General features: G+C 67.1%; 41 protein-coding genes and 1 pseudogene. 4 read left to right on the plus strand and 38 right to left on the minus strand.

The features are described from left to right. Positions 1 to 142: 142 nt before the first annotated feature. The 7 genes from ACTXPP_RS11080 to dxr form a co-directional block, all read right to left on the minus strand. Positions 143 to 997: a hypothetical protein gene (locus ACTXPP_RS11080; protein ID WP_443342143.1), complete on the minus strand. Its 855-nt coding sequence runs from the start codon at positions 995 to 997 to the stop codon at positions 143 to 145. 232 nt (positions 998 to 1229) lie between these two features. Beyond that, a complete protein-coding gene (locus ACTXPP_RS11085) occupies positions 1230 to 2030 on the minus strand; it encodes an alpha/beta fold hydrolase (RefSeq protein ID WP_301525309.1) in 801 nt (266 codons plus the stop codon). A 4-nt stretch (positions 2031 to 2034) separates the two neighbouring features. Further along, positions 2035 to 2613 carry a carboxymuconolactone decarboxylase family protein gene (locus ACTXPP_RS11090; protein WP_301520924.1) on the minus strand — a complete coding sequence of 193 codons (579 nt, stop codon included), beginning with the start codon at positions 2611 to 2613 and terminating at the stop codon, positions 2035 to 2037. A gap of 131 nt (positions 2614 to 2744) precedes the next feature. Next, positions 2745 to 3638, minus strand: a complete 894-nt coding sequence (map, locus tag ACTXPP_RS11095) for a type I methionyl aminopeptidase (protein ID WP_443342145.1) — start codon at positions 3636 to 3638, stop codon at positions 2745 to 2747. An 11-nt stretch (positions 3639 to 3649) separates the two neighbouring features. After that, a complete protein-coding gene (locus ACTXPP_RS11100) occupies positions 3650 to 5509 on the minus strand; it encodes a penicillin-binding transpeptidase domain-containing protein (RefSeq protein WP_301520923.1) in 1860 nt (619 codons plus the stop codon). A gap of 87 nt (positions 5510 to 5596) precedes the next feature. After that, on the minus strand, positions 5597 to 6841 hold the full coding sequence (locus tag ACTXPP_RS11105; protein ID WP_301497385.1) for a M50 family metallopeptidase: 1245 nt from the start codon (positions 6839 to 6841) through the stop codon (positions 5597 to 5599). Further along, a complete protein-coding gene (gene dxr, locus ACTXPP_RS11110; RefSeq protein WP_443342147.1) occupies positions 6826 to 8010 on the minus strand; it encodes a 1-deoxy-D-xylulose-5-phosphate reductoisomerase in 1185 nt (394 codons plus the stop codon). The genes ACTXPP_RS11105 and dxr overlap by 16 nt, the downstream gene beginning before the upstream one ends. 224 nt (positions 8011 to 8234) lie before the next feature. Here dxr and ACTXPP_RS11115 point away from each other — a divergent pair, with 224 nt between their 5' ends. Beyond that, positions 8235 to 8669, plus strand: coding sequence for a DUF2631 domain-containing protein (locus ACTXPP_RS11115; RefSeq protein WP_443342148.1), 435 nt, complete (start codon positions 8235 to 8237; stop codon positions 8667 to 8669). Between the two features lie 305 nt (positions 8670 to 8974). Continuing rightward, a complete protein-coding gene (locus tag ACTXPP_RS11120) occupies positions 8975 to 9109 on the plus strand; it encodes a hypothetical protein (RefSeq protein WP_443342149.1) in 135 nt (44 codons plus the stop codon). Here ACTXPP_RS11120 and rlmN read toward each other — a convergent pair. After that, complete coding sequence (gene rlmN / locus ACTXPP_RS11125) at positions 9106 to 10227, minus strand: dual-specificity RNA methyltransferase RlmN (protein WP_443342150.1); 1122 nt, start codon at positions 10225 to 10227, stop codon at positions 9106 to 9108. The genes ACTXPP_RS11120 and rlmN overlap by 4 nt on opposite strands. 465 nt (positions 10228 to 10692) lie before the next feature. Here rlmN and ACTXPP_RS11130 point away from each other — a divergent pair. Continuing rightward, a pseudogene (locus ACTXPP_RS11130) lies at positions 10693 to 10962 on the plus strand (lipopolysaccharide assembly protein LapA domain-containing protein); the annotation flags it as partial. A gap of 77 nt (positions 10963 to 11039) precedes the next feature. Here ACTXPP_RS11130 and ACTXPP_RS11135 read toward each other — a convergent pair. From ACTXPP_RS11135 to rpsB, 5 genes are all read right to left on the minus strand, one after another. Continuing rightward, positions 11040 to 11945, minus strand: coding sequence for a phosphatidate cytidylyltransferase (locus ACTXPP_RS11135; RefSeq protein ID WP_443342152.1), 906 nt, complete (start codon positions 11943 to 11945; stop codon positions 11040 to 11042). Positions 11946 to 11983: 38 nt separating this feature from the next. Next, positions 11984 to 12541 (minus strand): ribosome recycling factor, encoded by a 558-nt coding sequence (gene frr / locus ACTXPP_RS11140; RefSeq protein ID WP_301498064.1) that lies wholly within the window; start codon positions 12539 to 12541, stop codon positions 11984 to 11986. Between the two features lie 217 nt (positions 12542 to 12758). Beyond that, positions 12759 to 13445: a UMP kinase gene (gene pyrH, locus ACTXPP_RS11145; RefSeq protein WP_301498068.1), complete on the minus strand. Its 687-nt coding sequence runs from the start codon at positions 13443 to 13445 to the stop codon at positions 12759 to 12761. Between the two features lie 201 nt (positions 13446 to 13646). Beyond that, entirely contained in the window at positions 13647 to 14465 is an 819-nt protein-coding gene (tsf, locus tag ACTXPP_RS11150) for a translation elongation factor Ts (RefSeq protein ID WP_301520695.1), read from the minus strand. A gap of 120 nt (positions 14466 to 14585) precedes the next feature. Next, positions 14586 to 15434 carry a 30S ribosomal protein S2 gene (rpsB, locus tag ACTXPP_RS11155; RefSeq protein ID WP_301498770.1) on the minus strand — a complete coding sequence of 283 codons (849 nt, stop codon included), beginning with the start codon at positions 15432 to 15434 and terminating at the stop codon, positions 14586 to 14588. A gap of 635 nt (positions 15435 to 16069) precedes the next feature. On the opposite strand from rpsB, the gene ACTXPP_RS11160 reads away from it, so the two are divergent. After that, positions 16070 to 16696 (plus strand): murein hydrolase activator EnvC family protein, encoded by a 627-nt coding sequence (locus ACTXPP_RS11160; protein ID WP_443342153.1) that lies wholly within the window; start codon positions 16070 to 16072, stop codon positions 16694 to 16696. 121 nt (positions 16697 to 16817) lie between these two features. On the opposite strand, the gene ACTXPP_RS11165 is transcribed toward ACTXPP_RS11160, so the two are convergent. The 25 genes from ACTXPP_RS11165 to ACTXPP_RS11285 all read right to left on the minus strand — a co-directional run bounded on the left by ACTXPP_RS11165 (position 16818) and on the right by ACTXPP_RS11285 (position 47702). Beyond that, a complete protein-coding gene (locus tag ACTXPP_RS11165; protein ID WP_301520693.1) occupies positions 16818 to 17894 on the minus strand; it encodes a tyrosine recombinase XerC in 1077 nt (358 codons plus the stop codon). Between the two features lie 22 nt (positions 17895 to 17916). Then, on the minus strand, positions 17917 to 19179 hold the full coding sequence (locus ACTXPP_RS11170) for a DNA-processing protein DprA (RefSeq protein WP_443342154.1): 1263 nt from the start codon (positions 19177 to 19179) through the stop codon (positions 17917 to 17919). Next, positions 19176 to 20891 (minus strand): YifB family Mg chelatase-like AAA ATPase, encoded by a 1716-nt coding sequence (locus ACTXPP_RS11175; protein ID WP_443342155.1) that lies wholly within the window; start codon positions 20889 to 20891, stop codon positions 19176 to 19178. Before ACTXPP_RS11175 ends, ACTXPP_RS11170 begins: the two co-directional genes overlap by 4 nt. Continuing rightward, on the minus strand, positions 20885 to 21283 hold the full coding sequence (locus ACTXPP_RS11180; RefSeq protein ID WP_443342157.1) for a YraN family protein: 399 nt from the start codon (positions 21281 to 21283) through the stop codon (positions 20885 to 20887). Before ACTXPP_RS11180 ends, ACTXPP_RS11175 begins: the two co-directional genes overlap by 7 nt. Before the next feature lie 99 nt (positions 21284 to 21382). After that, the gene (locus ACTXPP_RS11185; RefSeq protein WP_301496472.1) at positions 21383 to 21688 is read right to left on the minus strand and encodes a DUF2469 domain-containing protein; all 306 of its coding nucleotides are present in this window, start codon (positions 21686 to 21688) and stop codon (positions 21383 to 21385) included. Positions 21689 to 21739: 51 nt separating this feature from the next. After that, positions 21740 to 22357 (minus strand): ribonuclease HII, encoded by a 618-nt coding sequence (locus ACTXPP_RS11190; protein ID WP_443342163.1) that lies wholly within the window; start codon positions 22355 to 22357, stop codon positions 21740 to 21742. A 100-nt stretch (positions 22358 to 22457) separates the two neighbouring features. Then, complete coding sequence (lepB, locus tag ACTXPP_RS11195; protein WP_443342158.1) at positions 22458 to 23276, minus strand: signal peptidase I; 819 nt, start codon at positions 23274 to 23276, stop codon at positions 22458 to 22460. A 97-nt stretch (positions 23277 to 23373) separates the two neighbouring features. Next, positions 23374 to 24192: an alpha/beta hydrolase gene (locus ACTXPP_RS11200; RefSeq protein WP_443342159.1), complete on the minus strand. Its 819-nt coding sequence runs from the start codon at positions 24190 to 24192 to the stop codon at positions 23374 to 23376. After that, a complete protein-coding gene (locus tag ACTXPP_RS11205; RefSeq protein WP_301520889.1) occupies positions 24189 to 24314 on the minus strand; it encodes a hypothetical protein in 126 nt (41 codons plus the stop codon). The genes ACTXPP_RS11200 and ACTXPP_RS11205 overlap by 4 nt, the downstream gene beginning before the upstream one ends. A gap of 239 nt (positions 24315 to 24553) precedes the next feature. Further along, positions 24554 to 24895 (minus strand): 50S ribosomal protein L19, encoded by a 342-nt coding sequence (rplS, locus tag ACTXPP_RS11210; RefSeq protein ID WP_301496477.1) that lies wholly within the window; start codon positions 24893 to 24895, stop codon positions 24554 to 24556. Between the two features lie 190 nt (positions 24896 to 25085). Next, positions 25086 to 27512 (minus strand): Tex family protein, encoded by a 2427-nt coding sequence (locus tag ACTXPP_RS11215; RefSeq protein WP_301496479.1) that lies wholly within the window; start codon positions 27510 to 27512, stop codon positions 25086 to 25088. Positions 27513 to 27537: 25 nt separating this feature from the next. Next, complete coding sequence (locus tag ACTXPP_RS11220) at positions 27538 to 28317, minus strand: hypothetical protein (RefSeq protein WP_301496481.1); 780 nt, start codon at positions 28315 to 28317, stop codon at positions 27538 to 27540. Between the two features lie 262 nt (positions 28318 to 28579). After that, positions 28580 to 29431 (minus strand): tRNA (guanosine(37)-N1)-methyltransferase TrmD, encoded by an 852-nt coding sequence (gene trmD, locus ACTXPP_RS11225; RefSeq protein ID WP_301521086.1) that lies wholly within the window; start codon positions 29429 to 29431, stop codon positions 28580 to 28582. A 22-nt stretch (positions 29432 to 29453) separates the two neighbouring features. Then, positions 29454 to 30092, minus strand: coding sequence for a ribosome maturation factor RimM (gene rimM, locus ACTXPP_RS11230; protein WP_301496485.1), 639 nt, complete (start codon positions 30090 to 30092; stop codon positions 29454 to 29456). 131 nt (positions 30093 to 30223) lie between these two features. Beyond that, positions 30224 to 31567 carry an NADP-specific glutamate dehydrogenase gene (gdhA, locus tag ACTXPP_RS11235; protein WP_301496487.1) on the minus strand — a complete coding sequence of 448 codons (1344 nt, stop codon included), beginning with the start codon at positions 31565 to 31567 and terminating at the stop codon, positions 30224 to 30226. A gap of 592 nt (positions 31568 to 32159) precedes the next feature. Next, a complete protein-coding gene (gene rpsP, locus ACTXPP_RS11240) occupies positions 32160 to 32654 on the minus strand; it encodes a 30S ribosomal protein S16 (RefSeq protein ID WP_301498588.1) in 495 nt (164 codons plus the stop codon). 215 nt (positions 32655 to 32869) lie between these two features. Next, a complete protein-coding gene (gene ffh, locus ACTXPP_RS11245) occupies positions 32870 to 34498 on the minus strand; it encodes a signal recognition particle protein (protein WP_301498587.1) in 1629 nt (542 codons plus the stop codon). 107 nt (positions 34499 to 34605) lie between these two features. After that, positions 34606 to 35985, minus strand: coding sequence for an ammonium transporter (locus tag ACTXPP_RS11250; RefSeq protein WP_301520315.1), 1380 nt, complete (start codon positions 35983 to 35985; stop codon positions 34606 to 34608). 204 nt (positions 35986 to 36189) lie between these two features. After that, a complete protein-coding gene (ftsY, locus tag ACTXPP_RS11255; RefSeq protein WP_301496117.1) occupies positions 36190 to 37905 on the minus strand; it encodes a signal recognition particle-docking protein FtsY in 1716 nt (571 codons plus the stop codon). 94 nt (positions 37906 to 37999) lie between these two features. Further along, complete coding sequence (locus ACTXPP_RS11260) at positions 38000 to 41650, minus strand: hypothetical protein (RefSeq protein WP_443342160.1); 3651 nt, start codon at positions 41648 to 41650, stop codon at positions 38000 to 38002. Between the two features lie 11 nt (positions 41651 to 41661). Continuing rightward, complete coding sequence (gene smc, locus ACTXPP_RS11265; RefSeq protein WP_443342161.1) at positions 41662 to 45300, minus strand: chromosome segregation protein SMC; 3639 nt, start codon at positions 45298 to 45300, stop codon at positions 41662 to 41664. A gap of 19 nt (positions 45301 to 45319) precedes the next feature. Continuing rightward, entirely contained in the window at positions 45320 to 45661 is a 342-nt protein-coding gene (locus ACTXPP_RS11270; RefSeq protein WP_443341051.1) for an acylphosphatase, read from the minus strand. 9 nt (positions 45662 to 45670) lie between these two features. Then, complete coding sequence (locus tag ACTXPP_RS11275; protein ID WP_443341069.1) at positions 45671 to 45859, minus strand: GyrI-like domain-containing protein; 189 nt, start codon at positions 45857 to 45859, stop codon at positions 45671 to 45673. Further along, positions 45840 to 46130, minus strand: coding sequence for a hypothetical protein (locus ACTXPP_RS11280; protein ID WP_443341054.1), 291 nt, complete (start codon positions 46128 to 46130; stop codon positions 45840 to 45842). Before ACTXPP_RS11280 ends, ACTXPP_RS11275 begins: the two co-directional genes overlap by 20 nt. Positions 46131 to 46163: 33 nt before the next feature. After that, positions 46164 to 47702: an alanine/glycine:cation symporter family protein gene (locus ACTXPP_RS11285; RefSeq protein WP_443342162.1), complete on the minus strand. Its 1539-nt coding sequence runs from the start codon at positions 47700 to 47702 to the stop codon at positions 46164 to 46166. Positions 47703 to 48019: the final 317 nt, after the last annotated feature.

Below are 48019 nucleotides of genomic sequence, written 5' to 3' on the forward strand. Positions count from 1 at the left end.
AGTGTACTGCGCAGCCACCTGACCTAATGAGGGAGACGTAGTAAAACCCTCAACAAGGGTCCCGATATTAAGACCAGATTTAAGCAAACCAACAACAGACACAAGTTCACCTTCAACTGAACGCAAGTGCTCCACATCGAACTTAAACATAATCCAACCCCACTACATTCATAACTACCTGCAACGAATACTCGGACCCCCGGCAATTATCTCCCACATCAATCGCCAGATGAGAAGCGCTTAATTCATACCCACCAGGTAAACCCCGATTAATGGATACGCAACCCATATTTTCCGCAAGATTCCCCCCGACTAGAATTTCGTAAAATGTTCCCTTTTCGCTCGCGCCGAAAATATCAGTCTTCTCTCGATACTTTCCATCATAAATTGTCCAAATAAATGACTCATCTAGAATACCTCCCCCTCCAGACCTTCCCTCGCCAACCACCCCGCAAGAAACGACACCCAAATCAACTGGAGTTGCATCGTGATCAACGTTCCTCAGCTCAAGTTCATTCATTCTCACCAGCACCTCCCCCGTGCACAGGTCCGGCATCTCCGCCCATTCCGGCATCAGCGCTCGGTCCCCGAGGGGCTCCAGCTCCACCGGGTCACCGACGAAGCGCTGCGATTCATAGACCAGTTTTCCCAGAGGATCACCAGGAGCGGTCTCAAACCAGATCCCCTTGTGTCCCTCAGGTTGGATCATCCTGCCATCGTCTGTGATCTCTGCCGGGAGGACCGGCCGCGCATCACCATCCCCATCCCCATCGCCGACGCCGCCTTCATCGTCGTCAACTCCGCCGGTGTCATCGGAAGCGACGGCGGTAGATTCACCGCTTCCATCCCCCGATACCCCGGATTCCTCCCCACCGGCACCGGAACATGCCGTCACCAGAAAGAACAGAACGACAACGACCAGCACCGCCGGCACCGCCAACAGTCGCAGCGAGCCGTCGTCCCCACGCCTCGACAATTCATCTCTCGGTAGCCCCACAGGCCCCACCCTTCATCGCCGTCCCACCCAGGGGGCAGCATGATCACGTCACCACCAGGCGACCTCGTCCCGACCACGAGACCGCGTCCCCACGACCCCGCCCCCGACCCCGATATGGTTCAGGTCACAAAAGAGTAACCCACCTTCAGCTCCCTTGTCCACGACTTTCCCGAATCCAGACACCCGAACCCCCGGCGTCCACTGCCCTCTCGCCAGCGTCGACACTCCCGGCTTAACACATGCCAAACTCAGCGATAGCGTCCGCAAAAACATCGTCCGGAATGCCGTGCCAGTCTCCGTCCAGCAACCGGACCTCGCTGCGTGGGACGTGGCGTCCTATGAACTCCGCGAACTCCTGGAGCTGGGGCGGGCTGGCCGCACTCCCCACCGCCAGTACAGGGACGTCCACCCGCAGCAGCGCATCCGGGGTCAGCAACTCGGTCACCCGCAGGTCGACAGGAATCGTCCACGCGTACGGCGCACAGGCATCGACAAAGTCCGCCATCTCGCCCACAACCTCCTCCGGCATCCCCTGGAACGCCAGGAACGAGCGGACAGCCTCGCTATCCCTCCCCTCCACGACCAGGGAATTGCACCGTGCGATGAACTCACCGACATCGTCGAGGTTCGACGGTGGCTCCATCACCTCCAGAGCGCTCATCGACACACCCTCACTGGCAGCCAGCACACCAATCGAACCGCCGGAGGACAACCCGAACACCACCGGTGCAACCCCAGGTGAGGCTGCATCAATGACCGCGGCGAGATCCTCCACCTCAGTCTGCGGGTCGATCATGGCCTCACTCCCCAGACCACCCCTCAGTTCACGCCCGAGATCGCCCCCGGAATCCCCCTTCCCCCGACGGTCGTAACGGATCACCGTGAAGCTCGACGCCAGCTCCTCGGCCAGAGAACTGTTCGGGCTGAGCGTGCGGTCCACCATGACCGGGTCGATGACCACCAGACAGGGCCCATCCCCGGCTGCCGACCAGGCTATCTGCGTGCCGTCCCGGGACACCGCGGTGCCGGACATGACCTCACCGCCGCTCGTCCACCGGAGTGCCCAACACCGACAGCGCCGTCGCCAGGCCGGAGTAGTTGGTCACCAACATCACCAGAGCCACACACTCCTTGTCGGACAGCAGCCCCGACAGCTTTGCCCAGGTCTCGTCGTCCACCGCTCCGGTCAACACGATCTGGTCGGCGACGTCCAGCATCGCCCCGCGGCGTCCCAGCTGACCGTGGTCCTCCTCAAACATGGCGTCGATCTGCTCGGCAGACAACCCCTCCGACGCCCCGATCGCCCGGTGGTGCGCCTCCTCGTACGCCGACTCCTTACGGAAAGCCACCCGCAGGATCACCAGCTCGGTCTCCTGACGTGACAGGTAACCGAAGGGCATCATCGTCGCCGAGTAGACCAGCCACGCCTTGAACAGGCGTTTCGCCCGACCGATGGTGGCGAACACCCCCAGCGTGTGCGTCCCCTGCACCTTCGCCCCCACCTTGACGATCAGATTGTTGATCACCCCCAGCTCGCGGATACCGGGGCGTTTCTGCCCGGGGCGCTGCACCCGGGTCGTCGGACCGTCACTGGACTGCGAGCGAGATGTATTCATACCCGAACACTACATAAAGCCCGCGACGGACACGTGCGAAACCGCACACCGTGGAAGTCGCGGCGTCCTGCTTCCGTGGCGCCCGCCCAGCGACCTGGCCCCCACTTCCAGGTCCAGCCCCCTACCTACCCCTACTTCTTGGTCTGGTCGACCTCGTCCTCACGCAGGGTCAGCACCTCGACACCGTCCTCGGTGACGACCATGGTGTGCTCGAACTGGGCGGACCACTTGCCGTCACGGTTCTGCACGGTCCAGTCGTCGTCCCAGATATCGTAGGCCAGCTCACCCAGGTTCAGCATCGGCTCGATGGTCAGGGTCAGGCCCGGCTCCATCACCGTGTTGTAGGACGGCTCATCGTGGTGCACGATGATCATCCCGTTGTGGAACGTCGGCCCCACCCCGTGGCCGGTGAAGTCACGCACCACGTTGTAGCCGAAACGCTTGGCGTAGCTCTCGATGACCCGGCCGATCACGTTGATCTCACGGCCCGGCTTCACCGCCTTGATTCCCCGCCACATCGCGGCGTACGTCCGCTCCACCAGCAGCTTGTGCTCCTCGGCGACGTTGCCGGCCAACCAGGTGGCGTTGGTGTCGCCGTGCACGCCGTTCTTGTAGGCGGTGACGTCGATGTTCACGATGTCACCGTCCTGCACCACCGTGGTGTCCGGGATGCCGTGGCATACGATCTCGTTGAGGCTGATGCACGACGCCTTCGGGAAGTGCCGGTAGCCCAGGCAGGACGGGTACGCCCCTTGGTCGCACATGTACTCGTGCGCGATCCGGTCCAGCTCATCGGTGGTCACACCGGGTGCCACCGCGGCACCGGCAGCCGACAGCGCACCGGCGGCGATGGCCGAGGCCTCACGCATCGCCTCGACGACCTCCGGGGTCTGCACCCACGGCTCACCGACGTTCTCCTGGACGGAGTCCTTCCACACGTACTCCGGACGCTCGATCTGCTTCGGGACGGTACGGACGGGGGTCGGCTTGCCGGGGGTCAACAGTGCTCTGCTCGTGGTGCTCATGAGGACCCAGCCTACTCCCCGTCGATGTTGGCGAAGAACCGGTCCGTCACCGCCACCGCATGCTCCGATCCACCGCCGCGCACGATCATCGTCGCGAACGCCAGATCGTCCCGGTAGCCCATGAACCAGGAGTGCGAACCGTCGTTGATCTCGGCCTCACCGGTCTTGCCGTAGACCTCGCCGCGTCCGGCGATCGCGGAACCGGACCCGTTGGCGACCACCGCGCGCATCATGTCGCGCAGGTTGCGCAGCATCGTCGGGTCCAGCTCCTCACCGGCCTCGGCACGGTTGCCGTCGGAGTCGAGGGTGTGGACGTCGTCGGTGTCGATCAACGACGGCACCGGGGTGCGCCCGTTGGCCACGGACGCGGCGACCAGGGCCATGCCGAAAGGGCTGGCCAGGTCGAGGCCCTGGCCGTAGCCGGCCTCGGTGCGGTCCAGCATGATCTCGCCCTCCGGCACCTGGCCGGTGATGGTGGTCAGCCCTGGGATGTCGTAGTCCCGGCCCAGTCCGAACTGCTTGGCCTCGTCCTGCAGCTGCCCGGGCTCCAGGTCGGTCGAGATCCTGGCGAAGGTCGTGTTGCAGGACCTCGCGAACGCCTCACGCATGGACGTGTCGCCCAGCGAGAAGGTGTTGTAGTTGGTCACGATGCGTCCGCCGATGTCCTGGGTCGCCGGGCAACCGACGATCGAATCGGCGGTGAGGTCCTCGTTGTCGATCCCGGCGGCCGCGGTGATCACCTTGAATGTCGAGCCGGGCGGGTACTGGCCGGTCAAGGCTACATCGCCCTGCTTGTCCGCCTCGGGGGTCTGCGCGACCCCCAGGATCTCCCCGGTGGACGGGCGCATGACCACCATCATGGTCTCCTGCTCACTGCGGGTATCCACCGCCTTCTGGGCGGCCTCCTGCACCCGACGCGACAGGCTGACCTGCACCGCTGCCGCCGGATCCGGGTCAGTACGGTCCAGGGTGGAGACCACACCGCCATTCGGGTTCACCGCGGAGACCTCCCAGCCAGGCTCGCCCTCCAGCTCCGGGCCGACCAGCCCGGTGACCCGCGACATGATGTCGGGGGCGAAGCCGGGGTCCGGACGCACCAGCGTGGGCTCCTCGTTGAGCCGCACGCCCTCGATCGCTTCCAGCTGGTCCTTCACACGCTCGCCGAGCTGTCCGGGGATCATGGTCACCGAGAAATCCCCGTCGATGTCCTTGGCCTCGGTGGCCTTGTCGTTCACGTCGATGGTGGGCATCGCCTTCTCCGCCTGGTGGGCGCTGTCGAGGATCCGGCCGATGCGTCCCAACGCCCCCTGCACCCCACCCTCGGCACGCACGGCCTCGGTGTCCATCAGCACCCGCCAGGTGGTGCCGGGTGTGGCCAGCACCGCACCGTCGGAACCGACGATGTCGGCGATCTGCGGTTCGATCCGGCGCAGCTCCAGGTGCTGGTCGCTTCCCAGGTCAGGGTGCAGGACGGCCGGACGCCACCGCACCGTCCACTCCCCGCCCGTCTTCGTCGCCGTCAGGCTGGAGGAGTAGTTCATCTCCCGCTCGCCGGGGAGCGTCCAGGTCATGTCGTAGTCGGCGGTGGCGACGTTGTCGTCGGTGCGCACGCCGGTGACCTCGGCGTCCAGCCCCTCGGCCTGCAGGCCGTCCCAGGACTCCTGGATCGCGCTCTCGGCGGTGCCGGCGTCGTCGGTGTAGGACGCCGCGCTGTCGAAACTTCCCTCTGCCAGGGCGGACAGGAAATCGCCGACGACATCGTCGGCGGTGTCCGGACGCGGCGTGCAGGCCACCGCGAGGACCGTCGCGAAACTCATGACGGTCGCGACGATGGTGCGCACGGGGTTGCGCAGGGGGAATGTCTGGGCCATGGACTGACGGTAGCAGCGTCAGCAGCATGGATCCGGAACAGACACGGCCCCAGTCCCCTGCTCAGAACAGGTGCTGAGTCAGACCGGTCAGAACAGTCTCAGTGGATTCACCACGTCGGCGACGATCACCGTGACACCGAAGACCAGAAGGATCGCGGTCGCCACGTAGGTCAATGGCATGAGCTTGACGTAGTCCACCGGGCCGCCGGGCTCCAGGCCACGCTTGCGGCGGATCCAGTCGCGGATCTTCTCCCACACCACGACGATGGCGTGGCCACCGTCCAGCGGCGGCAGCGGCACCATGTTGAACACCGCCAGGAAGAAGTTCAGGTTCGCCAGCAGCAGCAGGAAGCTCATCCACTGCTCCTGCTCCACCAGCTGACCACCGGCGTGGGACGCTCCGACGACACTCACCGGGCTGTCCATCTGCCGCTCACCACCGAAGATGGACTGCACCACCGGCCAGTAGCGCTCCGGCAGATCCAGCAGCGCGTTGACGGTCTCCTTGCCGATGAACCAGGTGAAGTCGGCCGTGCCGCCGATGGCGGTGACCGGGTTGTAGTCCACCATCTCCTGCTCCGGGACCCGGACACTCACACCGATCGCACCGGTGGGGCCGTCCTCCCGCTCCACCACGGCGACCTGCAGGTCCAGGTCGACGCTGCGTCCGTCGCGCTCCACCGTCGCCGGGACGGTGGTGGTGCCGCCGACCTCGGTGCCGGCGTCCGCGGCGTCCGCACCGGCGGACTGCACCGCGGCGATGACATCGGGGAACTCCACGATGTCCTGGCCGTCCACCATGGTGAAACGGTCACCGACCTGCACGCCGGACGCCGCGGCGGCGCCCTCACCGGAGCAGTTCGGGTTCTCCTCGGTCGCGTTCTCGGCGTCCTCCAGGCTCACCGGGGAACACACCAGCTCCGCGGCGACCGGCTCGAGCTTCTGCTCGGCGGTCGACGGCAGCCCGAAGCTGATCGCGACGGAGAAGATGATCAGCACACCCAGGATCAGGTTGACCAGGATGCCGGCGAACATGACGAACAACCGCTGCCACGCCGGGCGGTCGATCATCAGGTACGGCTCTTCCTCCTCCGTCCACGGGTCGTTGACCGTCATACCCGCGATGTCGCAGAAGCCGCCGAGCGGGATGGCCTTCAACCCGTATTCGGTGTGACCACGGGTGGTGGACCATACCGTGGGCCCGAAGCCGATGAAGTAACGGCGCACCCGCATGCCGCAGGCACGCGCCGCCATCATGTGACCAGCCTCGTGCAGGGCGATGGTCACGCCGATGCCGAGGGCGAAGAGAAGTACGCCTATCCAGAAATCCACCCGGACATCCTCTCATGCGCCGCGGTCCGGGCTGCACGCTCGGCGGCAAGAACGTCCTCGATGGAATCCGGTGCCGCGGTGAACTGGGCGCAGTCCTGCAGCACAGCGTCAATGGTGTCGACGATCCGGGGGAAGCTCAGGGTGCCGTTGAGGAACTCCACGGCGGCCTCCTCATTCGCCGCATTGTAGACCGCGGGCATGCAGCCACCAGCGGTGACGGCCTGACGGGCCAGACGCACCGCCGGGAACACCTCCTCGTCCAGGGGCTCGAAGTCCCAGGTGTGGGACTGTCCGAAATCCACCGGGTGATGCACACCGGCGACCCGCCGCGGCCAGCCCAACGCATGACTGATCGGCAGCTTCCACGATGGCGGGGACGCCTGGGCGATCGTCGACCCGTCGGTGAAGGTCACCATCGAATGCACCACCAGCTGCGGGTGCACGGTCACCGTGATCCGCTCGGCCGGGACGTCGAACAACAATGACGCCTCGATGAGCTCCAGCCCCTTGTTCACCATCGACGAGTTGTTCAGTGCCTTCATCTGCCCCATCGACCACGTCGGGTGGTTCGCCGCCGCCAGCGGGGTGACCTCGGCGAGCTGGTCACGCGTATAACCGCGGAACGGGCCGCCGGACGCCGTGAGCACCAGCTCCGCGACCTCCTCGTGGGTGCCGGACCGCAGACACTGCGCCATCGCCGAATGCTCCGAATCCACCGGCACCAGCTGGCCCGGATCCGCGGTGTCCAGCACCAGCTGGCCGCCGGCGACCAGCGACTCCTTGTTCGCCAGAGCCAACCGCGCCGGACCCTGCAGGGTCGCCAGCGTGGCGTCCAACCCCAACGAACCCACCAGGGCGTTGAGGACGACGTCGTGCGTGCCCAACTCCGTCCGCTCCACCAGACGGCGAGCCGAGTCGGTGCCGCGGATGACATGGCCGTCCACCTCGGCGTCGACGATGTCCGCGGTGCGCGGGCTGGAGACGGCGACCTGGTCGCCGGACAGGCCGAACCGGCGAATCTGCTCCAGCAGCACATCCGGCTTCGACCCGTGGGCCGAGACGCCGACCAGCTCGAAGATGTCCGGATTGTCCTCGATGATCTCCAGGGCCTGGGCCCCGATCGACCCCGTACTCCCAAGAACTACTACGCGTTTCTTCACCCCACCCATTGTTCCACAACGGGTCGGTGACCCCTCGTCGGTCCGCCCGGTGATCTGCCCTGTGAGCCCTCCCTTGATCCAGGGGTGCACATCCGGGGGAACCGTAGAGTGTGCCGAAGTTCACCCGCGGGGACGGATATGCAAGAATAGATGCCAGCAACCGGCAGATGACCACTGCCGACCGAGAGCAGGAGGATCACGAAGTGTCCGGACATGGTAACCACGGTACGAAGGTGGAAGTTCACAACGGCGTCTCCACCGAGGACGAGCCGTCCGCCGCATGGGGCTGGCACCAGTTCCCGCGGAAGACCACCATCGTCATCGGTGTGCTGGGCGGCCTGTCCCTCTTCGGCATGTTCTTCGGTAACCACCACGGCCGTGTCGAGGACATCTGGCTGGGTGTCCTCGGTGCACTGACCCTGATCGGCGTCTTCTTCTACGCCCGGATCTCCCGCCCGGGCCGCGTGCTGCCGGAGCCGCGCAAGACCGTCACCGCGCACAACAAGCCGCTGGGTCACCAGGAGCCGAACTGGGTCGACGACCAGAACAACCTCACCGGCGTCTACGCCGAGCTGACCACCGAGGACCTGCGCGCCTGGAACCTGCCGGGCGAGGGTGTCGACGGCCCGAAGGAGATCGCCACCCCGAAGCACGGTCTGGCCCACTAGTCGGACAGCGCGCGTCGGCCGCGGTTCCCGCTGCCCCGCCCCGTACTACTCGGTCTCGACCCCGACTCCCCTTTCCGGGAGGCGGGGTCGTTTTCTTTTCTCGCCCGGACTGTCCTGGCGGTGGTGACTGTCCTGTCTGTGGTGACGGCCAGGATTCACCTGCCGCTGCCGCGGCCTGGTCCCCCACGAACCACGGCCTGATCCCCCACGAGAAAATCGATCACACCTCCCCCGTTTTCCGCAGAGCATCTGCACGTCGCTGACCTGCAGGTCTCATTATGTGGAAATCGCGCGAGGTACTAAAAGTGACGCACACAGCCGAGCGGGCCGGTGGCACCGCCGAGCAGGCCGGTGGCACCGCCGAGCAGGCCGGTGGCACAGCCGGACAGGTCGGTGGCACGGCCGGGCGGAATGCCAGCCGGACGACCGGAGGAGCCTAGTTCTCCTCGGCGGCGAGCTGGCCACAGGCCGCGGCGATCTCCTCGCCGCGGGTGTCACGCACCGTGCACGCCACGCCCTGGGCGATGACCCGGCGGACGAACTCGTCCTGTACCGGCTTCGGCGAGGCGTCCCACTTCGAACCCGGCGTGGGGTTCAGCGGGATGAGGTTCACGTGCACCTGGTTGCCCAGGGCCCCGCGCAACTTCTTACCGAGCAGGTCGGCGCGCCACGGGTGATCGTTGATATCGCGGATCAGGGCGTACTCGATGGAGACGCGGCGTCCGGACGCATCGGCGTAGTACCGGGCGGCGTCGAGGACCTCGTCGATCGACCAGCGGTTGTTCACCGGGACCAGGGTGTCGCGGAGCTCATCGTCCGGGCAGTGCAGGCTGACGGCCAGGCGCATGTGCATGCCTTCGTCGGCGAGCCGGCGGATCGCCGGGGCCAGGCCCACGGTCGAGACGGTGATGTTGCGCGCCGAGATGCCGAAGCCACCCGGGGCCGGGGAGGTGATCCGCTTGATGGCGGACACCACGCGCTTGTAGTTCGCCAGCGGCTCACCCATGCCCATGAAGACGATATTGGACAGGCGTCCTTCGCCACCCTCGACCTCGCCGTCGCGCATGGCCTTCGCCGCGGCGCGGACCTGCTCGACGATCTCGCCGGTGGACAGGTTGCGGTCCAGTCCGCCCTGGCCGGTGGCGCAGAACGGGCAGGCCATGCCGCAGCCGGCCTGGGAGGAGATGCAGAGCGTCGACCGGTCCGGGTAGCGCATCAGCACCGACTCCAGCAGGGTGCCGTCGTGCAGCTTCCAGAGGGTCTTGCGGGTCTGCCCCTCGTCACAGGAGACGTGGCGGATCGGGTCCATCAACGTGGGGAACAGGGCGTCCTTCACGGTGGGACGCAATGCTTCCGGCAGGTCGGTCATCGCCGAGGGATCACCCTCGAGACGGCCGTAGTACTGGTTGTTGATCTGCTTGGCACGGAAGGCCGGCAGCCCGGCCTCCTTGACGGCATCGGTGACCGCCTCGTCGGTGAGGTCGGCGAGGTGGGTCGGCGGCATGCCACGGGTGGGGGCCTTGAACTGCAGTTGGACCGGCTGGGACGTACTAGTCATAAGACCGCCATTATGGCACGTCGGGGCTGGTTCTGGCACATCGTGACGCTGGTCAGGTGCCACATGAGACGAAGGTTACGCCTAAACTTGGGAGGCATGACGAGAAACTCACAGGATGGCACCCGACCCGAGGGTGCCAGGCAGGCTGGCGATGAGACCGCTGCCGAGGCTGGCACCGAGACTGGCACCGAGGCAGGCGCAGCGGGCAGCGGCGCACGTGGCGCCGAGAACAGCATGTCCACCAGCTCCGCCGATGACACCGACTGGGTCGCCGAGACCAGCCAGTTCCCACCGGTCAGCACGTCGAATGCCGACGCCACCGACATCGCCGACGCTGCCGCCACCGGTGATGCCGCAGGCAGCACGGAGCTCGAGACCCTCCCCGAGTCGGTGGAGATACCCGCTGCTGAGGATGCGTCGGCTCAGTCGACCTCGTCCCAGAACCACTCGGTGAACGGCTCCAGGGCAGGCACCACCTGGGTGGCCCTCATTATCGGCGCGATGGTTCTGGTGCTGCTGCTGCTGTTCATCCTGCAGAACCTGGACTCCGTGCGGCTCCAGATGTTCGTCTGGGAGTGGAACTTCCCCATCGGTGTCGGCATGCTCATCGCCGCCATCGGTGGTGCCCTGGTGATGGCCTGCGTCGGCGGGGTGCGCATGATCCAGCTGCGCCACCAGATCAGCCACCCCGACCGCAAGAAGAAGTCAAAGAAGAAGTCCCGGCGCAAGCGGTAGACACACCGCCGGGCCGGGACCGGTATGGACGTACTGGGGTTCAGGACGCTCCGGGCTCCAGGACCGAGCGGGACCGGTCAGGACGCCCCGACGGCGGTCAGCACGATCCAGGTGAGCATCGCCGCGGGCAGCATGCCGTCCAGCCGGTCCATCAGCCCACCGTGGGCCGGGATCATCTGGGACATGTCCTTGATGCCCAGGTCACGCTTGAACTGCGACTCGACCAGGTCCCCCAGGGTCGCGCACAGTGCGAGCCCGATACCCAGGCCGATACCCAGCAGGTAGTGCACCGGGTCGGTGAGCTTGAGCAGGAAAAGCACGCAGAGCACGCCGACGATCGCCGCGCCGGTGACCGAACCGACGAAACCCTCCCAGGACTTCTTCGGGCTGATCGCCGGGACCATCGGGTGGCTGCCGAAGAACACCCCGGCGGCGAAACCGCCGACGTCCGAAGCCACCACGCACAGCATGAAGGTGATGATGAACGCCCAACCGTTGACATCATCCAGGCTCAGCATCGCCAGATTGGCACCGAAGGCACCGCACAGCGGGATCCACACCAGGATGAACACGGAGATCCCGGCGTCACGCAACCAGTACTCCGGGGCTTTCTCCCGCCCGTTGTGGAACAGCCGGACAACCACCGAGACCACGGCGGACAGCGCGAAGGCGGAGAGGATGCCCACCGCCCCGAATGGCCAACCCAGCCAAATCATCGCCTGGCCACCGACCAGCAGGAGCGGCAGGTTGAGCTCGTAGCCCTTCTCCTGCAGTCGCTTCCAGACCTCACCGGTGGCCAGTGCCATCGCCACGGCGATGACGGCGTACCAGACGTAGAACGGGAGGATCAGCGCGACGACGACGATCGCACCGAGGCCGACGCCGGAGGCGATGGCGACGGGGAGGTTGCGTCCCGCGGAGTTCTTGGGCTGCGGGAGCCGGAGATGCTCACCGTGGTCGCTCGACCTTTTCTCTGCGTTCACGTCGCCTGTTCTTCTACTGTCCTGTCGAGGGAGGTCCACTAGACCTCCATCAGTTCCTTTTCCTTGGCGTCGACGACGGCATCGACCTGGCCGACATACTCGGAGGTGACCTTGTCGAGCTCCTTCTCCGCGGCCTTGACCTCGTCTTCGCCGGCGTCGCCGTCCTTCTGGATCTTCGACAGGGCGTCCATGCCCTTGCGGCGGATGTTGCGGATGGCGATCTTGGCGTCCTCGCCCTTGGACTTGGCGACCTTCACCAGCTCCTTACGACGCTCCTCGGTGAGCTGCGGGACGGTGACGCGCAGCACCTGACCGTCGTTGGTCGGGTTCACGCCGAGGTCGGAGTTGCGGATCGCGTTCTCGATCTCGTTCATCACCGACATCTCGTAGGGCTTGATGATCAACATGCGCGGCTCCGGCACGCTGATGGTGGCCATCTGGGTGATCGGTGTACGGACCCCGTAGTACTCGCCGAAGACCCCGTTGAACATGGCGGGGTTTGCGCGGCCGGTGCGGATGGTGGTCAGGTCGTCGCGGACATGGTCCACGGACCGGGTCATGTGCTCCTCGGCATCGAGCAGGGTGTCGTCAATCATCTCAGCGCAGTCCTTTGGTGTGGTCCGTCGGCGTGGTTCGCCGCGGAAACGGTGTTGTCGAGCATTCCTCGCAGACTCAAGGGGTCTCTGCCCGGCACGTCTGTATCCAGAGACAAATCTACCAGCCGTGGCGTCCCACCTCCCCACCACGGCGCACACGGGCGCGCCCCGGCAGCAACCGGGGCGGGGTCAGGACGCGTCGGTCCGGACGAACCGGTCAGGACGCGACGAGCGTCCCGATCTTCTCGCCGCCCACCGCGCGGGCGATGTTGCCCTCGGTCAGCAGGTTGAAGACCAGCATGGGCATGTTGTTGTCCATGCACAGGCTGAAGGCGGTGGCGTCGGCGACCTTCAGGCCACGCTCGATGACCTCCCGGTGGGTGATCTCGGTGAACAGCTCCGCATCCGGGTTGGTGCGCGGGTCGTCACTGTAGACACCGTCGACGCCCTTGGCCATCAGCAGCACCTCGCACCCGATCTCCAGCGCACGCTGGGCGGCGGTGGTGTCGGTGGAGAAGTACGGCATGCCCATGCCGGCACCGAAGATGACCACGCGGCCCTTCTCCAGGTGACGGTCGGCGCGCAGCGGCAGGTAGGGCTCGGCGACCTGCGCCATGTTGATCGAGGTCTGCACGCGGGTGTCGATGCCGTGCTTCTCCAGGAAGTCCTGCAGTGCCAGGCAGTTCATCACCGTGCCGAGCATGCCCATGTAGTCCGAGCGGGCACGGTCCAGGCCACGCTGCTGCAGTTCGGCGCCGCGGAAGAAGTTGCCGCCGCCGATGACCACGGCGATCTCCGCACCCCCGCTGGCGACCTCGGCGATCTGGCGGGCGACGTTCTCGACCACGTCAGGGTCGATACCGACCTTGCCGCCACCGAACATCTCACCACCCAGCTTCAGCATCACGCGCTTGTAACCGGTCGTCTCGCTGGCAGTCACCGTTGTTTCTCCTTGTGGGATCGATAAAGGATAGAGATTTTTGGAAGTGAGGGGCAGGGGGTGGGCTACTCTGACCCGTTCCATCCTGCCAGAAGAACGGGGCAGACAGCAGTGAACCCGCCGTCGGCACGCTGCTGCATGCCGCCGACGGGTTAGCTGGGACAGTTAGCCCTGTCCAACCTCGAAGCGGGCGAACCCGGTCAGGGTGACTCCGGCCTCGTCCATGACGGCCTTGACGGTCTTCTTGGACTCGGTGACGGACGGCTGCTCCAGGAGGCAGGCGTCCTTGAAGTAGCCCTTGAGGCGACCCTCGATGATGTTCGGCAGAGCCTTCTCCGGCTTGCCTTCCTCACGAGCGGTGGCCTCGGCGATCTCGCGCTCCTTGGCGACGATCTCGGCGGGGACGTCCTCGGAGGAGAGGTAGGTGGCCTTCAGCGCGGCAACCTGCATGGCTGCGGCCTTGGCTGCGCCCTCGTCCTCACCGGTGTAGGACACCAGCACACCCACCGACGGGGGCAGGTCGGCGGAACGGTGGTGCAGGTAGACGGCAACCTTGTCGCCGTCGACGGTGATCGCGCGGCGCAGCTGCAGCTTCTCACCGATCTTGGCGGAGAGCTCCTGCAGGGCGGCGTCGGCGGTCTGGCCGTCGAGGTCGGCGTTGGCGAGCTCCTCCTGGCTGTTGGCCTTGGCGGCGGCAGCAGCGGCGGCGACGCGGTTGGCGAACTCGATGAAATCGGAGTTCTTGGCCACGAAGTCGGTCTCGGAGTTGATCTCGATCATGGTGTGGCCGGAGACAGCGATCAGGCCCTCGGCAGCGGTGCGCTCGGCGCGCTTGCCCACGTCCTTGGCACCCTTGATGCGCAGGATCTCGACAGCCTTGTCGAAGTCGCCGGCAGCTTCCTCGAGAGCCTTCTTGCAGTCGAGCATGCCGGAGCCGGTGAGCTCGCGCAGCTTCTTGACTTCAGCGGCGGTGTAGTTCGCCATGTGAGGCGATCCTCCTTCTTTTGGTGGAAGTGAGGTGCCGGGACCTGTTGGGAGGGCCCGGCACCGGGAAGTACAGCCTGTGGGATCAGCCAGTGTCGTGCCTGGCCTACCCGGCAGGTACTACTCGGCGGAGGTCTCCTTGGCGGCGGTCTCCTCGGCGGCGACCTCGCTGGTGGCGATCTCGGCGGCGTTGTCGCCCTGGGCCTCTTCGGCCTTCTCGACAACAGCAGCGACCTCGGCGTCTCCGGCGGTCTCGGCGGCGGCGGCAGCCTGGCGCTCAGCGCGAGCGGCACGGCCAGCCTCGACGGCGGAGGAGATGACGGAGGTCAGGACGGTGGTGGCGCGGATGGCGTCGTCGTTACCCGGGATCGGGAAGTTGACGTCGTCCGGGTCGCAGTTGGTGTCCAGGATGGCGACGACCGGGATGTTGAGCTTCTTGGCCTCGGAGACCGCGATGTGCTCCTTGTTGGTGTCGACGATCCACAGTGCGGACGGAACCTTGTTCATGTCCGCGATGCCGCCCAGGACGCGCTCGAGCTTGTTGCGCTCGCGGGTCAGCATCAGGGTTTCCTTCTTGGTGCGACCGGCGTAGCCGTCCTCGGCAGCCTCCATTGCCTGGAGCTCCTTGAGACGGCGCAGACGCTTCGCAACGGTCTGGAAGTTGGTGAGCATGCCGCCGAGCCAACGGTGGTTGACGTAGGGCATACCGACGCGCTCGGCCTCGGTGGCGATGGCCTCCTGGGCCTGCTTCTTGGTGCCGACGTACAGGACGTTTCCGCCGTGGGCGACGGTCTCCTTGACGAACTCGTAGGCCTCGTCGATGAAGGTCAGAGTCTGCTGCAGGTCGATGATGTAGATGCCGTTACGGTCGGTGAAGATGAAACGCTTCATCTTCGGGTTCCAACGACGGGTCTGGTGACCGAAGTGGACGCCGGCGTCCAGCAGTTCGCGCATGGTGACAACAGCCATGATATTTCAGGGGAGTTCGCGGGATTCACCTTCTCGACACCGGGGCGGTACCGGTCGGTACCTGGTCGGTCTCGAGTCGATTCCGATCTGCGGAATCTGGTGCGCCTCTCCCCTTCCTCGCTTTCAAAAGTTCAGGTTGACGGTTCTTCTTACGGCCGACTTGCCGAGATGTCCTCGATTGATCGGTCGTCCTGGCAGGCATCCTGGGTTGTCCCCGCCCAGTAACCCCGTATCTCTCGTCGAGTTCGGGGACCGTTGACGGACGGGCCACATGTTCGGATCACGCTTTACCTACGCGATGTCAGTGCTGACCACCCGGCACGTGTGATCGACGACTCCTCACCGACGGCGACGCACGAGGCGTGTACCTGCGCTTTCATCGGCGTGGCGGGGCAGTCTCCGGAGAACTGGCTTCGGTGACGGTGACCCCGACCTGAGTGTCGGCACCTGACGGGCAGACATACTGCAGTACGGAACCCTACCGTGCGCAGCGAAGATGCACAACTGGAGCACCCCTGGAGTGTGGACAACTTCGGCACGGGTTTCCCTGCCTCGGAACGGCGTCCTCGGCGTGTCATCCACATTCTGGAGAAGCCCCTGGTGAGGTCGCCCGTCAGTGCCGGAAAATCAGGGTCATGGACCAGAAGAGTTCGAGGGGACGGACGCCGGGAATGCGAGGGGTGCGGGCGGCACGGGCGGCACGGGCAGCACGGGCAGCACGGGCAGCACTGGCGGCGGCGATGACGGCAGCGGTGCTGCTCGACCCGGGCACAGTCTCACCGGGAACCGTCGCGGGCGCCCGCGCCGCTGATGCAGGTCTCATCGCCACAGCGTCCAGCCCGACGGCTGTGCCCCGGACCCATCTGCGCCCGGTCGACGGCGACGTGGTGCGCGCCGCCGACATCCCGGAGGACAACTGGTTGCCCGGTCACCGCGGCGTGGACCTGGATGCCCGGCCCGGCTCACCTGTCCGGGCCAGTGGTGCCGGGACGATCCGGTTCGCCGGAGTGGTCGCCGGCACCCCGGTGGTCTCGATCGACCACGGTGACGCTCTGATCACCACCTATGAGCCGGTACTGGCGGGGGTGTCCCAGGGTGACAGCGTGTCCCGCGGCCAGGTGCTCGGCAGGCTCGCCGATGCCGCGACGCTTCCGGAAACCGCCCGGCGCGAACCCGGACTGTCCTGGGGTGCCCGGCTGGACGACAACTACATCGACCCGATGACGCTGCTCGGTAGCCTGCGCGTCCGGTTGTGGGACTGAGCCGACGCGACGCTCCCCCGCTCCCCGATGGCCTCGGCCCCTAATTTCACTTCCCTGGGAGGCTGGGCGTTTCGGCCAGTCGTTGACCACACCTTCGACGCAGGTCGCCGGACCTTCTCCGCTACTCCTGGGAGCCTGACCTGGGGTGGGCCATCCGGTAGACCGCCCGGAGACGCTCGGCGCCGACATGGGTGTAGATCTGCGTGGTCTGCATCGACGAGTGCCCCAGAAGTTCCTGCACCACCCGCAGGTCCGCCCCGCCTTCCAGTACCGCCGTGGCCGCGGAGTGACGCAGGCCGTGCGGGGAGATCCCGGGCACGCCGGCGTCCCGGGAGGCGGCGTGGACGAGTTCACGCACCCGTCGTTGGTCGATGCGTCCTCCCCGGCGCCCCACGAAGAGAGCGGTGCGTCCGGAGTCGGACCTGTTCGCGGGGGCGCGGAGGAGGTGCCGGACGTCGATCCAGGCGTCGAGGGCGCGCTGGGCGGTCGGCCCGAAGGGCACGACGCGGGTCTTGTCTCCCTTACCGGTCACCCGGAGTTCCCGGTCACCCAGGTCCTGCAGGTCAGCGCCGCACAACTCGGAGACGCGGATCCCGGTGGCGTAGAGCAGTTCGAGCATCGCCCAGTCCCGGACCGCCAGGGCATGGGTCGCAGGGTCAGCCGCCGGGTCGGTTGCAGGGTCAGCCGCAGGGGCTGCTCCAGACTCGGCGTCGGTGTCCGTGCCGGTTTGCGTGCCGTCCCGATCAGCAGTGCCATCCCGGCCACCAGCGGCCGCGGCCCGACGGCGGGCCAACTCCAGCACAGCCTCGGCCTGTTCGCTGTGCAGCACCCGGGGCAGGTTCTTCGACGCTTTCGGTGCCTGCAGCCCGGACACCGGGTTCACCGGCACCTGGCCGGTGTGGCTCAGCCACCCGCCGAACCCCCGCATGCTCGACACCAGCCGGGCGACCGACGACCGGGACGCCCCGGACTCGATCGCCCAGTCCAGCACGTCACGACCCCGCTCCAGGGTGAATTCGTTGACCTTCGTCAACCCCTCGCACGCCGAACGCAGGTCACGACCGTAGGCGCGCACGGTGTTCGCCGAGCGGCCCTTCACCAGTTCCAGGTAGGACAGGTAGCCGTCGATCGCCGACTCCACCGCCGAGTGTGCCTCAGCGTCCGGCGTGGGGGCGCCCGGTGCGGGATCACGTTCCATGGCCTCGAGTCTAGCCCGACGATCACGTCCGGACCTTCACCCACCGCGCCCCGTCGCGGACGGCGAGACCGACGTTTTCGAGCTCGCCGATGATCCGCACCACCTCGGTGACCGGCATCGCCGTCTCCCTGGCGATCTGCTCAGGCTCCCCCTGTGCCGGGCCTGCCCCGGCAGCTGATCCCACTCCGACAGCACCGTCATCGGGCAGACCGCAGCAGTCGTAGACCTTCAGCTGCTGCTGGGTGAGCAGCTGCACCGGGCTCGGCGCGCAGTCCAGGCTGAGCTGACGGTCGGTGTCGACCACGCCCAGGGGTTCGAGGACTTCCCGGACGTCCAACGCCCGGGTGACGAGGATCCCCGCCCCGTCACGGATCCGCTTGTGGCAGCCGATGTACTCCGCCAAGGTCACCGGGCCGGGCAGGACCATCACCGGTTTGACCATCTGGTCGGCCCAGTTGGCGGTGTTCACCGCCCCGGAGCGGTAACCGGCGGCCAGCAGCACCGTGCCTTGGGTCATTGCGGCGACCAGCCGGTTGCGGGTCAGGAACCGGTGCCGGGCCGGACGCTGCAACGGCGGGTACTCCGTCACCACCAGACCCGTGGTCGCCGCCGCGGCGAACAGTCGGGCATTCGCCGTCGGATAGGCCACCCCGGGCCCGTTGGCCATCACCACCGCCGTCGACCCGCCGGTGTCGAGGGCCCCACGGTGGGCTGCGGTGTCGATCCCCAGCGCCCCGCCGGAGACCACCGTGTACCCGGCGGTGGCCAACTCACCGGCCATCTCGTGGGTCACCTCCCGCCCGTACGACGTCGCCGAGCGGGTGCCGACCATCGCGACACTGCGCTGCACCAGGGCGTCCAACGTCCCCTCCCCGGTGGCCCAGAGCGCGAACGGCTGGGCGGCCTGGCCCCGCACCCCGTCGACGGCAACATCACCATCGATCATCATGAAGGCCTCCTCCAGGATCTCGCGCGGCCACTCGGGGTCATCCGGGGTGATCAGTCGCCAGCCGTGGCGTCGGGCCCAGTCATCGTCGACGACCGGGTCCGCCTGGCTGCGTCCCGTCGTCGACTGCAGCACCTGCTGCGGCAGTGCCGGATCCGAGCGACTGATCATCCCCGCGAGACGCTCCACATCCGCCGGCTGTGAGGAATCCCCGTCGGGCCAGAGACAGTCCAGGACCCCCACCGACGAGGCCTCGACCACCCGGCGCAGGTAGATCCACGCCCTGATCCGGCTGCGGTCGCTGTCCCCGTTCATCCCCACGCTGTCTCCCCCGGTCATGCCACGTCCCTTCCAGTCTCCACGGTCCCGGTGAAGAACTCCAGTGAGTCCATCACTTCCGCCACCCCGGGCTGTGCCACCTGGCCCAGATCGGCCAAGGTCCACGCCACCCGCAGCGTACGGTCCACACCCCGCTGCGACACTGCCCCGGCCCGCAGTTTCTCCTGCAGCACCGCCATCGCGGCGTCCTGCGCGGGAAAATCGCGGCGCAGGACGGTGCCCGGCACCGTCGCATTGATGCCGGCGCCGACCACCTGGTCCGACGAGCGCCACCGGTACCGGGAACGGTCCCGGGCGGCATGCACCCGCTCGGCCACCGTCGCACTCGACTCCCCACCATCAGCCCCAGCGCCCCCACTGAGATCGGCGAGCTGGTTGCCGGTGGTGCGCACGCACACGTCCACCCGGTCCAGCAAGGGTCCGGACAGCCGCTGCAGATAACGGTCGCGCACCCCACCCCGGCACCGGCAGTCGCGCACGTCCCCGGCCCCGCACGGACACGGGTTCGAGGCGAACACCAGCTGGAAACGGGCCGGGAACACCACGGTGCCCCGGTGCCGCATCACCTCGATCCGGCCGGTCTCCATCGGCGTGCGCAACAGTTCCAGGGTCCCTGTGGCAACCTCCGGGGCCTCGTCGATGAAGAGCACCCCGTTGTGTGCCAGGCTCACCGCCCCTGGACGTATCCTGCCCGAACCCCCGCCAGTCAAGGCCGCCGGACTGACCGAATGGTGCGGGGCGACGAATGGACGCACCCCTTGCCACACCGCGTCCAGCTGCCCGCGGTTGCCGGCCACCGAATGCACCGCCGCGGTCTCCAACTGCTCATCGTCGTCGAGGCCCGGCATGATCCCGGGCAACCGCTCGGCCAACATGGACTTGCCGGAGCCGGGTGGGCCGGTGAGCCACAGGTGGTGTCCGCCGGCGGCGGCGACCTCGAGACCGCGTCGGGCCTCCTGCTGGCCCAGCACATCGGCGAGGTCACCGGCGACCGGCCGGTTCCCGCCGAGAGGTGCAGTGGAGGTCGTAGTGGAAGCCGTAGTCGAGGTATTAGCGGCCGGTGACCCGACAGCTGCCGAGGGACCAGCGAAGGCGGCCAACTGCGTGGGACGCGCAGCCGTACCGTCCTGCCCGTCGTCCCGGTCCTCCGACAATGCCTGCGGTACCCACCCCTCCCGGATCCACGGCAGCAGCTCCCGCAGGTGTGACAACCCCACCACCTCCACCCCGGCGACACGCTGTGCCTCGGTGACCATCCCCACCGGTACCGCCGCCCGACGACACCCCTGCTGACGCGCCGCCAACACCATCGGCAACACGCCATCGACCGGCCGGACCGTCCCGTCCAACCCCAATTCCCCGATGACCACCAACTCCGCCACCTCGCTGGTGCGTACCCTGCCCTGGGCCACCAGGATCGCCAGCACCATCGGCAGATCGAACCCCGACCCGCTCTTCGGCACCGACGCCGGCGACAGGCTCATCACCACCCGGGACTTCGGCCACTCCAGGCCACTGTTGATCATCGCCGAACGCACCCGGTCACGGGCCTGGACCACCGCGGTGTCCCCCAACCCCACGATGCTCATCCCCGGCAACCCCCGACTGATGTCACACTCCACCAGCACCGGGATCCCACTGATCCCCGACAGTGCGACACCGGTGGCCTGCCCCACCCGCACCGGCGACCGCTCCCCCACGGTGTTCACCACTCGACCCCCTCGTAGTGGGTGATCTCCCCGGCGGTGATGTCCAGGACGTCGAAGCGGACCTGCGGGGCACGATGCTCCGGGTTCTTCTCCAGCCAGCGGGTCGCGGCATGGCGCATCGCATTGAGCTTCGCCACGGTGACCGCCTCCGCCCCAGTGCCGTGGCGATCATCGACCCGCCACTTGACCTCGACGAATACCACGGTGGAGGGAGTCTGGTCGGCCGGGGCGTGCAGGACGATATCGACCTCACCCCGGGCGGTGTAGAAGTTCCGGGCGAGCAGCCGGTAGCCGAGGTCCTCGAAGTAGGCCGCGGCCTCGTCCTCCCCACGGGCCCCGACATCCCGGAGATTGCGTTTACCCTGCGTGTTGTTCTGCGTACTTTTCTGGGTCATACCCCAGAACACTGGCATGGCCAACGCGCGCGCCAGCCGACGACAACGGCATTCGCCCAGGACGGTGTGGATAACCCGACCTGTGTGGATAACCCGGAACTAGTCGGGAATCCGCAGGTCAGGCTTGTCGAGTTCCTCGATGTTGACGTCCTTGTAGGTAATCACCCGGACATAGCGCACGAACCGGGCCGGACGGTACATGTCCCACACCCAGGCGTCCGACATCCGCACCTCGTAGTAGACCTCGCCGTCGGCATTCTTCGGAATCAACTCCACGGCGTTGGCCAGGTAGAAGCGTCGTTCGGTCTCCACGACATAGCTGAACTGGCTGACCACGTCCCGGTACTCGCGGTACATGGAGAGCTCCACGTTCGCCTCGAAGTCCTCAAGCTCCTCCGCGCTCACGGTTGCTGGTCATCTCCCTCAACATCGACTCTGACTCTGACTCTGGCTCTTCTACTTCTGCTGTTCGCACCACCGCGCATGGGCGGCGGCCACGTTGGAGTAAGTGTAACGGTGCTCGGGCGTGCCACCCTGCAGACTCACCGACTCCATGTGAGACGCGGTGCCATAACCCTTGTGTCCGGCCAGCCCGTAGCCGGGGTAGGTGGCATCCAACTCCACCATCGCACGGTCACGGGTCACCTTCGCCAGCACGCTCGCCGCCGAGATACACCGGCTGACCAGGTCACCCTTGAGCACCGGGAGGTGCGGGACGGGCAAGCCCTCGACCCGCATCGCATCGGTGAGCACGTATCCGGGGCGCACATCCAGTTTGGCGACCGCCCGACGCATTCCCCCCAGGTTGGCGTGCTGGATCCCCCACATGTCCACGTAGGACGGCGGGACATTCACCACCGCCCAGTCCACCGCCACCGACAACACCTGATCGTAGAAGTACTCCCGGCGTGACGGGCTGAGTTTCTTGGAGTCGGTCAAGCCCTCCAGCTCAGGCAGCGGTCCCGGCGGCAGGATGCAGGCGGCGATGGTCACCGGGCCACAGCACGCGCCGCGTCCTGCCTCGTCGACACCGGCGACCGGGCCGAGGCCGGCGCGGTGCGCCGCCCATTCCAGGGTCCGCCCGTGCGGCATCGTCCGCACCGGACGCCTGCCGTGCCCGGCGTGCTCGCCGTCCGCGGCGTCCTCAACTCCCGCAGCCACCATCACCCACCTGCTACTGGATGTCCGGGGAATCCACCCCGCCGATCCTGCTCAACGGCCAGATCTTCGCGGTGACCTTGCCGACCACGTTCTCCTCCGGGATCGTGCCCTGGAGCTCGTCACCCAGGTGGAACCGGGAATCACCGGAGTTCGTGCGGTTGTCGCCCATGACCCACAGGTGGCCCTCCGGCACGGTCACCGGGCCGAAGTAGGCGCCCTGGCAGGCATCCGACCCGGTCATCGGATCGACCTTGTAGGTCAGCGGCTGCTGGGTGTAGGAATCATCGACCTTCTCGCCGTCGACCATCACCCCAGGGTCACCGGCCTGGCACTGCACCGTCTGACCGCCGGTGGCGATGACCCGCTTCACCAGTGCGTTCTCGTCCGGTGCGAGGATGCCGATATAGGACAGGCCGGTCTGCAGCCCACGTAGCACGCTGTTGTCGGAGCGCTGCGAGACATACTGGTCGTTCCAGGACTCCGGGCCGGTGAAAACGACCACGTCCCCCGGTTCCGGCTCGCCGCCGAAACTGTACGACAACTTGTTGACGAAGATCCGGTCACCCTCGCAGTCCTCACAGCCGTGCAGCGTCGGCTCCATCGACTCCGAAGGGATCAGGTAGGGCCGGCCGACGAAAGAATTGAACAGGGCCAGCAGCAGCAGCGCGATGACCAGGATGATCGGGAACTCAACCCACCACGGGTACGTCCGACGCGACGCCTGGGCCTGCTCGGCCTCCTCCCGGCGCGCAGCCACCTTCTCCCTCTCGGTGAGAGGGCGGTCCGCAGGGGCTGCGGACCGGTCGTCGGCGGGATAGTTCGGTTCACTCACGTGGTCAGAGGTTACCAGCACCCCGCGGGGCTCCCCGAACCCCGACGGGTCCCCCAGGACCTCTGCAGGATCTCTGCAGGTCAACCTCAGAGAATCATCAGAATCGGTTGAACTTCCAGTAGAGCTTCTGGTCACGGAAGGCGGCGTTGATCCAGGTGTCGTAGGCGTGGATACCCACCGGCACATAGGTCACGTGCACATTGTTCTTGCCGTGCAGCATGCTCCACAGGTCCCAGGCGACCGTCGCCCCCAGACTGCCGGTCTCGATCAGCGCACCGTTGACGGTGGTGCCCAGCGGATAGTTGCTGCGCGGGTCCGGGATGCCCGTCGACACCGTCATGTGCACCGGCATGTCGAGCTTGTCCACGTTGGCCCAGGGGTTGTTGGCGCGGCGGGAGGCCTCGCTCTGCCACGGCTGTCCATCGTTGACCTCGCCATGGGTCAGGGCGGTACCGTCGATGGAGATCCGCCCGGAAAGTGACTCACTGTTGTAGAAGCCACTGAGTGCCAGGACGGACCGGTACATCCCCGGGTTCCTCGACGCTAGGTTCACCGCGGAGTAGGCGCCCATGCTCAATCCCACGATGCCGGTGCGGTCCCGGCCGCCGTTCTCCACCCCGAACTCCTTCTCGAGGTAGGCGGGCAGCTCCTGGGTCATGAAGGTCTCGTACTTCATCTCCTTGCCGCCGGGCGCCGGATTGTCCCAGTCGACCCAGAAAGAGCGGGGGTCGGCCGCGGGGAAGACGATGGTGGCGTCGTCATCGTCGACGTAGTTGATTGACCGGGCGCTCCAGCCGTCGCCCCCGTCGATACCATCGAGGAACTGGATGACCTTGTTGTTGCCGGCGGTCTTCGCCGGCTTGACCACCACGGGGATGTGCCGGTCCATCGACGGTGAATAGACCTTGCAGCTCACCGCGGACTTTTGTAGGCCTCGCAGGACGCAGGGGTGTCGGCCGCCGCACCCGTCATCGCCGGCGCCAAGGTGGCCACCGCAGCAGCCAGGGCGGTCACCACGGCGACGGCGGTCCCCGACATCGTCCTGGTCACCGGCGCTGAGACCGCTGCCGTCGCTGACGCTGCAGCTGTCCGGGACCGACCACTCGGAGATACCCTCCGCAAAAACTCTGACATAGGGTCAGGTTACACTGCGCTTCCACCCACCGGACTTGGTTCGGGAAAATTGAGATGCGGGTACCGGCACCGCAAAAAACAAGAAACCCCCGACCGGCACCGTGGTGCCGGACGGGGGTTGGTGTGCCTCAAGGGCGCTGGTGTCAGCGCTTTTCCTTGATCTTGGCAGCCTTGCCGCGCAGGTCGCGCAGGTAGTACAGCTTGGCACGACGCACCTTGCCGCGGGTCAGGACATCGATGTGGTCGATGTTCGGGGAGTGCACCGGGAAGGTACGCTCCACGCCGACGCCGAAGGAGATCTTGCGGACGGTGAAGGTCTCGCGGATGCCGGAGTTCTGACGACGGATCACGACGCCACGGAACACCTGGATACGGCTCTTGGTGCCCTCGATGACCTTGACGTGGACGTCAACGGTGTCACCGGCGCGGAATTCGGGGATGTCGTCGCGCAGCTGTGCGGCATCGACCTTGTCGAGATAGTGCATTGTGTATTCCTTGCTTCATGTTCGATCGGACAGAGGACTCACACCGGCTACCCTCGTCAACGATGGTCCCAGTGCGTTCGTGCCCACACCATTCAATTGTTGCTGTATTCGCGAACGTGGCCTCGCCCACTGCACATGACGTCATGTGGACGACACATCCGCAACCCGGCCATTATGCCAGTGGATCGACTCAGCGACCAAACCCGGCACGCTTGAGGGCGTCGGCCATCGAGCCGGACGCTGCGGCCCCACTGTTGTTGCCGGAGTTGGTGCCGCCGTCACGGCCGGAGTTCCGGCCGCCGGGCTTCCCGTTCCGGTTACCGCCACGGTTGCCGTTGTTACCGCCGCGACCATCGTTCCGGTTACCGCCGCGCCTACCGCTGCCCTCCCGACCGCCGTTGCCGCGCTCCCCCGTGGAGCCGGACCTGCCCTGGCCGGGCTCGTCGTTCAGCCGCAACGACAGCCCGATGCGCTGGCGCTCGACATCGACCTCCATCACCTTGACCTTGACCACCTGGCCGGAGCTGACCACGTCATGCGGGTCCGAGACGAACTTGTCGGACATCGCCGAGACATGCACCAGGCCGTCCTGATGCACTCCGACGTCCACGAAGGCACCGAACGCCGCCACATTGGTCACCGTACCCTCCAGCACCATGCCGGGGGTCAGGTCGGAGACCTTGTTGATCCCCTCCGCCAGGGCGGCGGTCTTGAACTCCGGGCGAGGGTCACGGCCGGGCTTGTCCAACTCGGCGAGCACATCGGTGACGGTGGGCACGCCGAAAGTGTCGTCGGCGAAGTCGCGGGGGTTCAGCCCCTGCAGGACGCGCCGGTTACCCACCAGGTCAGCCACCGGCACCCCGGCCGCCGCGGTGATCCGACGCACCAGTGGGTAGGACTCCGGGTGCACCGCCGAGGCGTCCAACGGATCCTCGCCACCCTGGATGCGCAGGAAGCCGGCGCACTGCTCGAAGGCCTTCGGCCCGAGACGGGGGACGTCCTTGAGCTGACGACGGGTGGCGAACGCCCCATTGTCCTCCCGGTGGCGCACGATGTTCTCCGCCAGCGTGGCCGACACTCCGGCGACCCGGCGCAGCAACGGCACCGAGGCGGTGTTGACGTCCACCCCGACGGAGTTCACCGCGTCCTCCACCACCGAGTCCAGCCCGGAGGCCAGCATCGCCTGGTTGACGTCATGCTGGTACTGGCCCACGCCGATGGACTTCGGGTCGATCTTGACCAGCTCGGCCAGCGGGTCCTGCAGCCGGCGGGCGATGGACACCGCACCACGCAGCGAGACATCCATGTCGGGGAACTCCTCGGCGGCGAGTTCGGAGGCGGAGTACACCGACGCACCGGCCTCGCTGACGATCACCGGGGTAGGACGCTGACCGGTGGCGGCGGAGACCTTCTCCGAGATCTCCCGGGCCAGCTTCTCGGTCTCACGGGACGCGGTGCCGTTGCCCACGGCCATGAGGTCGACGCCATTCTTCGCACAGATCCGGGCGAGGATGTCGACGGACTTGTCCCACTGGTTCTGCGGCTGGTGCGGGTAGATGACGACGGTGTCGAGGACCTTGCCGGTCGGATCGACGGCCGCACACTTCACACCGTTGCGGTAGCCGGGGTCCAGGCCCAGTGTCGCGCGCTGGCCGGCGGGGGCGGCGAGCAGCAGGTCATGCAGGTTGCGGGCGAAGACGTCCACCGCGGCTTCATCGGCACGCTCCTTCAGCCGCATCCGCACGTCCACCCCGGAGGAGACCTGCAGCTTGGTGCGCCAGCCGAACCGGGCGCACTCGGCACGGAACGTGTCGGCGGCGTCCCCCTTCGGCTCCAGGCCGCGGGCCACGGCGATCATGCCCTGGTAGATCTCGTCCTCGCCGGCGTCCAGGGTCAGCTGGAGGACGCCTTCGGACTCACCGCGCAGCAGGGCCAGGATCCGGTGGGACGGCAGCGTGGTGAAGGGTTCGGAGAAATCGAAGTAGTCCCGGTACTTCTGTGCCTCAGCGGAGTTCTCCTTGCCCTCGACGACCCCGGCGGTCATCGCACCGGTGGTGAAGAAGCGCTCGCGCACCTCACCGACGAGATCGGCGTCGGTGGAGATACCCTCCAGGACGATCGCACGGGCACCGGCGAGCACTGCCTTGGCGTCGTCGAATCCCTCGGTGATGTAGGACGCCGCCAGCTCGGCGGGGTCGGTGGTGCAGTCGCCGAGCAGTGTGTCGACCAGTGGCTCCAGGCCCGCCTCGCGGGCGATCGTCGCCTTGGTCCGGCGGGTGGACTTGAACGGCAGGTACAGGTCCTCCAGGCGCGCCTTGGTCTCACAGCCCAGGATCAGGTCGCGTAGCTCATCGGTGAGCTTGCCCTGTTCCTCGATGGAGGCCAGCACGCTGGACTTACGCTCGGCAAGTTCCCGCAGGTAGCGCAGCCGGGTCTCCAGGGTGCGCAGTTGCGAGTCGTCCAGCCCGCCGGTGACCTCCTTGCGGTAGCGGGCGATGAACGGCACGGTGTTGCCCTCGTCCAGCAGTCGGACGGTGGCAGTCACCTGCTCTGCCCCGATGCCCAGCTCCCGGGTCAGGGTACGAATGAGGTCGGTGTCGACGGAAGATCCACTCATTCGGACGATGGTATCGTGCCGCCGTTCAGAAGGGTGCGGCGACCACCGGCCCGGGGTAGCCGCCCTCGTCGTTGTCGTCATTGTGGCTGTCGCGTCCGTCCTCATTGTCCTCGTCATCGAAGCGGCGGTGCATCTCGAGGTTCTCCTCGACCGCGGTGTCCACCACGTCGCGCAGCCGGTGGATCGTCACGGTGGAGCGCGGACGCATCGACCCCGACCCGGTGACGGTGATCAACCGGTGGGGGCACTCCCGCAGCCACTCCACCACCGCACGCTCCACCATCGTGTCCGCCGAGGTGCTGTAGGCACTCTCCGCCTCCGGGAACCGCGACTGCCACCGGTCGGGCGCCTCCCGGTAGTCGCCGCTGTAGTCAGGGCCGTAGTCGGGCTCACAGACGGAATGGTGGTCGGGGCCACCACGGCCGCCCGGCTTCTCCGTGCCTGCGGACGCAGCGAGTTCCGCCCGCAACTGACGACGCCGCCGCTCCCGACGCTCGATCTGCTCGCGCAGCCCCGTGTGCCGGTCCATGCGACGCCAGATGGCGTCCATGTGGTCGATCGTCATCCGTCCGTCGTCCTGGGCCGTCCAGTACATCTCCGGCATCCGCCAGGACAGTTCCGCAGCGTGCCGGAACCGGGCGGCGTAGGCCGCACCGCGGGTCCTGACCATCTCGGCGATCGCATCGCGTTCCGCCGCCGACCTGTGCTTCACCCCCGACTCGGCCATCCGCAGCTCAATCCGGTTGAACGGATAGACCATCAGTTCCTCGATCGTCGGGCTGTCGAGACGCTCAGTCGTCGCCATCGTGTGCCACTCTCCCCTCAGTGCTTGTCCCTCAGTGCTTGTCCCCACCACCGGCCCCTCGCCGGCAGGTGGATGTCACCCTATCCCGCACGTACCCGGCGCCACCCCACCGCGAAAGACAAAAGCCCAGGACGCGGTGGATAACCCCCCTACTGTGGATAACCGACGTCACCCCAGGTCACGGTAGCTTCCTGGGCGGTTCTCCCGCTACCCCGCCCGGAAACTCTCCCGGGTACTCCTCCCCCACAATTACTCCCGGGCACTACTCCCCGGGCACGACCTCACGATCGCGGGCACTCAACTGCCCGTCCTGCTCCAGGGCCGCCAGCAACTCCGGGCGACGCTCGGCCGTCCGCAGCAGTGACTGGTCCCGACGCCAGCGGTCGACCTTCGCATGGTCCCCGGAGAGCAGCACCGGGGGGACCTCCAGTTCACGCCAGACGCGCGGCTTGGTGTAGCTGGGGCCCTCCAACAGGCCGTCCTGGAAGGAATCCTCCTCGTGGCTACGCCGGTTACCGAGCACACCGGGGACCAGCCGGACAACAGCTTCGGCCATCACCAGCACAGCAACCTCACCACCGATGAGCACGTAGTCACCCAGCGACACCTCCTGGACCCGGTACCGGGCGCCGGCGTCCTCGAAAACACGCTGGTCGATTCCCTCGTAGCGGCCGCAGGCGAAGACCAGCCGTTCCTCGGTCGACCACCGCTCGGCCATCGCCTGGGTGAACGGTTCCCCCGCCGGGGTGGGCACGATGAGCAGCGGCAACGCGCTCGCATCCGGCGCGGCCGGTGCGTCCTGCGTGTCCGGTGCGTCCTGACCGGTGGCGGCAGGACGGTGCGGCTGAGCACTCTGCAGCGAATCCCCCGTCGCCGCGGGGCCGGTCAGCGCGGCGACATCGTCCAGGGCCGGCCCCCACACCGACGGCTTCATCACCATGCCCGGGCCCCCGCCGTAGGGGGTGTCGTCGACGGCCTTGTGGACGTCGTGCGCCCACGACCGCAGGTCATGCACACCGACCTGCAGAATCCCCCGCTCGATGGCGCGTCCCAACAGGGCGTGCCGCAGCGGGTCCAGGTACTCGGGGAAGATGGTGACCACGTCCAGTCGCATGGCTGCTGATCCTACCCGCCGGTCAGCCCAGTTCCAGCAGCCCCTCCGGCGGGGTCACCACCACGGCCTCGTTGTCGAGGTCCACGATCGGCACGATGGCGTGCCTGAAGGGGATCAGCACCTCCCCACCTGCGGTGGGAAGCTCGGCGTCGGCATCGACGGCGACCTGCAGCACCGTTCCCGCCGGGCCGTGCTCGACACCGGTGATCTCTCCGATGTCCACCGGTTCAGGCTCCTGCCCCTCATAGGCACGGGCGGTGGCGGTGGCCTCGTCGATCTGGCCGCAGTCCAACACGCGCAGCCCGATGAGCTCGTGGTCGTAGTACCCGTCGTCCTCGTCGTCGAACACCGGCTGGGCGAAGAAACGCATGCCGCGCATTGACTCCGCCGCGGTTCGGTCGGCGACCTCCTCGACGGTGACCAGCAGCCGCCCCTGGTGAGGACGCACCGCTGCCACGGTCAGCGTGACCTCCTTGCCTCGCTGGCGGCCGGTGAGGATCTCGCCGACGGCGAAGCGTCCGTCCGGGTCGTCGGTGGTGGCGTCGACCACCAGTTCGCCACGCACTCCGTGGGGCTTGATCACCCGGCCGATCTGCAGCTCCTGGGCGGGCTGGTCATGCTGGTCGCGCTGGTCGCGCTGGTCACGCTGGTTCTCAGACATGGCACTGAGAGTACTAGATACGAGATACCACCAGTGCTGCCGGTGGGTGACAGGTAAGAGACAGGGCGCGCAGGTGACGACGAAACCCCGCCCGGTGGGTACCGTGCGGGGTTGCGGAAGGAGGACGCTTCCTAGATCACGCCCTGGGCGGACATGGCATCGGCGACCTTCTTGAAGCCGGCGATGTTCGCACCGACCACGTAGTCACCCTCCATGCCGTACTGCTCCGCGGTCTTTGCGGTGGTACGGAAGATGTTGCCCATGATGTCCTGCAGGCGACCGTCGGTGTACTCGAAGGACCAGGAGTCACGCGAGGCGTTCTGCTGCATCTCCAGGGCGGAGGTGGCCACACCCCCGGCGTTGGCGGCCTTGCCCGGGGCGAAGTCGACACCGTTCTTGCTGAAGATCTGGACGGCCTCGTGGGTGCAGGGCATGTTCGCACCCTCGGCCACGTACTTGACACCGTTGCCGGCCAGGGTCTCGGCAGCCTTACCGTCCAGCTCGTTCTGGGTGGCACACGGCAGGGCGACGTCGGCCTCGACGGTCCAGATGGAACCGTCCTTGTGGAAGGTCGCACCGTCGACCTCCTTGGCGTAGTCGGACACACGCTGGCGGCGGACTTCCTTGATCTCACGCATGAGCTCGACGTCGACGCCGTTGGGGGTGGTGACGTAGCCGGAGGAGTCGGACATGGCCACGACGGTGGCACCGAGCTCCTGGGCCTTCTGTGCGGCGTAGATGGCGACGTTGCCGGAACCGGAAACGATGACCCTGGCACCACTGAGGTTCTCACCGCGGGCGCCCATCATCTCCTGGGTGAAGTACACGCAGCCGTAGCCGGTGGCCTCGGTACGGACCAGCGAGCCGCCCCACTTCAGGCCCTTACCGGTCAGCGTGCCGGACTCGTGGCGACCGGTCATACGACGGTACTGGCCGAAGAGGTAGCCGATCTCACGGCCGCCGACGCCGATGTCACCGGCGGGGACGTCCATCTTGTCGCCGATGTGGCGGTGGAGTTCCGTCATGAAGGACTGGCAGAAGCGCATGATCTCCATGTCGCTGCGGCCCTTCGGGTCGAAGTCCGAACCACCCTTGCCGCCACCGATGGGCAGGCCGGTCAGCGAGTTCTTGAAGATCTGCTCGAAGCCGAGGAACTTGATGATGCCCAGGTTGACCGAGGGGTGGAAACGCAGGCCGCCCTTGTACGGGCCCAGCACCGAGTTGAACTGGACGCGGAAGCCGCGGTTGACGTGGACGTTGCCCTGGTCGTCGACCCACGGAACGCGGAAGATGATCTGGCGCTCGGGCTCGGTCAGACGCTGAATCAGGCCATTGTCCGCGTAGTGCGGGTCCTGCACCAGCACATGCTTGAGGCTGTCCAGAACCTCAGAGACTGCCTGGTGGAACTCAGGCTCACCTGCGTTGCGCTGCAGGATCTGGTCATAAAAGGCCTTGACTGTGACGTCGACGTCCATCGTGCTCCCTTCGTGGAAAATGTACTTGAAGGATTTTACACGGCCCGTTACAGGAATATTGCACGTTGGTGACATGTGTGACCCACCGCACACGTCGTGACCTGGGATGTTAAGAATTGAGGGTTACCGGAGCAGGTCAGGAAATGATGCCGTAACACAGCGGCAATGCTGCCTGCATATTCATAAACGGCGATTGGGCACCCCCACGCGGGCCCCGGGGGACTACAGCTCGAGGCCACTCCCTCTGTGCCGTTGCGCCCCCGATTCAGGTTTTCCGTGCCACTAACTGAGCGATCTGGGGGCGCAGAGGCAGGCTGAGGGCGCATGTGCGTGCGGGCGTGTCGGCGCGGGGGTGGGCACAGAGTCGAGCGGCGTAGGGGCGGGCGTAGGGGCGGGCGTACGGCCCGAAAATCGACATGGACATGGCTACGGGTAAGACAATCAGTATGGGGATAGGCAGGCCAATAGGCAGAAGGGCAGCCCGCACGCAAAAACCCGCGACCCTGCACTGTCGGTGATGACAGTGCAGGGTCGCGGGTGGTGGTTCCGGCCCCGAGGGCCGGGGCCGGGGATCATCCCCCCGGGAAGCGGACTACTCGGAGTCAGCCTCGGGAGCCTCAGCGGCCTCCTCGGCAGCCTTGGCCTCAGCCTTCTCGGCAGCCTCAGCCTCGGCAGCAGCCTTGGCCTCTGCCTCTTCCTTGGCCTTGCGCTTCTTCTCGGTGATGGCCTCGGCGGTCGGGGCGTCGGCAGCCTCGGCCAGAGCAGCGTTGAACAGGTCCAGCTTGGAAGCCTTCGGCTCTGCAACCTTCAGGGTGCCCTCGGCGCCCGGCAGGCCCTTGGCCTTCTGCCAGTCACCGGTGACCTTCAGCAGGGCGAGGACGGGCTCGGTCGGCTGTGCGCCGACGCCCAGCCAGTACTGTGCGCGCTCGGAGTCGATCTTGATGACCGAGGGGTCGGCCTTCGGCTCGTAGGTGCCGATGTTCTCGATCACGGCGCCGGAGCGGCGGGTACGGGCGTCGGCGATGACGACGCGGTAGTGCGGGGTGCGGATCTTGCCGAGCCGCTGGAGCTTGATCTTGACAGCCATGGTCTGTCCTCTTTCTGTTGATGGTCACCGGGCAGTACTGGCACCCGCCGTTCCATCACCGTGAAACACAGTGGGACGCCGGGCCGGTTCAACCCTTGGATTTATCCTGCGCGTGACCACCGGCCGACCGGGGTCGGGAACGGTGTTACGCAGACCGCTCGACAATACCGGTCAGCAGGGCGTCCGACCAAATCAGCTGAGCGGTGTAGGACGAACTACTTGCGTCCACCCTGGCCGAAGTCAAGGTTGCCCATGTCGACGTTCTCGAACCCCTCGGGCATCTGCTGCTGCATCTTCTTCAGGTCAGCCATCGACGGCATACCGCCGCCCATACCGGGCATCCCCTGCGGCATTCCCGGCATACCGCCGCCCATGCCAGGCATCCCCGGCATCCCCTGCGGCATCTTCGGCTGCGACGGGCCCTTCTTCGCGGGCTTACGCTTGCCGTTCTTGCCCTTGCGTCCCTTCGGCTTCTTCTTCGTCGCCGAACGGTTCATCCCGCCCATGCCCATCTGGCCGGCCATCTTGCCCATCATCTTCTTCGCCTCGAAGAAGCGGTTGACCAGCTGGTTGACCTCGGCCACGGTGACACCGGAACCACCGGCGATACGCTTGCGCCGCGAGGCGTTGAGGATGTTCGGGTCCTCCCGCTCCGCCGGGGTCATGCCGCGGATGATCGCCTGGATCCGGTCGAGCTGCTTCTCGTCGACCTGATCAGCCATGTCGTTCATCTGCTTGCCACCAGGCAGCATCTTCAGGACGTTGCCCAGCGGCCCCATCCTCCGGATCATCATCATCTGATCCAGGAAGTCCTCCAGCGTCAGCTCGCCGGAGACCATACGGGCCGCGGAGTCCTCGGCCTTCTTCTGGTCCATGACCTGCTCGGCCTGCTCGATGAGGCTGAGGACGTCACCCATGCCCAGGATGCGGTTCGCCATGCGGTCCGGGTGGAAGACGTCGAAGTCCTCGAGCTTCTCACCGGTGGAGGCGTACATGATCGGCTTGCCGGTGACCTCACGGATCGACAGGGCCGCACCACCACGGGCGTCACCGTCGAGCTTGGTGAGCACCACGCCCGTGAAATCGACACCGTCGCGGAACGCCTCGGCGGTGGTGACTGCGTCCTGACCGATCATCGCGTCGATGACGAAGAGAACCTCGTCCGGGTTCACCGCGTCACGGATGTTGCGGGCCTGGGTCATCAACTCCTCGTCGATACCCAGGCGACCCGCGGTATCGATGATGACCACGTCGTGCTTGGCGCGGGTGGCCTCCTCGATACCGGCCTGTGCCACGGCGACCGGGTCACCGTGGCTGGTGCCCATCTCGTGCTCGAGGGAGTCCAGCGAGGTGCCGGGGTCCGGCGCGAAGGTCGGCACGCCGGCCCGCTCGCCGACGATCTGCAGCTGCTGGACAGCGCCAGGACGCTGCAGGTCGCAGGCGACCAGCATCGGGGTGTGCCCCTTGGACTCGAGGTGCTTGGCGAGCTTTCCGGCCAGCGTGGTCTTACCGGCACCCTGCAGACCGGCGAGCATGATCACCGTCGGCGGGGTCTTCGCCAGGTTCAACCGGCGGGTCTCGCCACCGAGGATGTTCTGCAGCTCCTCGTTGACGATCTTGATGACCTGCTGGGCCGGGTTCAGTGCCTCGGACACCGCCTCACCGGTGGCGCGCTCCTTGACCCGCTTGATGAACGCCCGGACGACGGTCAGGGAGACATCCGCCTCCAGGAGTGCGAGCCGGATCTCACGCGCGGTGGCGTTGATGTCGGCCTCGGTCAGCCGCCCTTTCCCACGCAGCCCCTTCAGGGCACCGGACAGGCGGTCGGACAGGGACTCAAACACTGTGGAACTACTCCCTCGCAGATGATTCTCGGACCTCCCCACCGTACCCGCTTTCCCCCGCGTCAACCTAGTTGACATGCGCTGCAGGTCGGGAGATGACGATCAGGTCAGCGGTGGGCTGCGTCCTGCGCCTCGTCGAAGTCGGTGACCTCCTCGAACTCCTGCTCGTTCTCGTCGGTGTAGGAGTACGCGACCTCGGCGTGCTGGGTGGTGTCGATACCGGCGGTCTCGTCGGCACCGGAGATACGCCAGCCCATGGTGTACTTCAGGGCGAGGGCGATCAGGGCGGTGAACACGGCACAGTAGAGTGCGGCAACCAGGGCGATGACGATCTGGACGATGAACAGCTTGAAACCGTCCGATCCACCACCGGTGAGCAGTCCACGGTCGGTGGCCAGCAGGCCGATACCCATGGTGCCCCACAGGCCGGCGACGAGGTGGACGCCGACGACATCGAGGGAATCGTCGAACTTGAAGCGGTACTTCAGGCCCACACCCACCGCGGCGAGGGCACCACCGATGGCACCGAGGATGATCGCGGTGACCGGGGTCAGGTCGCCGGCGGCCGGGGTCACGGCCACCAGACCGGCGACAATGCCGGACGCCGCCCCCAGCGAGGTGGTGTGGCCGTCACGCAGCCGCTCGACCAGCAGCCAGCCCAGCAGGGCGGCACAGGTGGCGACGGTGGTGTTGACCCAGGCCAGGCCGGCGTCGCCATTGGCGCCGAAGGCGGAACCACCGTTGAAGCCGAACCAGCCGAACCACAGCAGTGCTGCACCGAGCATCACCAGCGGCAGGTTGTGCGGGCGAGAGGCCGCGGTCATGAAGGTGCGGGAGCGTCCGATGATCAGTGCCAGGACCAGGGCGGCCACACCGGCGTTGATGTGGACGACGGTGCCACCGGCGAAGTCGATCGGTGTGATCGCCGCCACGGTCTCGCCGTCCTCGACGGCGGTGCCGAACATCCAGGCTGCCAGGCTGTCCTCACCGTCGGCGAGCAGGCCGCCGCCCCAGACCATGTGGGCCATCGGGAAGTAGCAGATGGTGACCCAGATGCCGGCGAAGACGAGCCAGGTGGAGAACTTCACGCGGTTGGCCAACGAGCCGGAGATGATCGCCACGGTGATCACCGCGAAGGTCAGCTGGAAGCCGATGTCGATGATGTTGGGGTACCCCTCGGCGCCGGCGATGTAGTTGCCGTCAGCGTCGGTGATCGAGTCCTTCAGACCGAAGAACTCGAAGGGGTTGGAGAAGATGCCGGCCACTGACTCGGTGCCGTAGGACATCGACCAACCCCACAGCACGTAGATCACGCCGATCAGCCCCAGGGTGCCGAAAGACATCATCATCATGTTCAGGGCGGACTTCTGGCGGGACATTCCGCCGTAGAACAACGCCAGCGCCGGTGTCATCAGCAGCACCAGCGCTGCGCTCATCAGCATCCAGGCGGAATCTCCGCTGGTTGCCACCATTTCCTCGGGTGTCATTTCTCTTGACTCTCCTATGTTCACGGGACGTACATGACGAAAGTGTCCGACCCGTGCGCCGGACCTCTCATACCCAGCAGTCAACGCGAGAGAAATTTCCCCTGGTGCGACAAGTGCATTACCGCAAAATGAACAACCCCGGGGAATGTGACAACCATGTGTCACATTCCCCGGGGGATTCTGTGCTGTTGTGGCGCGCGGCGGTCAGCCGAGCAGGGCGTCCACGAAGCCCTCGACCTCGAACGGGGCGAGATCGTCGGCCCCCTCACCCAGGCCGACGAGCTTGACCGGCACACCGAGCTCCTCCTGCACCTGGAAGACGATGCCGCCCTTGGCGGTGCCGTCCAGCTTGGTCAGTGCGACACCGGTGATGTCCACGACGTCACGGAACATCCGGGCCTGGACCAGGCCGTTCTGTCCGACGGTCGCATCGAGCACCAGCAGGACCTCGTCGACCTTGGCCTTCTTCTCGACCACACGCTTGACCTTGCCCAGCTGGTCCATCAGGCCGACAGAGGTGTGCAGACGTCCGGCAGTGTCGACCAGGACGACGTCCACCCCGTCCTCCACACCACGGGCGACGGCGTCGAAGGCGACGGAGGCGGGGTCGGCGCCCTCGGCGCCACGCACCGTGTTCGCGCCGACGCGGCGTCCCCAGGTCTCCAGCTGGTCGGCGGCTGCGGCGCGGAAGGTGTCCGCCGCGCCGAGCAGGACGCTGTGGCCCATACCCACCAGCACGCGGGACAGCTTGCCGGTGGTGGTGGTCTTACCGGTGCCGTTGACACCGACGACCATGATGACGGCGGGCTTGCCCTCGTACGGCATGGCGTGGATGGAGCGGTCCAGGTCCGGTCGGGCCGCCTCGATGAGGCACTCGCGCAGCATCGCACGGGCCTGAGCCTCGCTCTCGACGCCCTCGTTGGCGATCCGGTCGCGCAGCTTCTCGACGACGGCGACAGTGGTCTTGGTACCGAGGTCCGCCATGATCAGGGTGTCCTCGATCTCCTCCCAGGCGTCCTCGTCGAGGTCGCCGGCGGAGAGAATACCGAGGACGCCGCGTCCGATGACGTTCTGCGACTTCGACAGGTTGCCACGCAGTCGGCCCAGACGGCCCTCGACCGGCGCGATGTCCTCGGACTTCGCCGGTGCCGGCTCAGCTGCGGGCTCGGGTTCGGCCTCGGGCCCGGACTCGGGGGCGGGTTCAGCGTCGGCCTCAGGTTCCTGCTCCGGCTCCGGCTCAGACCCCGACTCCGCAGCGGGCTCGGGAGTCGGGGCGGGCTTCGGCGTGACGACAGGTGCTGCTGCCTCGGGCCCGGAAGTCTCCGGCTCGACCTCCGCTTCGGCCTCCGGCTCAGCCTCGGGCTCAACCTCAACAGCCTCCCGCTCCGCCGCAGCTTCGGTGGTCTCGGTCTCTGCTTCCGGCTCGGCCTGTACTTCCGGCTCGGCCTGTACTTCCGGCTCGGCCTCAGCCTCCGGCTCCTGCTCTTCTGCAGGCTCCGGGGTCGGCGGGGTCACCGCAGGTTCCGGTACCTCCGGAGCGACAGGCTCCTCCGGCTCAGCCGGCGTCTCAGGCGCAGCAGTCTCCTCCGGAGCAGACGGCGCTTCCTTCTCGGGCTCCGGCGCTGGCTTCGGAGCAGGCTCGGGCGTCGCCGCCGGAGGCACCACCGGTGTCTTCGGCTCGTCGAGCTTCTGCCCGTCGAGCAGCTCCGGCTCCTTCACCCCGGCCGAGCCGGCGCTGAAGTTGAATCCCCCCTGCGGCTGGTAGTTGCCGGAGGTCGGCTTCTTCTCCTCGATCTGCTCGGCCGGCTTCTCGAAGGAGATCTCCTTCTGCTTACCCCGGCGAATACCGAGCATCACCAGGAGTGCCGCGATCACGAGCACCGCGACAACAGCTATGACTATCCAGATAATCGGGTCCATGCCCACCAGTGAATCAGATCAGGGCACCACCGTGTGCCGGGAGGGGGCAGCAACCTCCGGTAACCAGTAGCCCCGGGTATCCCCGGGGACCACGTCAGTCCTGGATCACCGCGTCCACCACGGCATCGGCCGGGTCCGTCGGATCCTCCTCATCAACCTCGTCCGGGCCGAACACGCCGAGAACCATGGCGTCGGCGGCGACCAGGTCGCCGGTGACCAGGTCCGGGACGATCCTGGCGAGCTCGGCCCACCCCGGGTACGCCGAGGCCAACTGGCCGCGCGAACCCAGCCGTCCGTGGGCGTGCATCCGTGCGGCGATCGCCAGGATCATGCTGATCACCGGGGTCAGTGCCCACCGGTTGTCCGGATTGTCCGTGTCGACGTTGTCGAGCTTGTCGAAACGCACCCGGGCAGAGGTGTAGAGCTGCCGGTTCGTCTGGCGGATCCGACGCAGCAGCGCCAGCGCCACCCGCAACAGTCCCGGATCGGCGAGGACCTGGCCGAGCTCCTCACGGTGCCGGAAGGTCTCGAACACCGCGATCAGTCGGGTGTTCTCCTCCGACAGGGCACCTGGCACCACCTGTGAGCCAGTGAAGAAGGTCTCCAGCAGGGCCTCCTGCTGCTCCGGCGCCAGGTGCGCGATCTGCACGGTGGTGGCGTCGATACAGGAGGTCTCCAGGGTGGCGTCCCGACCGCTCTCCACCGTCTGCGACAGCGTCGCACCGCCGACCGCCGACAGTCGGCGTCCGATCTCCCGGCGGGCCGTGGTGTCCTCGTCGTCGGTGGCGGCCAACTCGCCGAGGGTCTCCAGTGCTGCGATCCAGGCGACACCGGGGCTGGTGTCCGGGGCATCGGCGCGCAATGACGCATGCACCAGGCCCGACAGGATGAACTGCGCCGGACGGTCCGACGACGGCACCAGCGACCGCGACATCGCCCGCAGTGCCTCCCGCGGGTGACGCGCCAGTGCAGCACGCATCGCCGCACCCGCCTCCTCGGTCGCCTCACCGGTCATCCAGCCGGCCAGAACGTCCCACAGTGCGGTGAGCACGTCGGTGCCCTGTGGAAGCTCATCGGAGGCACCTGCCAAAAAGGCCGCCAGCTGGGTCCACGGACCACCATCGTCGGGACGGGCGTAACCCTCGGCCTCCACCCGCAGCGCCTGCGGGCCCGGGGCTGCGGCAGCGTGCAGTCGGCTGAACCGGTCGGAGTTGAACAGCTGCACACTCAGTGCACCGGCAGCCACCAGATCGGCGGGCAACTCGGCCACCCCGCCGACGAAGGAGATCTCCGTGGCCGACAGCCACGGCGCAGTCAGCGGCCACACCCAGGCCCGGCTGTCCACCGGCGGGGTGATGCGCAGAGTGGAGCCTGTGGAGCCGTCAGAATCATCCGCCAGCGACAGGCTGTGCTCCTCCATCGGGTGCATGGTCGCCAGACGCACACTGTGACTGCGTCCGTCGGCGACGAACTCCAGCTCGCAGGAACCCACGGTGAGCTGCGGCAACGAGGCCTTCACCGAGGACAGTGACACCGACCAGGTGATCTGGTCGATCGTCTCCAGGCGCAGGGTGCGCACCGGCGCACCATGACGGTCCCGGATCACCAGCCGCGGCGACTCCACCGGCAGGCCCGGACGGATCCGGAAACGGGTCGACGGGTTGATCGACACCGCCGCGACGGTCACCGCCTCGGTACGCCACAGCGGGTCCTCCCCGACCAGCGGAAGCTGGAACCGCAACCGCGGCGGCTCCACCACCAGCGGCAGTGCGTCACCGGCATCGGTCTCCGCGATGACCTGCAACGACTTCTCCGCGGCGGCGACATCCACCGTCCGCGGGATGAACAACGGCTTGTCGCCGGGGTGCAGGTTCACCGTCACCGGGGTCAGCCCGGTGGTCTGCCCCAACCGGGGGCTCGCCGGGGCCTCGATGTCCAGCCCCTCGACGATGGCGAACTCGTGACGGAAGGACTCGTTGCGCGGCCCACGCAGCCGCACCAAATACTCGCCCACCCACGGGGTGTCGTAGGCCTCCGGGTCGAAGACGTCGAACATGCCGCCCTCGGCCGGCACCTCCAGCGGCTCCTCCTCGGTGACCTCCTCACCGGTCTCGTCCGGGCCGGCCCAGGAGCTCACCGACAGGAACCACATCTCCGGGGCACCGGACACGGTCGCGGGGAACACCGCCTGCAGGCTCGAGGAGTGCACTTTCAGACCACCCAGGGTGCGCACGGCCGGCAGGACGTCCTCCGGCTCGCGGAACCACACGCGCTGCCGGGCATCGACACAGCGCACCATACCCATCGCCGGACGCGCCACCCCGGGACGGTCGATGTGCAAGGACACCGCACCAGCGAGATCCAGGTCGCGGATCACCCAGCCGTCCCACGCCTTGACCGGCCACTCGCCGAGCACCGGCAGCTCCCGGTCGCGCACCGCATCCACCGCGGTGGACTCCTCCGGGCAGACCACCAGCACCCGGGTGTGATGCAGCGAGACTCGGTCAGTGAGGTCCTTGCCGCGGCGGGAGAAGACCAGGACCGGATCAGCCTCGTCGACCACCGGCAGAACCCAGGACTCACCGTGGGTCAGGTCGCGCACGCCGATCTCACGGATCGGACGGCGCACCGGGATGTCCAGGATATTGGTCACCGGACGGCCGGGCGCCTCGGAGCGGCGCGTCCGGAAACCCGCTGGCCGGCCCTCGATGTCGACGTGCCAGCGCACCTCGTCCACTGTGCTGGTGGTATCGCCGGTATTGGCAGTGCCGGAGTCGGCGGAGTCGGCGCTGCTGTCGCTGTCGGCGCTGCTGTCACTGTTGTCGGGATGGACGTCCAAGGGCTGCTCCGGCAGACGCAGGACGACCCGCTGCCGGGCCCGCTCCAGGGCCAGACGCGGCTCGTCCTCACGGGTGCCGACGCCGACCCGGTGGCGACGGGCGGTCGTACCGGCCGGACGCTCCCGCAGCTCCTCGACAACGTCCTCCAGCAGCAGCGGAGGGATGGTCACCTCGGGGTTGCCCGCCAAGGCGTTGCGCCAGTGGTCCGGGGCCTCCGCGGCCAGGCGCACCACCTGCACCACCTGGGCGATCAGTCGGGCGGCCAGCGTCGGCATCGCCGCACACAACGGCCCGGCCTGCAACGACTCCTCGGCCAGCACCTCCACCACCGCGGCCGCCTCCTCGGCGGGGGTGTCCAGAGCATCGCCGTCGAGACGGCGGGAGTCGATCAGCTCGATGAGTTCCGGCACCCAGTCGGTGGCGATACCGACATGGGCGAACAGGCGACCCTTGTCACCGTCCGGGCCGGCGGCCGCATCGTCCATCGGATCCAGTCCGGCGCGGGTGAGGATCCCCCGGAAGTCGACGAGTTCAACCCGCTCCGCGGTCGGCTCCAGGCCCAGACCGGACCAGAACTCCGACTCCAGTTCGCCGACGACATTCAGTCGGGCGGCCCGGAACAGCAGGGTCGTCGCTGTCAGGGCGGGACACATCTGTAGCAGGTCGTCCTCCTTCGCCCCGGCGGTGATCTGTCGGGAGAGGAAGGTGCCGTAGAAGGTGGTGGTTCTTTCGAGTTCGTCCCCCGAGATGTCGAGGTCGACGAACACGGCAGGGGTTGCGGGTTCAGCGGGATCGTCCGCCTCCCCCACAGGCAGCTGGCCCAACCGGCCAGCCAGATCGAGTTCCGCACTGGATGCCCAGGCGAGAAGATTGTCGGACAGGTCGGCGATCGGGCTGTTGCTCACGGGTCACTATTCTAGGTCGACGGCGCGCTGACGGCAGACACCGGGTGCATCCGTTGGGAGATCACCCTGGTGACCCCGTCGCCACGCATCGTGACACCGTACAGCACATTTGCGACATCCATCGTCGGCTTCTGGTGGGTGATCACGATGAGCTGCGAATCCTCACGCAGTTCCTCGAACAAGGCGATCAACCGACGCAGGTTCACATCGTCCAGCGCGGCCTCGACCTCGTCCATGACGTAGAACGGGCTGGGCCGGGCGCGGAAGATCGCCACCAGCAACGCCAGGGCGGTCAACGACTTCTCGCCACCGGACAGCAACGACAGTCGCTTGACCTTCTTGCCCGGCGGCCGGGCCTCGACCTCGATACCGGTGGTCAGCATGTCGGAGGGTTCGGTGAGCACCAGCCGGCCGGCACCGCCCGGGAAGAGGGTGTCGAAGACCTTCGGGAACTCCGCCTCGACGTCGTTCCAGGCCTCGGTGAACAGGGTGAGGATGGTGTCGTCCACGTCCCGGATCACCCCCTCCAGGTCGGTGCGGGCGCGCTCGACATCATCGAGCTGGGTGGCCAGGAAGCGGTAGCGCTCCTCCAGGGCGGTGTACTCCTCCAACGCCAGCGGGTTGACCTTGCCCAGCGAACGCAGCGACTTCTCCGCGGCCTTGAGGTCCTTCGCCGCCTCGTCGCGGTCGAAGTCCTCGCCCGGGGCCTCCGCCAGCAGCTGGGCGGCACTCATGCCCAGCTGGTCCATCGCCTGCTCCAGCGCCTGCTCGATACGCAGCTGCGCCTGGCTGCGGGCGATCTCCGCGGAGTGGGAGGTGTCGGTGAGGTGGTTCAACCGCAGGGTCAAGGTGTTGACCTTGTCCTTGCGCTCGTTGAGTGCCGCCTGCCACTGGCGGTGCGCCTCATCGGTACGGCTGCGGGTTGCTTCGGCCCGGTCCAGGGCGTCCCGGATGCGCAGTTCCACCCGGCGTGCCTGGGCGGCGACGACCTCAGCGCGTTCCCGTGCAGCCCGACGCTTCACGGCGGCCTTCTCGAACTGGTCCCGGGCCGCGGCGTCCTGCCGTGCCTGGCGGCGCAGACCGTCGGCCCGGCCACGGTGGTTGCCGGCGCGTTCCTCGGCGGTGCGCAGCGACAGTCGCGCCTCCATCTCCATCGCCCGGGCCTGGGTCAGCACCTGGGCGGTCGCGTCGCGTTCCTGGGTGGAAGGCTCATCCTGCCCGGAGGTACCGGACGCCCCGTCCGGATCGGACGCATCGACGCCGATGCGGTCGAGACGCTCGGCGACCTCATCGGCCTCGGTGTCCAGTGCCTCGCGACGTTGCTCGGCGGCGTCGCGCTGGGCGACGGCCTTCTCCAACTGGCGTCCGGCCTGCGCTGCGGTGCGCTCGGCGGCCTCCAGCCGCTGGCGGGCAGCGGTCAGCCGGGTCCGGTGCTCGCGGACAGCGGCAGTCGCCCCGGCGGCGGCGGTGCGCAGTTCCTCGGCTGCCTGGCCCGCACCACCGAGGGTGGCCTGAAGGTCGGAGAGCTCACTGCGGCGGTGGACGATGTCCTCCTCGGCCCGCTCGATCCGGGCACCGAGCTCCACCGGAGTCGTGCCACCGGAACCTGCCGCGACCCAGCCGGCGCCGACGAGCACGCCGTCCGGGGTGACCGCGCGCAGACGCGGGTCGGCGGCGACGACCTCGCGGCCACGGGCCACCGAGGGCACTGCGACGACGTCGACGAGCAAAGCGGTGACGGCCGGGACGATGTCCTCGGCCACGTCGAGGTGGTCCAGCAACCAGTCGGGACCGTTGGAAGTACCGGAGGTGCCGGACGTGCCGGAGGCGGCGAGGGAATCGGCGACGTCCAGTCGCCAGGAGTCACCCTTCTTTCCCGATCCGGTGGCTTCCAGTAACACCGCGCGGCCCTCGCCGGCCTCGACGAGGGCGGCGACCAGGGCGTCCTGCGCAGTGGTGTTGTCTCCGTTGGCGCTACTGGTTGAGCTATCTGCACTGCCGCCGGTGCCACTGCCGGTGACAAGTCCGGTGGGCAGCACCGCGGCGAGCGCCGACTCCCAGCCATCGCGCACCCCGAGTAGCCCGGTCAGCGTCCTGGGTACGGCCTGGCCCTGTGCCTCAGCGGCGCGGACGACCACCGCCGCCCCGTCGGTGGGACGCAACCGGTCCCGCCACGCCTCCACCGAGGCCTCCAACGAGGCGATCTCGCGCTCCAGGTCCCGCTCGGTGCTGCGCAGATCGGTCACCCGCTGCTCCGCACCGGCGGACTCGGCGGCGGCGCGCTCGGCCGCCTCGTCCAACCCGGATCCCTGTGCCTCGACCTCGGCCAGCGCCTCAGCGGCCGCCGTGGCCTCCGAGCCGGAGGTCGACGCCATGGTCTCGCGCTGCTCGGCGACCTCGGCCTCCAGTCGCTGCACCTCCTGCTGCGCGGCGATACGCCGCTGCTCCACCGCCTCCTGCTGCGCGAGCAACCGGACGATGCCCTCCCGCCGGTCGGCGATCGCGCGGACCTGGGCCATGTGCTCGCGCTCTGCCTCGCGGGCGGCCTCGTCCCGCTCGGCGACCTCCTCGCGCACATGCTCCAGGCGTTCGGAGGCGACCTCGACCTCTTCGTCGAGGGTGGCCTGCTCCTCCTCGGCCTGCTCGGCGCGCTGCAGCAACTCCTCCGGGCTCTGGCCGCTGGGCGAACGCCACTGGCTCTCGCTCCCCTGGTCGGCGGCACGGTCCGCGGCGATGCGCAGGGTCGCCGAGTTCTTCTCCGCCACGGTCGACAGGCGGAACCACAGGGACTTCGCGGCCTCCGCCTCCTCCAGTGCGGTGCGCAGCTCCTCCTCGGTCACCGCCAGCTCGGTGGTGTGTTCCTCCAGGTCCGCCTTGAGTTCGGAGATGTCGTGCTCCAGGACGCGGGCCTGTTCATCGGCGTCGTTGAGCTCATCGGAGAGCCTGCGGACCTTGTCGGCGGTGAGCAGCAGCCGGTTGGAGCGGATGGTGGCTTGGACCTGCTCGGCCTTCTGCGCGGCCTCGGCCTGGCGGGCCAGGGGCTTGAGCTGCTTGGCCAGCTCATCGGTGAGGTCGTGGAGCCGGTCCAGGTTGCCCTGCATCGAGACCAGCTTGCGCTGCGCCTTCTCCTTGCGCCGACGGTGCTTGAGCACACCCGCGGCCTCCTCGATGTAGGAGCGGCGTTCCTCCGGACGGGACTCCAGGATCTGGGACAGTCGCCCCTGGCCGACGATGACGTGCATCTCGCGGCCGATGCCGGAGTCCGACAGCAGCTCCTGGATGTCCATCAGCCGGGCCTTCGCCCCGTTGATCTCGTACTCGGAGGCACCGTCGCGGAACATGCGTCGGGTCACCGACACCTCGGTGTACTCGATCGGCAGTGCACCGTCGGAGTTGTCGATGGTGAGCGTGACCTCGGCGCGTCCGAGTGCTTTCCGATCGCCGGCACCGGCGAAGATGACATCCTCCATCTTGCCGCCGCGCAGGGTCTTCGCCCCCTGCTCCCCCATCACCCACGCCAGAGCGTCGACGACATTGGACTTGCCCGAGCCGTTGGGTCCGACGACCGCGCAGATGCCCGGTTCGAGCTTGAGGGTCGTCGACGACGCGAAGGACTTGAACCCCTTCATGGTCAACGACTTCAGATGCATGGCCGTGCAGTCTACCGGATCAGCGGGTCTGGAAGTCGGTGTACTCACCACGCGGGCCGGTCACGGAATCCACGACGGTATCCACCCGCCCCGGGGTGTCGGTGGAACGCAGCCAGGACAGCAGAGCGTCCGTGGCGTCCTCCCGTCCCTCCGCGACGACGAGGACGCGGCCGTCCGGGTAGTTGGACGCGAACCCGACCAGCCCCAGCTCGAGCGCCTTGGTGCGCGTGGACCAGCGGAAACCGACCCCCTGGACGTGGCCGTGGACCCAGGCGGTGAGCCGGCCCGGGGACGCGGCGAGGGCGTCGGCCTGCGAGTCGGCGGCGTTGTCGGGGCTGGTGGGGCGGTCGGGGTCACTCATGGCCCCAGTCTAGGTGCAGTGTCCGGGCCGCACCGGCTGAGGCAGGATCGTCCGGAGCTTCTCCGGCGCCGCCCGGCGCGGATCACCGAGGTAGATCTCGTGGTGGGTGCCGGTCATCTCCAGACCGCGGGACGGAATGACCTCATTGTGCATCCGCTCCAGCACCGGCCCCTCCCCGTCATAGGGCCCGATGTGCAGGGTCTGGACACAGAGCCCCTCGTCGAGGACGTCGACGCGGACGTCGCCGAGCCTGGCCGGTGCGTCCTGCCTTACTGGCGAACTTCAGCGCATAGGCCACCGGGTACAGTGCCGCCAACGCGGCCGCGTAGGACGGGTCGGTGTTCGGGTCGCCGTGACCGTCGGCCATGAGGTACCGGGTCGGCGGCACGGTGAGGACGTCGAAGCGTCCTGACCGTGCTCGGTAGTCCGCGCGGTCCTTCTTCAGGTCGTACTTCCGGTCGGCGGGCATCGGCGTGTCCTGCTCCGTCTACTGCGTCACGTCCTAGACGCGCAGTCCGACCGGGCCGCCGGTCCCCTTCTCCTCGAAGGCGGCGTCCTTGTCGTCCCAGCACTCCACGTTCTTGAGCTCGGGCAGCATGCTGCGCTCGAACACCGGGTCCAGGCCCTGACGCTTCTGCTCCGTGTAGTTCTTCAGCAGCTTCAGCGCGATCGGGCACAGCGGGATGATCGCGCAGAGGTTGATGACCACCATCGTCGCGGTGAAGGTGTCCGCCAGAGCCCAGATGACCGGGACATCCACGACTGCGCCGAGGAACACGCAGAGCACCACCAGCAGACGGAAGCCCAGCATGACCGTCTTGTTCCTCGTGAAGTACTCGACATTGGACTGGGCGAGGTAGTAGTTGCCGATCACCGAGGAGAACGCCAGGAAGAACAGGCAGAAGGTGACCGCATGGATACCCCAATCGCCGACCTGGCTGGCCATGGAGTTCTGGGTCAGCGACGCGCCCTCGACGTCGCCACCGTAGGTCGGGTTGGACAGCAGGATGATGAAGGCGGTCATGGAGCAGACGATCAGGGTGTCGAAGTACACGCCCAGGGTCTGCACCAGGCCCTGTTTGCACGGGTGGGACACCGCGGCGGTAGCGGCTGCGTTCGGGACGGAGCCCTGGCCGGCCTCGTTGGAGAACAGTCCACGGCGCATGCCATTGATGAAGGCGGCACCGACGGCGGCGCCGGCAACCTCACGCAGACCCAGGGCGTGCCCGACGATCAGGGAGAACATCTCCGGGATCTCCGACAGATTCAGGCCCAGGACGAACACGCCAAGAGCGATGTAGGCGACGGCCATGAACGGCACGACCACCTGCGTGAACGAGGCGATCCGTTGGACGCCACCGAAAACGACCATGGCGGTGAGCGTTGCCACGGCGAACCCGATGATCACCTTCAGGGCCATCCCGTCGTTGCCGGCCGAGGTGCCGACCGACTCCACGATGGAGTTCGTCTGCAAGGCGTTGTTGATGAAACCGAAGGTCAGGGTGATCGCGATGCCGAAGATCACGGCGAGCCATGGTTTCCCGAGACCGCGGGTGATGTAGTACGCGGGGCCGCCGCGGTAGGCGTTGTTCTCGTAGTCGCGGGTCTTGTAGAGCTGGGCCAGAGTGGACTCCACGAATGACGTCGCACCACCGATGATCGCGATGATCCACATCCAGAACACCGCACCGGGGCCACCGAGGGTGATCGCCACGGCAACACCGGCGACGTTACCGGTGCCGACGCGGGACGCCGCGGAAATGGTGAAGGCCTTGAACGGTGAGATTCCCTTGTCCGGGGCCTTCTTCCTCTTCTTCTTCGTGCCGGCCTTACCGACTGCCGCGGAATCCGCGTCATCCTGCTCGCCGTCGCGGAGCATCTCGTCCTCGTACGGTGGCTCGGCGACTGCACCGAACATCTGCGGCAGCAGTCGAAGCTGAACCACGATGGTTCGGACACCGAAGTAGATGCCCGCGCCGACAAGCAGCCAGACCACGACAGCCCACACGCTGTCATTCATTGAACCTATGAAATCCGTCATGCGCGGAACTCTACTCCGGGATAAGCCCCGTGAATAGGTTTCATGAGCAGAAACAATTCGGAAACAAGCCGCCGGGACGAACCGAAAAGATGTGCTGATTCACGCGAGGAGGAGAATCAGAACTCCTGGCAATTTCCGGAAAACGACCAGTCCTATTACACTGACCTGCACCAATGGCACTCGCAGCATCATGCGTGCCGATAAGGATCGACCGGAAGGAGTGAAAGCAATGATTGTCTCCGCCATGACACCTGTGTTCCGTGCGACCACCGCACGAGTAAACACCACTCATCTTCGCCCTTCCGCCGAGGTCGTCC

The sequence above is a fragment of the Candidatus Corynebacterium faecigallinarum genome, from assembly GCF_052264515.1.
Lineage (GTDB): Bacteria > Actinomycetota > Actinomycetes > Mycobacteriales > Mycobacteriaceae > Corynebacterium > Corynebacterium faecigallinarum.

What these genes read in the sequence shown, in the direction of transcription:
- ACTXPP_RS11215 (WP_301496479.1), bottom strand. Translation starts at nt 27,512, where the DNA reads ATGAGTGGATCTTCCGTCGACACCGACCTCATTCGTACCCTGACCCGG.
- frr (WP_301498064.1), bottom strand. Translation starts at nt 12,541, where the DNA reads ATGATTGACGACACCCTGCTCGATGCCGAGGAGCACATGACCCGGTCC.
- dxr (WP_443342147.1), bottom strand. Translation starts at nt 8,010, where the DNA reads ATGGGTGGGGTGAAGAAACGCGTAGTAGTTCTTGGGAGTACGGGGTCG.
- ACTXPP_RS11220 (WP_301496481.1), bottom strand. Translation starts at nt 28,317, where the DNA reads ATGGCGACGACTGAGCGTCTCGACAGCCCGACGATCGAGGAACTGATG.
- ACTXPP_RS11180 (WP_443342157.1), bottom strand. Translation starts at nt 21,283, where the DNA reads ATGACCCAGAAAAGTACGCAGAACAACACGCAGGGTAAACGCAATCTC.
- map (WP_443342145.1), bottom strand. Translation starts at nt 3,638, where the DNA reads ATGAGCACCACGAGCAGAGCACTGTTGACCCCCGGCAAGCCGACCCCC.
- rpsB (WP_301498770.1), bottom strand. Translation starts at nt 15,434, where the DNA reads ATGGCTGTTGTCACCATGCGCGAACTGCTGGACGCCGGCGTCCACTTC.
- ACTXPP_RS11270 (WP_443341051.1), bottom strand. Translation starts at nt 45,661, where the DNA reads ATGAGTGACCCCGACCGCCCCACCAGCCCCGACAACGCCGCCGACTCG.
- trmD (WP_301521086.1), bottom strand. Translation starts at nt 29,431, where the DNA reads ATGCGACTGGACGTGGTCACCATCTTCCCCGAGTACCTGGACCCGCTG.
- ACTXPP_RS11090 (WP_301520924.1), bottom strand. Translation starts at nt 2,613, where the DNA reads ATGAATACATCTCGCTCGCAGTCCAGTGACGGTCCGACGACCCGGGTG.
- rlmN (WP_443342150.1), bottom strand. Translation starts at nt 10,227, where the DNA reads ATGACTAGTACGTCCCAGCCGGTCCAACTGCAGTTCAAGGCCCCCACC.
- ACTXPP_RS11170 (WP_443342154.1), bottom strand. Translation starts at nt 19,179, where the DNA reads ATGACCGGGGGAGACAGCGTGGGGATGAACGGGGACAGCGACCGCAGC.
- ACTXPP_RS11100 (WP_301520923.1), bottom strand. Translation starts at nt 5,509, where the DNA reads ATGGCCCAGACATTCCCCCTGCGCAACCCCGTGCGCACCATCGTCGCG.
- pyrH (WP_301498068.1), bottom strand. Translation starts at nt 13,445, where the DNA reads ATGCTGAAGCTGGGTGGTGAGATGTTCGGTGGCGGCAAGGTCGGTATC.
- ACTXPP_RS11285 (WP_443342162.1), bottom strand. Translation starts at nt 47,702, where the DNA reads ATGACGGATTTCATAGGTTCAATGAATGACAGCGTGTGGGCTGTCGTG.
- ACTXPP_RS11165 (WP_301520693.1), bottom strand. Translation starts at nt 17,894, where the DNA reads ATGGAACGTGATCCCGCACCGGGCGCCCCCACGCCGGACGCTGAGGCA.
- ACTXPP_RS11250 (WP_301520315.1), bottom strand. Translation starts at nt 35,985, where the DNA reads ATGACACCCGAGGAAATGGTGGCAACCAGCGGAGATTCCGCCTGGATG.
- gdhA (WP_301496487.1), bottom strand. Translation starts at nt 31,567, where the DNA reads ATGGACGTCGACGTCACAGTCAAGGCCTTTTATGACCAGATCCTGCAG.
- ftsY (WP_301496117.1), bottom strand. Translation starts at nt 37,905, where the DNA reads ATGGACCCGATTATCTGGATAGTCATAGCTGTTGTCGCGGTGCTCGTG.
- rpsP (WP_301498588.1), bottom strand. Translation starts at nt 32,654, where the DNA reads ATGGCTGTCAAGATCAAGCTCCAGCGGCTCGGCAAGATCCGCACCCCG.
- ACTXPP_RS11160 (WP_443342153.1), top strand. Translation starts at nt 16,070, where the DNA reads ATGGACCAGAAGAGTTCGAGGGGACGGACGCCGGGAATGCGAGGGGTG.
- rimM (WP_301496485.1), bottom strand. Translation starts at nt 30,092, where the DNA reads ATGTCTGAGAACCAGCGTGACCAGCGCGACCAGCGCGACCAGCATGAC.
- ACTXPP_RS11280 (WP_443341054.1), bottom strand. Translation starts at nt 46,130, where the DNA reads ATGCCCGCCGACCGGAAGTACGACCTGAAGAAGGACCGCGCGGACTAC.
- smc (WP_443342161.1), bottom strand. Translation starts at nt 45,300, where the DNA reads ATGCATCTGAAGTCGTTGACCATGAAGGGGTTCAAGTCCTTCGCGTCG.
- ACTXPP_RS11085 (WP_301525309.1), bottom strand. Translation starts at nt 2,030, where the DNA reads ATGTCCGGCACCGCGGTGTCCCGGGACGGCACGCAGATAGCCTGGTCG.
- rplS (WP_301496477.1), bottom strand. Translation starts at nt 24,895, where the DNA reads ATGCACTATCTCGACAAGGTCGATGCCGCACAGCTGCGCGACGACATC.
- ACTXPP_RS11205 (WP_301520889.1), bottom strand. Translation starts at nt 24,314, where the DNA reads ATGTCGGGGACCGCCGTCGCCGTGGTGACCGCCCTGGCTGCTGCGGTG.
- tsf (WP_301520695.1), bottom strand. Translation starts at nt 14,465, where the DNA reads ATGGCGAACTACACCGCCGCTGAAGTCAAGAAGCTGCGCGAGCTCACC.